Origin of the sequence: Rahnella sp. ChDrAdgB13, from assembly GCF_017655185.1 — a bacterium.
In the GTDB taxonomy this organism is placed as follows: domain Bacteria; phylum Pseudomonadota; class Gammaproteobacteria; order Enterobacterales; family Enterobacteriaceae; genus Rahnella; species Rahnella contaminans.
Map to the genome: position 1 here is coordinate 1 of NZ_JAEMGT010000015.1, position 57,671 is coordinate 57,671.

Here is a 57,671-nt window from a genome sequence, read left to right on the forward strand (position 1 = left end):
CTGAAAAAGTGGTCATTGATTGCTAATTCATTACTCCGCTGTCGTGGTGTGGGATGCGTTCATCTCATTCCCCTTATGCCAGTACGGAACGCCAGGCGGCGAATTCGATAACGATGATAAAACCCACCGCCATCCACTCCAGCCGGTGAAGTGGATGACCCGGGGATTTTTTTACAACCTGCGGACGTACAACGTAAAACCATGCCCAGCACAGCCCGGTATAAATTATCAGCCGCCAGAGAAAGAGACCGTACCGGTTGGCACTTAGCCAGTCGCGCACCTTATGCCCATCCGGATCGGCCTCAAACAGCAACGAAGCAACCAAAAAAAGCCCCACGGTTAGCGCGAGGATAACCAGAAAAGTCAGCGCGAAACGGCGAGTACGGCCAAAACGACGCTGAGGGGAGACGGGTGTCGTCATTATTGAGGTCCTGATTTCTGGGTCATGTTATTGAAGCCTTGATCCTGACTTCCGCTGTGCTGCTGCAGTCGGCTATCCTGATTACGTACACCCTGACGCTCAAGGGTTGTGAGCAGGCTGTTATTGCTGATGGACTTCCTCAGTGCCATTTCGTTACTCAGCGCGGCCAGCTCCCGGTCGAGCGCATCAACACGACGGTCGCCCTCGGCCAGCGCTTCCGGCTGGTCGGCCGCATTGGGTTCAGACTGGCCTGTTGTCAGCATGCGTCGCATAGTCAGCGCCTGCTCCACGGTGTCCGACATGGCCAGTTCACCGGCGAGGCGCTGTACCAGTGCACCGCTGTCGGGGTCATCCTTCAGTGACTGGATCACGCCGCGGGTCACAACCAGGCTGCCCGTTTTCAGCTTGGCCAGATTATCGGTGGTCGGCGCTTCAGAACCCCCGACCAGTTTGGTTAACTGCTCGAGGTTTTCCTTCGTCGTATCTTCGAGTATCGGTGAAAAACCGGTGCCGGCGACCGTGCTGCCGGCGGCATTTTCATCCCCGCCGCCGCCGCACTCGCTGGCATCACGACAAGTTCGGATCGACCTGTCACCCAGTACTTTCACCACGGCGGTCGCTGCGGCCTCGGAGTTCGGATAACGCTGGCACACGGAACCGTTACAGCTGGAAGCGCCAACGCTGCCATTGCTGGTCACCGGCAGGTTGTTCATCATGTTGTAGCCGGCCTTGGCCAGGTCATGCGTCGGTTTGATTGCCGGCTGACCTTTTCCGCCGCGTTTCTGGCCACCGATCCACGTCGCCCCTTCCTCACCCGTCGCCTTCTGCAGCTTCTGGTCGCTGCTGACGGCATCGCCGTCGCTGGAGGCGACAATGTCCTTGTATTCCTCGGTGACGGCCGCCTGCGTCCATTTATTTCCCATGGTGTAGTCGGCCATTTTATTGGCCATGTTCTGACAGTTAAGCTTGGCTTTATCGAAGCTGAGTCCGGCCTGCAGCACGCCGTTGGTCAGCATTTCGTACAGCCCGGGATTGGCGCGCTGGATAACCATCGCCGGCATACTCGAGACCGCACCGGTAGCGCCCTGAATAACGGTACCCATCAGATCCTTAAAGCCGCTGGTCACACCGTTGAGCTGGTTGCCGACCGTCGTTTTCAGGTCAAAATTACCGCACATCAGGTCGCTGCTCATACCTGCGTTCATGCCTAAACGCGTCATGCTGTTGCGTGACGCGGGCGGCGAGATGACCGAGCCGCCGCCAATGGAGTAAAACAGACCATCGCTGATGGCTCCGTTGGCAGAAGCACCGCTGGAAGAGGCGGTGACCGCAGCATCCGCATACGTCGTGCCACCGATTAACATCACCAGCAGCATCAAAGGAAGAGCGAAATTACTTTTTGTTGGCATTGTCATAATGTGAGTCTCACGAAAAATCGGTGCTGGAAAGGAAAGTCTGCCCGCGTCGCTTGCAGCAGCTGTAGGGTTGCCAGAGCGCCCAGGCATAATTACCGTCCTCAGTGACCGTCGCGTCGCTGTCGGGGAAGACAGCGCAGGTGGTGGAGAGCGTCGGAGAAAGACGCTGCCACTTATGGTTTTGCGTGCCGGTATTCTCTTTCACCGGCGCAGGCGGCCAGTAGCCAGGAGAGCGCTGCCCCACCAGTGGCTGATAGACGTGCAACTGGCCGGTGCGGGTGATGACGTCGGCCACGCGCTGGGCGACGACGGCAGCGGACTTATAACCATCCTCCTGGGTGACAAAGCCGCTGCGCGGATAGATGTTTCCCCACATGTTGCCCCCGGCCTGACTGCCCAGTTCACGCTGGCCGGGGACAAGGGCCTCCGGATACAGGCCTTCGGGGAGGCCGCTTCGCCAAACCAGCGCATCGAGCGAACTGACGAAGTAGGGAACAAAAGGCATGGCGGCGGACTTGCAGGAGTACCCTGGTATCTGTCCCCCGATAAGGGTGGTGGCCGGATGCCCATAGGCGTCGGCATAGCGAAAATGCAGGTTTTGTTTACGCATCCCCGGGGCTTTCATTTCCTGCTGTCCCCCGCCGGCGCTGACGCCGCTGAGTGCGCCCATCAAGCCATTCTCCCCGAGGCCTGCAGCATCACTGACGGTGGACATTTCCGTCCAGGGATTGTCTCCCGGGCCGGAATACGCAGACACCACGACCTCCGGAATAAAATGTTCAACCTTGACGGACGTTTTGACCGAGCAACCCAAAGGCGTACACAGCAACCAGTAGCAGATGCCTTTCACCTTCCAACTGATACAAGAGATGCTGGCCGCACTAGATATCAGACTGGCCGTGTTGACGCTGGCCATGCACAGGCCACTGCCGGTCAACAACGTGGCCAAAAGTAGCCGCCGGGAACGTCGGGAAGTGAGCGTCATTGGTTTGCCCCCTTCAACGTTGCCATATACTCCATGGCCATGCTGACGTCAGTGGTCCCGTAGACCACCCATTTATCGTCAAATACGACCGCCGGATATTTGGTCAGGCCCAGAGACCAGGCCTTCATCAGTCCCTGGTAGGCACCGGCCAGTTGCTGCTGTTGTGCGATAAATTCCGGGTGACTCAGAACGTCACGGGCCTGCCTTTCGGCCAGGGCCGCATTTGCCGGCAGGGTGCCGAATATGCTCGCCTGCAATCGCTCAGGCGCATCGAGGTAAACGACTGGGATATCGGGATGATTCACGGAAACAGGATGGGTGCTGTCGGTATAGATGACGGTGCCGGCACAGGCACTTGCAGACAGCCACAGTGCCGGCAGAAAGACAATCAGTCTTTTCATGGTGAACACTCCTTAAGCGGATAACCCGCCTAAAGTGCGTTGATACGGTATTCACTGTCAGCAAACAACTCTACATCTGACCGCGAAAATTTAATTTCCCTGTTCGCGCCCGCTGCCTGTACAGAACACAATCCTGGAAATGACGACCGCATTCGGTGCCTCAAAAGGGTAAGTAGTTCGTTTTATTTCTCAGGTAAATGCTTTGCGGATCCCCCCATAGTCAGCAGGTAGGGGAACGGCAGAGACTCACCAGCAATATTCGAATCAGGCAGGCATAACAATGAAAAGTATCCGTATATAAAAGATCATATCCGATGACATACGGCTTGTGACAGCAAGAGCGTGGTTACGAGGGTTTGGTTTCCAATACGAGGCATTGAAGTGATGTAGGCGAAGGAATGGTATTGAGCAATAACGCATATTCCCTAAAAATACGCACCAGTTCATCCACATCGCCACTCGCCATTAAAGGCAGAGGTTGCCGGAGCGACCCTTCATTATCAAAACTGGCGTGTAATGCGTTTTTCTCGGTATACAGCACGGAGCGCCCTGCCGGTAACCCGGCCTTCTCCGGCTGTTGCCATTCTCTGGCAGAGAGAAGCTGGTTCTGCCAGCCCCGCTCTTTTAGCGTTTCAATCGCGTAGGTCAGTCTGAACAGGTCTGTTTGTTCTTCGATGACGCTGGTACAAGACCGATACAAATATTCGACGTGCTTTCGCAGGTTGGCATCCGTCCCCCGTCTGCGGCCTCGTTCCAGCAGTAGAGTAAGAGGCAGGGCGTAGTCGAACTATTTCCCGGCCTCTCCTCTCCGAACCGGACTTGCACCTCTCAATGCATCCGGCTCTCCATTTAAACGCTGGCTAATGCCATTGCCACATCTCTATAGCGTGAGGTCAGCGTGTTTCTGGGCTCTGTTCTTAGGTAGGGATTACCCTCGGGCAGACGCCAACGGAATTGCTTCTTGCCTTGTCCTACTAACCGATACAGTATTTCACCGCATAATTTGCCATTATTGGCCTTGCCAAACAAAACCCAGGTTTTGCTTTGACCTGGCTGTGGTGCCTTGCACCATCGGCGCATCAGAGGCTTAATACGGGAGCGGTATTTGTGGGTCAACCAATGAGCCAGTTTCCAGAACACCACCTGGTCGATATGACTGAAAATTTTGACTTTGAAGTCAACGAATTGATAGAAAGTCGCCCAGCCTTTCAGTTTCCGGTTGAGTAATTCAACCATACCGATTTTACTCTCACTGTAGTTACCTGATAAGAGTACCGTCAGTGATGCGGCGAAGTTTCTGGCTTTGACTTTTGGGATTGTCGTTACCACACGCATATCGCCGAAGCGACTTCGCCTGCGGATGATCCGATGCCCCAGAAAAACAAATCCGTCATTTACATGGGTGATTTTGGTCTTTTCCATGTTTAACCGAAGTTTCAGGTTATCTTCGAGCACACAACGGCATTCTTCTCGAATGGCTTGCGCATGTGCTTTGGTGCCTTTAACGATGATAACAAAATCATCGGCGTATCGGCAGTAAGCTACCGCTGGCTTCCATTGCCTGTTTTCTCTGATCGCTTTAGGTCGACCCATCTGGATACTGTGGTTCCAGTGCAGACGCTTTCTCCGAACTTTCGGGCTCAGGTAGTGCTCATGCAGGTACTGATCGAATTCATTGAGCATGATGTTCGACAGCAGAGGTGATATAACCCCACCCTGAGGTACTCCTTCACTGGCAGCTCGGAAAAGCCCTGCATCCACATGCCCCGCCTTGATTACTTTCCACAGCAGTTCCATGAAACGGAGGTCTCTGATCCTACCGCGGACAGCTTTCATTAGCAGGTGATGATGCACTGTATCGAAGTAACTGGACAGGTCGCCCTCAATAACCCATTGCCCCTGCGTTACCGTATTGTCTGCGAGTTGTATTCTCACCGTGCGAATAGCATGGTGGACACTGCGTTCTGGCCGAAAACCATATGAGAGCGTGTGAAAATGACTCTCCCAGATAGGTTCCATTGCCATCAACATGGCTCGTTGAACAATACGATCTCTCAGGGTAGGGATACCGAGCGGTCGCTGTTTGCCGTTGGCCTTGGGGATATAGACCCGTCTGGCCGGCAGCGGTTGATAGTTACCCGAGAGAAGTTCTTCCCTGAGCATGCGCAATTCATCCGCCAGTCTGGCTTGCAATATGAGCTTGTTCACTCCATCGACACCGGGCGTATGAGCGCCCTTTGCGGACAGAGTGATCCGCGCCGCTTCTGCCAGCCAGTCAGGATGCGTTATCAGGCGCAGCAACCGATCGATACGTAGATGCGGTTTCGTTGCTGTCCATATGGCTAACTTGCGTTGCATTTCGCTGATTATCAAAGGTCTTCACCTCGTTAGGTCAGTTAGTTTGCTTGGCAAACACATTTAAACTGCTTCCCTTCGCCATGTAATGGGCTTTCCCCATCTCGGACTACTACGGAAGCTCCGCCAGCCAATGCGTCATCGGAGCCATGCCCCCTTAACATCCGTCATTGACCTTCCCCGGTTTACCTATCTGGACTCAAACATATTGAGGAGGTTGCCCATCGCACTCTTTATCCTTGCTTGCCGCAAGTTGTCAGAAGTCAGCAGTCCGAACTGTGGTAAAGGCTGCTGTCCCAGTGTTCTATATGGCTGTTAGAACACCTTCGTTAGGCAGTTGTGTGCTGCCGGTGCCCTCTGAACGGCTTATCAGATCACGTAAGCCGTGGTGACATTTCAACCCTCAGAGGCGGATTAATGGGTTCATGTTCTTCAACCTTTCAACACTCAGCCTTGAGGATCGTATTGGCTTAGTGATCTCGCCTCAATCCCCGTTGTCAGCGGGTTACATCACCCTGCGGGCATGCCACAGGTCACTGCCGCTCAGGCTCATCATCGTCACAGCCGATGGGGTGTCTCGGTTCCTCATCATGAGTCCCCGATACCACATTCCAGATAGACTCGTGGTTCATATAAGCATCCATGCTCGCCCTGAACTCCGGGCACACACCACACAATGTCCTGTGACACGATTTTAGGAAAACGTTTTTGCTTCTGAGCCTGTGCCAGCCACCGCAGGATAAATAAGTTTTCAGCATAAGAGGAATTGATGCTCCCATCCTGGCGTGCGATATGCAAAGCGGCCAGAGCGCAAAAAGCAAGATGGCCCAAGGCATCGGTAACGGTCTGAGCTGCGGGGGAGTCTGTCAATGTGTGAGGTGTAATCGGTGTCATGTAATGCACATTATCTCAATTCATATCAAACCATGTTAGCGTTTTTCTTGCTACCTGACACCTGAAATGAGACTGAGGACATGGCTGCGTGACACAGTCCCTGCCCGCATCTGGCAAATACAACTTTAGAGTTCATCAATAAATTTCATTTAAGTGGCGAAGTAAATTGTGCTGTTGAAATCGATCAATATCTTTTCGCATTCTCAATAATGCGCCGCCTCACATTTTTTTGATAAAAGTAAAAACCTGATCCTTCGTACTATTGATTGTGTTTTGTACGATTGAGGTCTTAAGTCAAATTGATCATTTACCGCACACCCCTATCCCATAAGGCCTGTAGGGGTTATTGCGAGAAAATTCTTATAAATCATATTGATGATCTATTTTTGTTAAATTCATGACTTGTAAATTTATGTTACATATTTTCATTTCCAATGACCCGCCTAACGTTTCTACACTCCGCCTATAGGGTCTTATCCGAAATTATTCAATTTCAGAAGAATGCCTAAAATCACGTGTCATGCTCGCTGGTGAATGGGTTGTTTCCGCTTAAAGCTCCGGATTTGTTTGCGTCGACGGATGACGTGAGTGGGGAGGTGGTTCTGGCAGGGTTAGCCATTCTTATTAATTTCTCAGTGGCATTGACCGTTTCTATCACTTCATAGAACAGGGACAGCCATGTCTAACTCCTATCAGTCTGAGATCCCCAAAGCGCGCGTCAACATAAAATTGGATTTACACACGGGAGGAAGTCAAAAGAAAGTCGAATTACCCCTCAAGCTGGTCGTTGTGGGTGATTACAGTAATGGCGCTGAACAGCGTGCTGTTTCTGAGCGTGAAAAGGTCAACATTAATAAAAATAATTTCGACAGCGTGTTAGCCGACTTCTCTCCTTCTGTAAATCTCTGCGTTGAAAATACCCTGGCCGGTGACGGCAGCGAAGAAAACGTCAGCCTTTCCTTCGCTCAGATGAAAGACTTCGAGCCTGAACAGGTTGCCCGTCAGATCCCTCAGCTAAAAGCCATGCTGGCCATGCGTAATCTCCTCCGCGACCTCAAAGCCAACCTGCTGGACAACCAGGCCTTCCGTAAAGAGCTGGAGAAAATTCTGGTTGACCCCGCGCTCAGCGCCGAACTGCGCAGCGAACTTTCTGCTCTGGCACCGAAACAGCCATAACGGTCGCGATGACTTAACGGATTAATTAAGGAATGCTGATGTCTGTAAAAAATGAAAACGCTGCAGCTGGCGGTGAGAGTATGGTACTGGAACGTCCGGAAGCGGGCGGTGTGTATGTGTCTCTGTTTGAAAAAATCAACCTGAACCCGGTGTCAGAGCTGAGCGCACTGGATAACTGGCAAGACAGCCAGGCGATGTCTGATGCGACAGCCGATGAGCGTCTGACTGCCGGGATGCAGGTATTCCTAGAGTGCCTGAGCAAAGCGGGTTCGAAGGTTGAAAAGCTGGACAAAACGCTGATTGACCATCATATCGCGGCTCTGGATTTTCAGATTAGCCGTCAACTGGATGCAGTCATGCACCATGAGGCTTTCCAGCGTACAGAATCTTTATGGCGCGGGGCTAAATCCCTGGTCGATAAAACCGATTTCCGTCAGAACGTCAAAATCGAATTACTTGATCTGTCAAAAGACGATTTGCGTCAGGATTTTGAGGACGCGCCGGAAATTATTCAGAGCGGGCTGTATAAACATACATATATTGATGAATACGACACCCCGGGCGGAGAGCCGATTGGTGCGCTGATTTCTGCGTATGAATTCGATGCTTCCGCGCAGGATGTGGCGCTGTTGCGTAATATATCAAAAGTCTCAGCCGCTGCCCATATGCCATTTATCGGTGCTGCGGGTCCGAAATTCTTCCTGAAAGATTCTATGGAAGAAGTCGCCGCCATTAAAGATATCGGCAACTACTTTGATCGTGCCGAATACATCAAGTGGAAATCCTTCCGCGAAACAGATGATTCCCGCTACATCGGTCTGGTGATGCCACGTGTGCTGGGCCGCCTGCCATATGGCCCGGATACCGTGCCGGTGCGCAGCTTCAACTATGTCGAAGAAGTAAAAGGCCCTGATCACGACAAATACCTGTGGACCAACGCATCTTTTGCCTTTGCGGCCAACATGGTGCGCAGCTTTATCAACAACGGCTGGTGCGTACAAATCCGTGGCCCGCAGGCCGGTGGTGCAGTGAAAGACCTGCCTATCCACTTGTATGACCTGGGTACCGGCAATCAGGTGAAAATCCCGAGTGAGGTGATGATCCCCGAAACCCGCGAGTTTGAATTCGCTAACCTCGGCTTCATTCCGCTGTCGTATTATAAAAACCGCGACTACTCCTGTTTCTTCTCGGCTAACTCCGCGCAGAAACCGGTGCTGTATGACACCGCCGATGCCACGGCCAATAGCCGCATCAATTCGCGTCTGCCGTACATCTTCCTGTTGTCACGTATTGCGCACTACCTGAAGCTTATTCAGCGTGAAAACATCGGTACGACCAAAGACCGTCGCCTGCTGGAGTTGGAGCTCAACACCTGGGTACGCAGCCTGGTCACCGAAATGACCGATCCGGGCGACGATCTGCAGGCCTCTCACCCGCTGCGCGATGCGAAAGTGACCGTGGAAGATATTGAAGACAACCCGGGCTTCTTCCGCGTGAAACTCTACGCCGTGCCGCATTTCCAGGTTGAAGGCATGGACGTGAATCTGTCACTGGTTTCCCAGATGCCAAAAGCCAAATCATAAGGCAAGGGGTTATCAGGGATGAAAATTTATCGCCCGCTTTGGGAAGACGGGGCCGCACTGGCCCCGCAACAGTTTCAGCAACAGGCCAGCTGGAACGCGCATATTGCCGACACCGTCGCACAAATGGGGATTGCACACCCCTGGGGCGTGGTGGCGGCAGAGTTTGATGATGCAGCACTGGCGTTGTCGCGTCTGAATGCTATCCGGATGATCGTGCGTTTTCAGGACGGTACCGTGGTAGATTCGAGCCTTGCGGATAATCTTCCGCCCGTCTGTGACCTCTCATCAGCCTCTGGCAGTGATGCCGTTGACGTGGTGGTGGCGCTGCCGCTGATGAACGCTAACGGGGGAAATCTGGACAATGGTCTGGACAGCGACCGTCCGCGTCGCTGGAAAGCAGAACGTGTCGTTGTACAGGAGCTGGCAGGCCATGAAAGTGGCGAACTGGCGATCCTGCGAAACGCCATCACGTTGAGGCTATCGAGTCAGGAAAATACAGCGTATTTAACCTGCCCGGTTGCCCGTCTGGTCCGCAATGCTCAGGGGCTGTGGAGCCGCGACCCGGCATTCATTCCACCGCTCCTTTCTTTATCTGCCAGCCCGCGGCTGGTCGCTGAACTGGGCGATTTGCTCGTGCGCCTGCAGGCGCGCCGCCGCCGTCTGATGGCCATGCGCCGTGAGAGCAATGAGCGGATGGCCGATTTTGCGGTGGCCGACGTGTCGCTGTTCTGGCTGCTTAACGCCCTTAACAGCGCCGAACCGGTACTGGCGGAGCTGCTGCAGACGCCGTCGCGCCACCCGGAACTGTTATACCGGGAGCTGACGCGCCTTGCCGGCAGCTTGCTGACGTTTTCGCTGGAACACGATGCCGGGGATGTTCCGGCGTACCAGCACGAGGCGCCCGAACAGGTGTTCCCGCCCCTGCTTACCCTACTGGACAAACTGCTGGAAGCCAGCCTGCCGTCGAGGGTGGTCAGCATTGGGCTTGAACATCACGACCAAATCTGGAAAGGCTCCCTGCATGATGCGCGCCTGCGCGAAGGCGCGGATTTCTATCTCTCCGTGCGTTCCTCCATGCCAAATCACGAGCTGCAGGTCAAATTCCCGATGCTGTGTAAGGCCGGCAGTCTCGATGATGTCTCGGATGTGGTGAATGCGGCCCTGAGCGGCATGGTCATCACTCCCCTTACCCACGTTCCCGCCGCCATCCCGTTACGTCTGGAAAATCAGTACTTCTCGCTGGACCTGAATACACAAGCCGCTCGGGCGATGCTGGAAGCCGGGAGCTGTACCTTCTACACCCCAGGCTCTCTGGGGGATGTGAACCTCGAACTCTTTGCGGTGCTGCGGTCATGAATAAATCCAGTCTGAGCCAAATTGAACGTATTTTCTATCCCGGCTGGTTGCTGACCAGTCAGTTGCGCGGTGGGCAGGAAGTCCACGAAGGTGAAAAGTTGTATCGCCGTGCCTGCCGTCTGGTGCAGGACGCACGCACTGCACTGACAGAGGCCGGATACAGTGACATCAACCGTGATCACATGGTGTATGCCCTGTGCGCGCTGCTCGATGAGAGTGTGCTTAACCGCGGGACCCCGGATGACGGCTATCTGGCCTGGCGTCGTGACCCTCTGCAGGCGCATTTCTTTAGCACGCTCAATGCCGGGGAAGAACTCTGGGAACGTATCCGCCACCTCCTCAAAGAAACCGCGCCGGACACGGCGGTGCTGACCTGCCTGTACCGCACGCTTCAGTTGGGCTTTGTCGGGCAGTACCGTGCTCAGGACGATGAACGCCGTGAAGATGTGGTCAGAGCGCTCGGCGAACGGGTACCGCCCTTTACGCTGACACAGGATGCACCGATTGTGGTCCGGGCCTCCCGGCTGCGCAGCGGCCGCCGCGGATACTGGTTGTTCTGGGTCGTCGGGGCAGTGGTACTGGCTGCACTCTGGTTTTTCCTCTCGTCTTCTCTCACCGAACTGGTGAGCCAGACCGTCAGGCCGGGGTAAGCGATGCGCGATGTTTACCGGAATCTGTTAACGGTGCTGGGTGCCGTTCTGTCGTTGTGGCTTATCCTGGGGTTCTGGCCGCTGTCCGTTGGAAGCCGTGTTGCACTGAGTCTGCTGGTGATTCTGGTGTGCGCCGTCGTGCTCTGGCGTCAGTGGCAGGTATCTCAGGCACGCGCTGAAGCCGTCAGGGAAATAAGAGATGAAAACCTGCCTCCGGAAGATTTTCAGGGGGCCGTCATTCTGGCCTGTGGCGACAGTGCCGCGCTCTTTGCACCCGGGACCTGCCACCGCGAAACGCGGCAGGGCTGGTACCTGTGGGTCCAGGATGCGCAGCGGCTCCCTTTGCTGGTACAGCACTTGAGCCAGGTACGCCCGGCGCTGATTTCACAGGTCTCTGTATTGCTGGCAGTACTGCCTGAGCATCATACCTCTATTGATGATTTTACCCAGACCCTGCGGGGCTGGCAACGTGCCGTGGTGCAGTGTCGCTCTGCCCTTGGCAGTATTCCCCCGCTGTGGACCGTCACCTGGGTATCGCCCCCGGCGGCGGCCTGTGCCGATGCGGTTTGGTTTACCACCACCTGTCGGCGGGAAGGTATCCAGGTCCATCAGCCCGGGCAAGGCAATCTCCGGCTGGACGAATGGGCCCGTGAAAACGATGCCGCCGGGCATTTGTCCCGTCTGAGTCAGGGACTGTGGCTGGACAGCCTGCTCTGCTGGCAGGCTTGCGCTGTCGACGGTCAGCTATCTGCCCGTCAGGGTGAACTGCCCGCCATGACGCTCTGTGCTCAGGGGATTTGCATGGTGCCGGTAAAGGGGGTGAGCAACAATCTCTGGCAACAACATATTGCCGCCGTGACGGGGCTGCCTCCCGACCGTGCGGACTCAGAAGCGCTTTTGCCGCTGCCTGAACTACTGTTACCTGCGCTGCCGCGCCGTCGGGGCGTGAGCCATCGGATGGTGTTCTGGCGTTATGCCGGCTTGATGGGGGGAATTTTCCTTGCCCTGGCCATGCTGGCGTCCTGGGTGAATAACCAGTGCCTTATCCGCAATGTCGGCGATCATCTCGCCCAGTATCACCCCCTTTCCGGTCAGCCGGTTGCGCCAAAACTGCGTGCACAGCAGCGTCTGCGCGCCGACGCTGCACTACTGGATGGCTGGCAGCGCCGCGGCGAACCGCTGCGCTACCGGCTTGGGTTGTATCAGGGGCTGCGTCTGGTTCCGCCCGTTGAAACCGCCATCAATGACTGGGCACCGCCTCCTCCCCCGCCGCTGGTGATCAATAACATCATCCAGGGACCAAAGACCCTCCGTCTCGACAGCATGTCGTTGTTCGATTCCGGTAAATCGGCACTGAAAGCTGGCTCAACCAAAATGCTCATCAACTCGCTGGTCGGCATTAAAGCAAAGCCGGGCTGGCTGATTGTGGTCGCTGGCCACACCGATAACACCGGTAACCCCGGACTTAACCAGCGGCTTTCCCGTGAGCGTGCCGAAGCGGTACGTGACTGGATGCGCGACACCGGTGACGTGCCGGAAAGCTGTTTTGCCGTGCAGGGCTATGGTGAAAACCGCCCGATCGCAACCAATGACACCCCGGACGGGCGAGCGCTCAACCGGCGTGTCGAAATCAGTCTGGTACCGCAGGCAGATGCCTGTCAGATACCCGATACAAAACCAGCGTCACCGGATGAACGTGACGTTTCAACTCAAGAAATGGAGAAATAAATCATGGCAATTCCTGTTTATCTTTGGCTGAAAGACGACGGCGGCGCGGACATTAAAGGGTCTGTTGACGTTAAAGACCGCGAAGGCAGCATCGAAGTGGTGGCTCAGGAACACAACGTCTATATTCCGACCGACAACAACACCGGCAAGCTGACCGGCACCCGTATCCACACGCCGTTCCTGTTCACCAAGGAAATCGACTCCTCCAGTCCGTACCTGTACAAGGCGGTGACCACCGGTCAGACCCTGAAGTCTGCAGAATTCAAGTGGTACAAAATTAACGATGCAGGTCAGGAAGTGGAGTATTTCAACACCAAACTGGAAAACGTAAAGGTGGTGAAGGTCAATCCGGTAATGCATGACGTGAAAGACCCGGCTTACGAGAAACACAACCATCTTGAGCAGCTTGAGCTGCGCTACGAAAAAATCACCTGGACCTACAAAGACGGCAACATCATTCATTCCGATTCCTGGAACGAACGCGCCACGGCGTAAGCCTGATGCGGGCAGGTTTTTCTGTCCGCAATTTTTTTGCTGAACGTCTGCTGTGCGGGCTTTCAGCAAAAAATACATCACTCCATGCCCCCGACCTAATGCGCTTTGGGTTCCTGATAGTCAGGGAATAGCGATGGGCGGTAGCGTGCCTGGAAAGACAAAAGAGAGAGTTATGGAAAATTCAGCCGCCCTGTTACGTCGTCTTAATCCTTACTGTGCCCGTGCGTTAGACGGTGCAGCCAGCCTGTGCCAGACCCGCGCCCACGTTGAAATTTTACCCGAGCACTGGTTGCTGAAACTGCTGGAGCAAGGCGAAGGTGACCTGACGGTGTTAGCACGCCGTTATGAGTGGGACATGGATGCGCTGTGGCAAGACTTACTCGGCTGGCTGGACAACCTGCCGCGCTCAGTGCGTGGGCGGCCACAACTGTCAGACACGCTTCATGCGTTACTGAAGCAAGCGTGGATGGTTGCCTCACTCGAAGGCTGTGAACACATCCGCAGTGCACACCTGCTGGCAGCGATGATTGAAATGCCAAAAATGCTGCGCTGTGACGGTGTCTGGCCGCTGCTGACCTTGGGGCAGAGCCAGCTTGAGCGTCTGCGGCCGCTGCTTGATGCGCAATCGGATGAACGTCCGAAGGTGCAGCAGGAGGAAGAGCTGGCACCGAAGCGTAGTGGCGAGGTTGAATTCGTCGGACGTCCGGTCGGGGCAGACATAAAAGAAGGTGAGCTTTCCCCGGCCCTGCAGAACGCACTGGATAAATTCACGCTTGATGTCACCGCCAAAGCGAAAGCGGGCAGTATCGACCCGGTATTCGGGCGTGATACCGAAATACGCCAGATGGTGGATATTCTTTCCCGCCGTCGTAAAAACAATCCGATCCTGGTCGGTGAGCCCGGTGTGGGAAAAACCGCTCTGGTGGAAGGCCTGGCGCTACGTATCAGCGAAGGTAACGTGCCTGAAAGCCTGAAAACCGTCAGTTTACGCACTCTCGACCTCGGCCTGCTGCAGGCAGGTGCCGGCGTGAAGGGAGAATTTGAACAGCGTCTCAAAAATGTGATTGAGGCGGTGCAGCAGTCACCTACCCCCGTTCTGCTGTTTATCGACGAAGCCCACACCATTATCGGGGCTGGCAATCAGGCCGGCGGCGCGGATGCAGCCAACCTGCTGAAACCGGCGCTGGCCCGTGGTGAACTGCGCACCATTGCGGCCACCACCTGGTCTGAATACAAACAGTATTTTGAACGTGATGCCGCGCTGGAGCGTCGTTTTCAGATGGTGAAAGTGGATGAACCGGACGACGACACCGCTTGCCTGATGCTACGCGGCCTCAAATCTCGCTATGCCGAGCACCATGGCGTACATATCACCGACGATGCCGTGCGCGCCGCAGTCACGTTGTCCCGCCGCTACCTCACAGGCCGTCAACTGCCGGACAAAGCGGTTGACCTGCTCGATACCGCCGCCGCCCGCGTGCGCATGAGCCTCGACACCGTGCCTGAAATCATTGCCCACCTCAACGCGCAACAGACCGCGCTGCGGCTTGAAGAACAGGCGCTGCTGGAAGACATCGCCGTCGGTGGAAACGCGCACGGCGAACGGTTGGCTGCTATTGAAAAACTGCGCCTCGTGCTGGATGCGGATATCGAGACACAGCAACAGCGTTTCGCGCAAGAAAGATCGCTGGCAGAACAGCTGATGACCTGCCGTCAGGACATCAGCCGGCAGGAAGAAATTCACAGCCTGCAACAGCAGCTGAGCCAGCTGCAACAGGACACCGCATTAATTCAGATTGATGTCGATACCCGCAACGTCGCCAACGTGATTGCCGACTGGACCGGCGTGCCGTTGTCATCATTAATGAAAGACGAGCAGACCGACCTGCTGACGCTTGAAAACCAGCTTGAAAAACGCGTGGTCGGGCAAAGCGCGTCTCTGAATGCCCTTGCCCAGCGTCTGCGCGCCGCGAAAACCGGTCTGACCTCGGAGAACGGCCCACAGGGCGTGTTTCTGCTGGTTGGGCCGAGCGGCGTCGGGAAAACCGAGACCGCGCTGGCGTTAAGCGACGTGCTGTACGGCGGTGAAAAATCACTGATCACCATCAACCTCTCCGAGTACCAGGAGCCGCACACCGTCTCGCAGCTAAAAGGTTCGCCGCCGGGCTACGTCGGTTACGGCCAGGGCGGCATTCTGACCGAGGCGGTGCGCAAACGCCCGTACAGCGTGGTGCTGCTCGATGAAGTGGAAAAAGCACACCGGGATGTGATGAATCTGTTCTATCAGGTCTTTGACCGGGGCTTTATGCGTGATGGCGAAGGGCGAGAAATTGATTTTCGCAACACCGTCATTCTGATGACCGCCAACCTCGGTAGCGACTCCCTCATGCAGCTGCTGGATGAACAGCCAGATGCCACCGAAGGGGATTTGCACGAACTGCTGCGCCCGATTTTGCGTGACCACTTCCAGCCCGCGCTGCTGGCTCGCTTCCAGACGGTGATTTACCGACCGCTGAGCGAGCCGGCGATGCGCACCATTGTTGAAATGAAGCTCGGCCAGGTCAGTCAGCGCCTGTACCGCCATTATGGCCTCACGACCCATATTGATGAAAACCTGTCTGATGCACTGACCGCCGCCTGCCTGCTGCCGGATACCGGTGCGCGTAATGTCGACAGCCTGCTTAATCAGCAAATTTTGCCTGTGCTGAGTCAGCAACTCCTCGCCCATATGGCGGCAAAACAAAAACCGGCTTCACTGACCCTGGGGTGGAGTGAGGAAGAGGGGATTGTGCTGGCGTTTGATGAGGCGCACGGAGGCTAAGATGCAGATTTGCATGATGGATTACGACAACCTCTCAGCTGATGGCAAAACGGCGTATCTGAAATGCTATGGCATCGGGGCATTTGATGTGCTGTCGGGTATTGAGCGCTATATCAATAACCCCGACTGTGCCGATCATGAGAAAGCGGCCATTCCGCCCGGCACATACTGGGTCACCGACAGGCCTGCCGGTAGCCTCTATAACCGTGTACGCGCAGAAACAATCGACGCCTGGCATGGCTATCGTAATCACCATGCCGACTGGTTTGCGCTGTTCAGCGACAAAACCAAAAAGGACAGTTTGATGGTCAACGGCGTGACCCGCAGTGGATTTCGTCTGCATCCCCTGAACAGTGACGGGACGGGCGTGTCATGGGGTTGTATCACGCTGCGCCGTTACAGCGATTTTCAGCACCTGCGCCGTCTGCTCCTCAAACGTGGCACCTTTCCGGTACCGGGCGGCAATGGCTTGATGGCTTATGCCCGCATTGATGTGCGCGGTGAACCTGACTTCAGCATGTGTGAGGCAGAGCTGAAAGAAAAACGAAAAAAACAGGGAGAGGCTATCCCGGAATGAAAATCCTGCTCGTTATTGTCCTGGCCGTTGTCGGTGCATTTTTCCTTCCGGACGGTCAGCTCACTGATTTTGTGATTAATCACGTGCCGGTCCCGGGTGACGGGGAAGAAGGGATGGATAACCTTGTCATGATTGTTGTCCTGATCAAGGCCCTGCTGTGCGGCCTCGGGGCGTATCTCCTGCTTGCGCTGCTTCACCGGTGGCGAAACCGTCCGAAAAAATAATCCGGCAGGTCATCTTCCCTGCCCTCTGCCGGCGTATGTCGGCCCTGATGGAATAACCGATCACATAATGGAGTCAACGCCATGAGCCTGACTGATACCCTGAAAACGGCGGCTGCGGCCGTGACCGGAAAATCTCTGAACCGCTACCGGCTCGATATCCCGTCCTGTACGTCTGACATTGACGTTGAGGACTTCAGCGGTGCTGAGGCGATGAGTGAGCTTTACAGCTATACCATCAATTTCACCAGTGTTGACGGTGATATTGATGCCCGTCAGGTGCTGAGTAAGCCGGTGACCCTGACGATGGGAACCGGTCATCTTTTTGCGCTCTCTGAGCAGAAAGTGGTGCACGGAGTGGTGACCCACTTCGAACGCACAGGGGGATCGGCTGATCAGGCGCATTACACCCTGGTACTGGAGCCGTTCCTGGCGCTGCTGGGCAATCAATTTCGCACACACCGGTTCTTCGTGGATCAGTCAGTGCCGGACGTGGTGAAGCAGATACTCCAGGAGCATGGACTGAAAGACTGGGAATACGCATTTTCCCTGAAAGCTGACTATCCGAAGCGTGAGCAGATAAACCAGTACCAGGAAAATGACCTCGCGTTTATTGAGCGCCTGCTGTCTGAGGTGGGAATTTATTACTTCTTCACGCTGCAAAAAGACACCCAGACCGAAGTGGTGAATTTTGCGGACACCCAGAGTACCTGGACGTTCGGGAAAACCCTGCCGCTGAACAGCCCGTCAGGGGCGAATGACAACGGCGTCGACTCCGTGTGGGATGTTCATGTCTGGCACAACGTGGTGGAAAGTTCGGTAACCGCCGGCGACTACAACCACCGGCAGGCACAAAAAATCCTGACATCCGCGCAGGCCGATATGACCCGTGGCGACGGGGACGGCGTGACTTACGGGGATGTCTACCACTACCGTCCACGCCATCTGGAAAGCGGGGAGAAGATTAACCCGGCTGCCGAAACCGGCAACTTCTGGGCAAGAATGGAGCATGAACGCTTCCTCTCGACCCAGACCACGGTGACCGGCAGCAGTACCGACTCCACCCTGGGGGTGGCGCAGATACTCGCTATTACGGAAACAGCGTTCCCCCCGACCCTGCCGGCCATCACGGAAAATGGGCTGATTATCGTGCGTGCAGACTACACGGCCAGCCGTAAAAATGCCCTGCAGGTGGGATGGGCGGCAATGCCCTACAGCGAAACCTGCTGCTGGAGACCGCCAGCCAAAAAGCGCCCAGTGGTGAGTGGCACGCTGACGGCACGCGTGACCAGCGCCAAAGACAACGATATTTACGCCTGGCAGGATGAGGCCGGCTTGTACCGTGTGAAATTTGATGCCGACCGTGATGATAAACGTCAGGGTATGGAAAGTATGCCGGTGCGCCTGGCCAAACCCTACGGCGGTGATCAATACGGCATTCACTTTCCGCTGATACAGGGCACAGAGGTGGCCATCGCCTTCCATGAAGGAGACCCGGACCGTCCGTATATAGCCCACGCCCTGCACGATTCCCGCCACGTTGACCACGTCACCGAGAAGAACAGCACGCGTAACGTAGTACGCACTGCTGGTCTGAACAAACTGCGGATGGAAGACAAGCGCGGTGAGGAGCATATCAAGCTCAGTACGGAGTACGGAGGTAAAACGCAGCTGAATTTGGGGCACAATGTTGATGTCTCCCGTGAACTGCGTGGTGAGGGGGCTGAACTGCGGACTGATGATTGGGTGAGTATCCGCGGTGGGAAAGGCGTGTTCATCACTGCAGATAGCCAGCCTTCGGCGGGCGGACAAATGCTGTCCATGCGCGAAGCGGTGGCTCAGCTTGAAAATGCACTGACGATAGCAAAAAGTCTTTCGTCAGCAGCAGAAACTGCACAGGCTTTACCCTCTGATACGGTGAGTCAGGAAAAATTAAATACTGCGCTAAAAGAACTGGCTCAGGCGGGCATGGTACTGAATGCGCCGCAAGGGGTGAGTATCACCAGCCCACAGGCTATCCGTTTGGCTTCGGGCAGTGCCAGCGTAGGTATTATGTCGCAGAAAAATACGGATATCAGTGCGATGAAGCGCTTCACCGTTGCAGCGGGAGAAGCGGTAAGCATGTTGGCCCGTAAGGCGGGTATGAAACTGTTTGCGGCAAAGGGGAAGGTGGAGATACAGGCACAAGATGATGGTCTGGATGCTATCGCAAAGAAAGATGTTACGGTCACCAGTGTGGAAGGCAAGGTTGAAATAACAGCGGCGACAGAACTGGTTGTTAACTGTGGTGGGGCCTATATCAAACTGAGTGGTGGCAATATTGAACTGGGGTGTCCGGGAAACATCCTGCTCAAATGTACCAATGCCCAGAAGATGGGAAGCACAAATTATAGCGCTGGATCTCATGATTTTTCACCAGGATACAGTGAATATTTCGTTGCCCGTGACGATAAGAGCGGAGTTATTAAACCTCATACTCGCTACCGTGTTACCACAGGTAAAGGTGATATTTATTCCGGTATTACCGATGAAAGTGGAAAAACAGCAGAGTTTTTTGCTGCAAAATCAGACTCAATGAAAGTAGAACTGGACTGATTTGTATTCATGGAACTCAGAGTTTCTGATTAACAGGAGTAGATTTAATGAGTGATGCAACAGATATGGTCCACGGCAGCGGAAAAATGAGTATGCAGGCTAAAGGCATTCCTGCAAGCAATCCCTCCGGATCACGAGTTTATTTCCATGCTGATAGCGAAACATTAATAGTTGTTGAAGGTAATGATGTCGAACAGGAAAGTAATCGACTGAACGAGCTGTTAGGTTATCAGGTCGATAGTCAAATCCGCATTGATGAGTTAACAAAAAAGTGCTCGGATCTCGATTGGGGGCAAGTCACGCAACGAAATACGCTTCAGACAGAGTTACAAAAAGAAACCCAGCGACTGAATGAGTTGAATAAGAAACTAAGAGTCGAATTAACTTCTCTTACACCAACGGAAGAACTCCCTAAGGCGACATTACTGGACAGCAAGAGTAAAAATGCAATCGGATTAATGGAGTTAATTGAAGTTCGTGGTGGAGTCAAAGGAACAAGGTTTACTTATGTTCGTTCTGATAAAATTCAGAGTCATTGGCGGCGTTATTCCTTAAATAATAAGCAACAAGAAAGTGGGAAGAAAAGCTTCATTAAGTCAGAAGAATATACTGATGAACAAGGAAAGAAGAAAAGCAGGGAACAAATTGACTTTGATAAGATTAAAAGTCAGATCTCGAAAATAAAGCCCAATATGCTAAAAGGTGAACAGGAAATCATTGAACAGCATATTGGTATTCTCGGTAAGTGGGCTGAGGATATGAATGAGAGTCTCCGGAATTCTCCTTATAAAGGTGATCGTATTGGGTTTGACTCCCAATCCCAACTAATGCGATGGACCTACGGGGCGGGCTTGACTGAAGAACTGGATCCCTTTGAGATAGATTTTCGCAGTAAAAAGAAAAAAATAAAAAATGTAGGCGAATTAAGCGGGAAAGGCAGTGCCTATGCATCGCTGGCTCTGGCAGAATCAAAAAGTAAACTTACACTCTCGCTTCCGGATGCTGAAGGTATCACCATACTCTATCCTCTAAAACCCGAAATCGGTGGTGGGATGGGAGAGCTTGGAACACTGCGTTTTGATTTTGAAGTAGCGCTAACAGGGAGCATCGGAGCAAGTCTGGGAGTTGAATTAGGTGTCTCGACGAAAGCTAACTGGGCTAAAGGCGTGCCTGCAAGTAGCGTATCAACCGTGACACCAGGAAAACAAACTGTTGATATAACGAAGGTTATTGAAGAACCTGAAGCAAAGGGTGAACTCACAGTGTTTGCTGGCGCTCAGGCATCAGTAAACATTTCAGGCGCCATTATGTGGCGAAATCCTGATGAAAAGCAAAAATACACGTCTTTGGCAAAGGTTGCTTTGGGTGCTACAGCTCAATTTGGTGTCGGTTGGAGTGGAACATTTCGTTTTAGCTATGAAAATGGACAGGTACGGGTTCTGGCACGAGGGGGAATGTGCTGGGGTGGTGGTGGAAAAGGGAGTGTCGCTTTTGATGTGGACAGCACCGCGATCCTAACAGACTTTATGCCTTGTCTGACATATATGCTACGCAATGCGGATTATATCAAACTATCAGAGAATGTGATCAGGGATGGGGACTTTTATGCTTTTTGTGCATTGCCATTACTTATCGGCATGTATGGTGTAAATCAGTTAGTTGATAATTTTCAGTATGAAACAACTGAATTGCTGGTGAAGCTTGAAAAAGGTTGGGGTGAGAAGGAACTCCGAGTTGCATTGATGCAACATATTTTAGACACGCAGGGAGCGTGCTTAAAATTCTCACCACCTGAGAGTAAAGGTGCTGCAATTGCATCTTTGATTGAGCGTAATTTTTGGGACGATGTGGCTAGCCCGGCGAGCCATGCTCAAACTGAATGTGAGGGGCAGACAACTTACAGTGCACGTAAACGCGCTGTTTTACTGGCATTGCGCTGGGTGCAGTCAAAGCGTGACTATGAAAATGTAATGCAGCATTTATCCAAGGGTTTTGAAATTTCAGGTTCATGGCAAGGAAATCAGCAGGAAGTTGTCGGTTTTCTGGCACTAGGCGAAAAAATGCGCGCTTATGGGGTTGGGGACATCATTCCTAATGCCTCAACGGTTAACATATTGCCCAGCCATTACGCCGAAAATTTGATGAACATATACAATAGCCTACCTGATTTCGTTGAAGTCAAAGGTAATGAATTACAACCCTTAGTGGAGGTATCTCCTGTATTAATGGAGAGTTGTACTCGGGTTATTGTTAATGGTGTGGAGATTTAAATGTCATGAAAACGAAAAGGGTTGTCATTTGCCTTACATTGCTCAGTTTGCTTGCTACTGGCTGTGACAGTGAAAAAAATAAAGATGATATAAATAAATTAAACCGTGAAATTAATGATTCAATGGTCAAGGTCATCGGTGGTCGTTATCAAATGGGAGATTTTGGAACGTTAATTGATGAGAGATTACCTCTTACACCGGATCTAGACAATAAACACTTACACTGGGTTGAGTTATCTGATTTTAAAATAACTAAGAATCGGATAACGTGGATGCAGTTTAATAAATGGCTGAGTGTTCAAAAAAAAGAAAGTAGTGAATATTACAAGTGGGCCACAGATGAAAAAAGAAGCGCTCGTTTTAAAAAAGAAACTGGCAGCGACTATCCTGCTGTCGCTAAATGGGAAGATGCATCAGATTTTTGCCATTGGGTAGGGACTGTTTCTGGGAAAAACATATCATTACCAACTGAAGCACAATGGGAGTATGCCGCACGTAGTCGTGGTCAGTTCAGGAAATTTGCAAACGAAGATAACATATACAACTTGAGTACCCCAGATAATAAACTCAATTTCACTTTTGATAGAGCCCCTGTTGGCTCTTACCCACCCAACCCATTAGGTTTGTACGACATGATGGGGAATGGTCATGACTGGGTTATTGACTGGTATGCGGAGGATTATTACGAAAGCTCACCAGAAAAAAATCCTCAAGGACCTGTAAATGGTACGGAAAAAGTTGTGAGGGGATATTTAGGTTCAATGTTTGGCCTATATGATGTAACTCGTGGGAGAAATAAACCCGAAACCGAAGCGCCCGGATATGGGTTCCGTTGTGTAGAAAACTCCCCATTCAAATAATAAGGAAGTTATATGTCTAAAGGATTTGTATTACTTGGTGATAAAACAACGCACGGTGGCGAGGTTATTTCGGCCACATCAGCCATGATCGTCAATGATAAAAAAGTGGCATTAATCGGTGACAAGATCAGCTGCCCGAAAGAAGGACACGGTATCAATGCCATTATTGAAGGTTCATCTGAGTGGTCATCTGATGGCAAAACCGTGGTTGTGGATGGCTGCCATTGTGAGTGTGGTTGTCAGGTGATTTCCAGTGCGCCGGATTGTGCAATAGGATAGGTCATGAGCTGGGAACGTCAAAAATCATCTGTCGCGGATATGCCTGAAGAGCCGTCGCTCGTGTTCTGGTTGATTGGTGGTCTTGTTGCACTGGTTGCCGGCGTGCTGCTATTTGTTCTTCACGCCAATCAGCTTCTTGGCTCGTTGCAGCATTACAACCTGTGGCTGTTGTTCGGATCACCCCTGTTTACCTGGTTTGTGCTCATTTGTTTGCGAGGCTGGCGCTATAACAATGCCGTTGATAAACACGAGTTTGAGGCTAAGGAAGCAGGCTATTCTCAGCAACAGTGGACACAATGGGCTGGACGTTATCTGGCTGTCATGCACAGTGAAGTGTTCCTGCCAGATTCGCTGACGCCGGTACAATTCATTTCCGCTGCGGGGCGGGAACAGCATGCAAAACAGGACTTACGCGTTGATATTCTCAGCGATGACGAAGCCATCGCTGCATTTTTGGGTAATCTTGTTGAGCCACTAACGAGGCTTCCGGCGGACCTGCCGTTGAACGTGCTCTTGCTGACAGATTCTCCTGAAGATACTTTGGTCTTACAAACCCTATTCGAGGAGAGCTGGCAGCATCTGATGCCATCAGGCTACCCGGCCCCAGTGCTGGAGATTTTACGTTCGTATTCGTTTGATGCTGTTGAACGCCGCATAAAAACCCCCGATATCTCAGCTGAACTTATCCTCGTTCAGCAAATGCATGGTGCCGATCGTTACAGCGATGCGCTGGCGACCCTGCTGTTAATCTCTGATGATGTAGCCACCAAATACGGACTGGATCATGACGTGCGCCTGCTCCGTCCTATGTCACTGGAGAGCGATGACCTCTTGAGTGAACTGGAGCTCTATTTTTCCACCCAGACCCAAGGCATTACCACGCAGCACATTCTCGGCGATCGTGTCCGCTGGGGGGAATTGTTTTCTTCTCTGCTCAAAGCCGCTGAACAACATAAGGGTTACTGGAAAACAGAGCAGCTCCACTGGCTGGAAACCTATGCAGGGATTTGCGGGCCCTTTTCTCCCTGGATAATGGCGGCTGTCGTGAGTGATGTAGTCCGATTTCAGCAAGCAGGCTGCCTGATGTTATCTGAGAGTGAAGGAGAACGCTTTATTAATACCGTGATAACAGGGAATAAGAATGAAAACAGCCGATAGTTCAGTGTGGCGCGGTAGCTGGGGACGTTTAGGGCTGACGGCGATGATCACCGGAGGCATTGCCTGGTTAATCTGGCATTACGGTGACAGGATTGGACTGAATGTAACAGGTTTAAAGTGGCTTGGTTTTGCTGCAGCGATGATTCTTGTTTTGTTCATTCGTCATGGCGGGATAATACGTCAGGCAATGCAGGAACGCTGGCACCGCTATCAGGCTAAGCGGAAGAATGAGAACCCGGCTGATGAATCCCGCGTAGCACAGACCCCACCCCGCAATGTCACCGTCGCTGAAATCCGCAGCGCGATGCGCAATCTGTATGGTCGCGGCTGGCCACGCAAAGTCCGTATCCTGATTATCACCGGCACGCCTGGTGAGGTGGAGCAGTTAACTCCCGGGTTGACCTCGCAATACTGGCAGGAAGATCAGGGTACGTTACTGCTGTGGGGCGGTGATCTAAACAGCCCGGTTGACAGTCAATGGTTGACCGCGCTGCGTAAACTGCGCCGTCGCCCGGCTGATGGCATGGTGTGGGTAACCTCGCTATTTGACCGCCTGTCCTCACCGGATCTGACCCAGCCGCAGCCGGTACCTTCCGACAGCATGATGGATACCTTTTCCCATGCCATCAGTGCCCGCAATGAGACGCTGGGCTGGCAGTTGCCGCTCTATGTCTGGTCACTGCATCTGCGGGCCGGCAAACCAGAAGGGCGTACGATTCAGGCGATCGGTTGTCTTCTCCCAGCCGGGTGCCGTCCGGCAGGGCTGACAGAACAGCTTGCTACCCTGACACCTGAACTGATCGCACAGGGGTTGCAACAGACCTGCGATGCGGTGCAACACAGCTTCCTGCTGACGCTGGCCGACCAGTTGGTTCGTGAACCACAGAGCGTGGCAGAACCGCTCTCTGTAATGCTCAATCCGTACCGGCCGCTGCCGCTGGCGGGGGTTGTCTTCAGCCAGCCCTCCGTGGGAGCAGAGCGTAGCGTTCAGTACCATTGGGGGATGGACAAGCGCTGGAATGTCATCCCGGCCACTGTTCGTTCGCTGCCAGCAACACTGCGTCCACGTAAACCGGGTATCCCGTGGCAAAAGGTGATGGCATCCGTTGCCGCACTGCTGATGGTGACCTGGGGAGCCTGGATGCTGGTCTCCTTTATCAGCAACCGCAGTCAGATACGCAACGCGCAGGGGCAGGCGACACTGGCGACTGAACAACGACAGCCGCTGGCAGAGCGCCTGCATGCACTGTCTGAACTGCAGAAAACCCTCGGTCGTCTCCAGTACCGTTCAGCACACGGCATACCCTGGTATGAACGTGCCGGGCTCAGTCAAAATGACACTCTTTTAAATGCACTCTGGCCACGTTACAGGGACAGCGCACAACCCTTGTTACGTGACGCTGCGGCCGGGCACCTGCAGACGCAACTCAATGCGTTCAACGCACTGCCACCGGGCAGCCCACTGCGCGAACAGATGGCTAAAACGACCTATGACCAGCTCAAACTCTATCTGATGCTGGCGCGGCCGGAGCACATGGATGCGGCCTGGTTCAGCAGCGGATTATTGCAGGAGTGGCCGACGCGTCAGAATGTGAAAGATAGCGAGTGGCAGGGCCAGGCTCCGTCGCTGCTCTCATTTTATGCCGCCAGTCTGATAACGCATCCACAGTGGCACCTGTCCGCCGATGAGAGCATGGTCAGCCAGGCGCGCTCCCTGCTGGTCCGCCTGATGGGAATGCGTAACAGCGAATCCAGCCAGTATCAGAAGATGCTGGCGCAGGTGGTAAACCAGTATGCCGATATGCGTCTGGAAGACATGACCGGCGATACCGACGCCGGCCGCCTGTTCACGACCCGTGAGGTGGTGCCAGGAATGTTCACCCGTCAGGCCTGGGAGCAAGCCGTGCAGCCTGCTATCGAAAAGGTCGTGAAAGAGCGCCGGGATGAACTGGACTGGGTGCTGACCGACAGTAAACAGAAACCGCAACAGGAAGGGTCACCGGAAGCGCTGGAAAAACGTCTGACGGAGCGCTACTTTGCCGATTTTGGTGGGGCCTGGCTGGCATTTCTCAACAGCCTGCGCTGGAACAATGCCGCCACGCTGTCTGATTCCATTGACCAGCTGACGTTGATGGCCGACCTGCGTCAGTCACCCCTGGTGGCGCTGATGAATACCCTGAACGTGCAGGGACGAACCGGGCAGACGGGTGAAGCCATTTCTGACTCGCTGGTGAAATCAGCGAAAAATCTGCTGGGCGGTGATAACAAGGATGCCATCGACCAGAGCGCCGGCGTTCATGGCCCACTGGATGCCACCTTTGGTCCGGTACTGGCACTGATGGACAAAAACCGCACCGGCGCACAGGCTCAGAGCCTGCAGTCTTATCTGACCCGCGTTACCCAGGTGCGCCTGCGCCTGCAACAGGTGACCAAGGCGGCCGATCCGCAGGCGATGGCCCAGACGCTGGCCCAGACCGTGTTTCAGGGCAAAGCCGTGGACCTGACCGACACCCGTGACTACGGTAGCTTGATTGCCGCCGGACTCGGCCAGGAGTGGAGCGGCTTTGGCCGTTCGGTGTTTGTGAACCCGATGGAGCAGGCCTGGCAGCAGGTACTGACCCCGGCGGCAGACAGCCTGAATGCCCAGTGGCAGCAAGCGGTGGTCAGTGAGTGGAACAGCGCCTTTGGGGGCCGCTATCCGTTCAGTCATTCAGGCAGTGACGTCTCGCTGCCGTTGCTCGCGAAATACCTCAATGCGGACTCCGGGCGTATCACACAGTTCCTGCAAACGCGTCTCAAAGGCGTGCTGCACCGTGAAGGCAGCCACTGGGTACCGGACAGCATCAATTCGCAGGGGTTGGCCTTTAATCCCGCCTTCCTTAATGCCATGAATACCCTGAGCCACATCTCGGATGTGGCGTTCACCGAAGGCAATGCCAGGATGAGCTTTGAACTGCGTCCGGGGACGGCAGATGGCGTAATGCAGACGGACATGATCATTGACGGTCAGAAGCTGACCTACATGAACCAGATGCCGCAGTGGAAACGCGTCACCTGGCCGGCGGATACCGAAGCACCGGGCGCAAATCTGAGCTGGATAAGTGTTCAGGCAGGCACCCGTCAGTATGCGGATATGCCGGGAACCTGGGGGCTGATACGCCTGCTGGATAAAGCCTCTGTCAGCGACAATTCGGGCGTGGACAGCAGCTACCATCTGCGCTGGAAAGCACCGGACGGGCGCAACCTCAATTACACGCTGCGTACCGAAGCCGGAGAGGGTCCGCTGGTCCTGCTTAAACTGCGTAATTTCCGCCTGCCGGAGAATATCTTCAGCGTCAGTGACGCACCGGCACCAGCCTCCGCCGATCGTACAGCTGATACTGAGGGGAATGACTGATGTCATCGCTGAATTCCTTGCTGGATGCCTGCCAGGCACGGCAGGACACGTTGTTAGCGCAGACCCGTGAGCGCGTTGCGTTGTGGAACAACTGGCTGCTGCCCGTTCCCGGTGTTTCCGGGACAGGAGATGACCCCGGTTACGATGACGATTTCCAGCAGATACGTGAAGAGGTGAATAAGCTCTCTGGCGCGGACACTGAACGGATCTGCCAACTGGCCGAAAAGCTGCTGACAAACACCGCCAAAGATATTCGCGTGGCCACTTATTACTGCTGGGCGAAACTGCACCGGGAAGGCGAGCGCGGCCTGGCCGACGGACTGGAGTTATTGGCCGCCCTGCTTGAACGCTTTGGCGGGCAACTCCATCCACAGCGTGACCGTAGCCGTAAAGCCGCACTCGAATGGCTGGCCGGTTCGCGTATGACAGACAGCCTCTCTCTGTACCCGGAAGTGGTGAGCGAGGATGTGTTGCGTACCGCCGGGGCGCTGCTGCTGATCGAGCAACTGACGGACGCTGAGCCCGATGAAACCCGTCCGCAACTCGATGGGCTGTACAGCGCCCTTGAAGCCCGCCTGCAGAAAGCCGGCGGCGTGGATGCAGTGGTACCGCAGAATGCCAGTGACAATACGCCCACAACCGCCCTCCCACACAATGGTGCACCACAGCTGAGTCGGGTCACCTCCGGACAGGATTTGCTGGCACAGGCCCGTACCCTGACCGACTACCTGCGTGACCAGCCGGACGGATGGCTCCCGGCACACCATCTGATGAAAAGCCTGCGTCACGATACGTTGCATGCTATCCCGGCACCGGATGCAGCAGGCAGAACCCGCATTGAACCGCCCAGAGCGGACCAGCGCGCCCTGCTCAAACGTCTTTATCTGCAACAGAGCTGGAGCGAAATAATGGAGCAGGCTGACAGCGTCTTCTCGCGCGGTGCAAACCACCTGTGGCTTGATTTGCAGTGGTATATCCACCAGGCGCTGCAAAAACAGGGGAAGGATACGCTGGCGGACATCATTGCTGCCGACCTGAAGGGGTTGCTCTCTCGCCTGACCGGGCTGGAGACGCTGGCGTTTAATGACGGTACGCCGTTTGCGGATGAGGTAACGCTGAACTGGATACAGCAGAGCGTGATGGACTCAGTCGGGGTCTGGAGCGATGACGTAGATGCCTCACAAACCCGCAGTGCCGATGATGACATCCTAGCCCTTGAGCCTGAAGCGGTGGTGCTGGCCGACAACGCGGGCGCGGAAGCCGCCCTGAACTGGCTGCAGGATCGCCCTGGCATCACCACCGTTCGCCAGAAATGGCTGCTGCGCTTGCTGATGGCCCGCGTGGCGGAACAATACGGTAAAAACGAACTGGCCGTGCTTCTGCTTAATGAGCTGGGCGCACAGGCCGATAATGTCCGGCTTGCGCAATGGGAACCGGGCCTGCTGTTTGAAGTGCGTGCGCGTCATCTGAAATTACTGCGGATGAAAGCCGGACGCAGTGAGACCGATAAGGCTCGCCTCAGCCCTGCAATAGAAGCGCTTCTCGCGGGACTGATCGTTATCGATCCGGCGCGTGCGGCAGTCCTGTGCGGGTAATGCTAAGAAATGAATTCCGGAAATGATGCCGGTGATATTAATGATTTTAGGAATAATAACTTTCATGAAAATAACTAAATCTGCAGCATGTTTTGGCATGGTGCTATTACTATCCGGGTGTACTGCAATTTTGTGGGGCGGAAATAAAGTTGCAAATAGCCATCAGGTGAATGTTATGAAAATGCAGGATAATGTCACCGACATTTTTCAGTATAAAAATCTCGCCGCTTCCGTTATTCAGGATAACACCAATATACCTCTGATTATTCCTTCGGAAGGCATTGCATTTCTAGGTGAAAAAAACGTCTACATTCTGACGAGGGGAGCTGATGAATTACTGTCTTTAAACAAATTAACAGACAAAATCCCACTGATTGCAGGTAAAGAAGAAAATACGCTCAAGCTTCAGTTGGCTCGCCCTGTAAAAGGGGATGCTGTCGTTCACTTTAACGATTCGTTACGTGTCAGGGTAAATAAAAGCGCAGGTGAGCTTTCAGAAGGCGATGTAAATATCATTAAACATTCAGGTTTCCAGAACTCGGAGGGAGGGTACTGGAAAAACGTCAATATCGAGGGCGCGATTCTTCCAAGAAAAAGTCTCAATTATGCATTTACCAATACCGAGTCACTGGGGCGAAAGTATAAAGTTGAATTTTACGCGACCGACAATGAAACCGACTTTTATCCGAAGAATCTTGCTACCAACATTGTGCTCACACCTGTGGCACTTGCTGCAGATATCGTATTTTTCCCTGTCTCCCTCACGTTTCTACGCTTAATTATTGGGCAACAGCACTAGGGCTGGAACGCATATGAAAGATCAGACCCTGCGCTATTTCGATGCTGAAATGCGCTACCTTCGAGACGCTGCAAAAGAATTCGCCCAGACCCACCCTGATCGGGCGGCGATGCTCGACCTGGATAAAGCCGGCACGCCTGACCCCTATGTCGAGCGTCTGTTTGAAGGCTTTGCCTTCTCAATGGGGCGTCTGCGGGAAAAAATTGATGACGACCTGCCGGAGCTGACCGAAGGGCTGGTCAGCATGCTCTGGCCACACTACCTGCGCACCATCCCCTCTTTGTCTGTGGTCGCATTTACCCCCGACCTGAAGGCCATGAAAATGGCCGAACCGGTGCCGGCTGGGTTAGAGGTCACCTCCCGACCAATAGGTCCGAAGAATACCCTCTGCCGGTACCGCACCACCCGCGACATGATGCTCAACCCGCTCAGCGTCTCTGGCGTCACCATGACCACCGAGCCAGATGGGCGGTCGCGGCTCGCGATACGTTTTGCCTGCAGCGGACAGGCTGACTGGTCGCAGGCAGACCTCAGTCGCCTGAGCCTGTATCTGGCCGCAGATGCCCCGGTCAGCAGCCAGCTGCATATGATGCTGACCCGTCGCCAGGCCGCACTGTACATGCGCCTTCCCGGACAAGCGGATCGCATCCGGCTGGATGGCTGGTTTTCACCGGGCGGATTCGGTGAAGAGGAGGGCCTGTGGCCGAAAGGCGACGCGGGCTTTAGCGGTTACCAGCTGCTGCTGGAATACTTTACCTTCCGCGACAAGTTTATGTTTGTTCATCTCAATGGTCTGGAGGGGATAACGCTGCCTTCGGGAACGGAGTACTTCGATATTGAGGTGGTGCTGAGCCAGCTGTGGCCATCCGATTTACCGGTCACCCATGAGGCCATTCGTCTGCACTGCGTTCCGGTCATCAACCTGTTCACCCTGGAAGCCGATCCCCTGACGATTTCCGGACTCGAAAGTGAATATCTGTTACGGCCAAAACGCCTGCAGGACGGGCATACCGAAATTTACGCGGTGGATTCGGTGACAGGGTCAAAGCGCACGGATGATGCCGAGTATGTGCCGTTCAGCAGCTTCCGCCACAAAGGGGGCATGATGCGCCGTCATGCACCACCGCGTTATTATCACACCCGCGTGAAGCGCGGTGTTACCGGGTTGCATGACACCTGGCTGATTTTGGGCGGGATGCAATGGGAAGAGGATAAGGGGGTTGAGCGGGAAACCGTATCGCTGCAAATCACCGGCACCAACGGCCAGTTGCCACGTCGCGCCCTGCAGAGCACATTGCTCGACCGGTGTGAGCAGGTGATGCAGACGACAATGTCCGTCAAAAACCTCTGTAAACCGACACTGCCGGTCTATCCACCCGCAGAGGACCGCTTTCACTGGCGCGTGCTGAGCCATCTGGGTTCAAGTTTTCTCAATATGATGAGCAGTGCTGAGGTGCTGCGCGGGACGCTGGCACTGTACAACTGGCAGGAAGATGAACTGAATAACCGCCGCCTGGATGCGATACAACATGTCGGGCATCACCGTATCCAGCGTTTCGAGGAGGGATATCTGCTGCGCGGACTGGACATTGAAGTGACCCTCGACAGTAACGGTTTTACCGGGGAAGGTGACGTTCATTTGTTCGGTGAACTGCTCAACCGCTTCTTCGCGCTTTACGCCGACATGAACCAGTTTAACCAGCTCACCCTGATTGTTCAGCCAGAAGGAAAATGCATCCGGTGGAAAGAGAATCACAGTCCGCGCCTGCCCGGCTGATGGAAACGCTGGGCGACCGGCTACCCTATATCAATTTTTACCGCTTCTGCCAATTACTGGAGCAGAGCCAGCCTGATAAACCGGTCATTGGCAGCACCTGGCAGGTCCGTCACGAGCCGGTGCGCTTTCGGCCTCATTCGGGGATGGGATTTCCGGCCTCGGAAATTAAAGGTCTGGAGCCTTCAGAACAACCGCATCTGCCGCCGACCGTCAGGGTCACCTTTATGGGGCTCTATGGCGTGGAGTCGCCGCTACCGACGCACTACATCGACGATATCACCCAGCGACGGGAAGGCTATGAAGCCACGGCGGATTTCCTCGATATCTTCAACCACCGCCTGATTGCTCAGTACTACCGTATCTGGCGCAAATACTCCTACCCAGCGACCTTTGAGGAGGGAGGGAAGGACAGAACGTCACAGTATCTGCTGGGACTGGCGGGACTCGGTATTGGCGGGTGCGCGGACAATATCGCCACACCGGCATCCCGTTTTCTGGCGCTGCTGCCGGTGATGCTGTTACCGGGCCGCACAGCGGAAGGCATGGCCTCACTGGTACGCCTGCTGGCACCGAATACCCAGGCAAAAATCTGGCACCACGATATACGTCGCGTACCGCTGAAAAAGCCGCTGACCATGAGTGTCAGCCAGCCGGTTACGCTGAAACATCGCCCGGTGATGGGTCACTACGCCACCGATGTGAATTGTCAGGTGCTGATGCAACTGACGACTACCTGTCCGGAGGAAGTTCAGGGCTGGCTTCCCGGAGGTGACCTCCACAGCGATTTAATGGCACTGCTGCACGTTTATCTCGGCGCCCGTCTGGATGTCCGCCTGCAGCTTTGTGTCGCGAGGCGTCTGCTGCCAGATGCAACGATGAGCAGCCAGCCGCGCGCCGGTGCCGTTCAGTTGGGCCGCACCGCCATACTGCGCCCTCTCAATCCGGGCGCGACACAGCAACCCAAAACACTCACCATAAATCTGGGCTGCTATGAGCGGGTTCAGGAAAACATTCACCGCAGGGAGACTGATGAAGATGGCGATTACCTCTGGTAAAACCACCCTGGTTGTACTGGCATCGTGCATCGTGATGCTGCTGGCGGGCTGCGGCCTGACCCAGAAAGTCACGGACGGCACCGTGGCTGTGACCAAATCTATTTTTTATAAGCAGGTGAAAATCCTGCATCTTGATATTCGCGCACGTGAAGCCGTGAACAACAACGCTGGCGGCATGGCGCTGTCCACGGTAGTGCGTATTTATCAGTTGAAAGACCGGAAGGCTTTCGACGCCACCGATTACCCGTCACTGTTTGCGGCTGACAGCCAGGCCCTGAAGGCTGACCTTGTGGCTGAGAAGGATATCCGTCTGCAACCCGGCGGGGCGATGATAGTGGATATGCCGATGGAGGAAAGTGCGCAGTATGTGGCGGTCGCCGGAATGTTTATGTCACCGGATCAGGTGAACAACACCTGGCGTGTGGTCCTCTCCCGTGATGACCTCAGCCCGGATAAGGCCAGAATTATTGAAGCCGGTAACAACAGCCTGACGCTTAAACCTGTGAAGGATGACTGACATGCCGCGTCCCTCTTTGTACGAAATACTGTTTGGCAGCTTCACCGGCGGTCTTGATCTGCATCAGGTCAGCGAAGAGAACCAGGTCATTCTGTCGGTACTCGACAATATGCAACGCATCCTCAACTGCCGTGCAGGCACGCTGGCCCACCTGCCCGATTACGGCCTGCCCGACATGACCCAAATCTTGCAGGGGCTCCCCGGGACCGCCCATCAGTTAATGGCCGCACTTTCCGGGGTATTGTTGAAATATGAGCCCCGCCTGAAGAGTATTGAGGTGACTATGCTGGAGCAGACCCTTCCCGGCGAACTCCGTTACGCCATCGATGCAGAGCTGAAGGGCTTCGGTCTTGTGCGTTACGGTACCGAATTTATGCCGGAAGGGCGGGTGCTCATCCGGCATATGAGACAACAGCAGTTTATCAATCAGAATGTATTTTAATGTTATTCCGCTGTAGTCGAATAAATATGATCGAAAAATCAAAAATATAAGCTAAGGGAATGAAGTATGGCACGAAGAAAAAAAGAGGATAATGCGCTGGGTGTAATACTGGTTATTCTTGGCGTTATTGCCTGGGGAATTTACGTTGCGGTGAGGGCGCTGATTAATGTTAACGAGCGCTTTATTGATTCGGTATCAACCCCTGCCGGGATTATTGCGCTCTTCTTTGGCTTGCTGGTTATGGCTGTTTTACTCATTAGGTATTTTATCTACCGGGGTTTCAGGCAGAAAAATGCCGCACTTGAACAGGCAACATCTGACCTTGTTCAGAAGGAAAAAGCGTTTGATGAAACCGTGAGTACCGGGGTGGCTCGGGGTATTTACCACGAAAAGCAACGGCTTGTCGGTCTCTGGGATGAGTATTACGAGGCTAGAAGTAAAGCCAGCCGGGCGCTACAGCGCATTGTTGACTCGGCATATAAATTTAAAGTTAAGACCTTGCTTGCCGGGACCACGGTGAACAACTGGCAGAGTAAATACGACCAGCTCCGCAAGGAAAGGGATGCCTACACCGTCATCAGCGAGAAAATCATTTTTCTTGAGCTTGAGGATAATGCCGACTGGGACAGCGTAAAGCAGCAGTTCCTGGATAAGGTCGCGTTTCTGGAAAAAGCTCAGGAAGAAAAGGAATATCAGGCCGAGCTCAAACGTCAGATGCGGGAAGAAAAGCAGCGTCAGGATGAGCTGGACAGGCAGCAGCGCGAAGCGGAAGAAGAGGAGCAGCGCCTTGCTGAGCAGCAGCGAGTGCTTGAAGAAGCGCTATTGGCTGCCGAAGGTACGTATAAAGAAGAGCTGGAAAGACAGCGTCTTGAACTTGAACAAAAAATCCAGGACGTGCATCAGCAGTATGAACGCGCCAAATCCATGGCCCAGCTTACAAAACAGGGACATGTGTATGTGATTTCGAACATCGGTTCCTTTGGTGAAGATGTCTTCAAAATTGGTATGACCCGTCGGCTGGAGCCGATGGAACGGGTGAAAGAACTCAGTGGGGCCGCCGTGCCGTTCGATTTTGACGTTCACGCCATGATCTCCTGTAATGATGCGCCGGCGCTCGAAAAAACGCTGCACGACCATCTGGAACGTTACCGCATTAACAGAATTAACTTACGTAAAGAGTTTTTCCGCGTAGATCTCAGCAAAATCATTTACGAGGTGGAACGTCACCATGGGCAGGTTGACTACATTGCTGACCCTGTGGCGCTACAGTACCTGCAAAGTCTCGAATATGCTGAAAGCGAAGCGGCATGAATATCTCCGAGCCTTTCACATCAGTCATTGCCCTCATGTATAACAATCTGGAATAGAATTATGGCAAAGCTAATGACCTCTCTCTCGCTGTGTGGGGAACGAATGACACATGGGGAAAGACGCGTTGCCCAGCGCCTGGAGTCACACCTTGGTGATGATTGCCTGGTCTGGTATGACATTCCGGTTGGACGACAATACCGACACCCGGACTTTGTTATTATCGATCCCTCTCTCGGGCTTATCTTTCTGGAAGTTAAGGACTGGCGGCTGAGTACCCTTCGCCATGCCGATCCGCAGACGGTCATTCTGGAGACAGGTCAGGGGCAAAAACAGGAGCGGAATCCGCTGGTTCAAGTGAGAGAGTATGCCTGTGCGACTGCCGAAATGTTGTCCCAGGATCCGGGCTTGCAGCAGAAAATGGGATTGTACAAGGGTAAGCTTAACGTTGCATGGGCTTATGGCGTGGTGTTTACCAACATCACTCGTCAGCAACTGACTGCCCTGTCTGCCGATGGCGCCGTTGAGTCTATATTTCCGCAGGCGCTGTCGATTTGTCAGGATGAAATGACAGAGTCGGTTACGCCCTCTGCGTTTCGGCAAAAAATCTCCGCGCTGTTTACCACCCGTTTCAGGCCTTCGATCACCCCGGTTATGAGGGATGCCCTGCGTCGGTACCTTTTCCCGGAGATTGCGATACCTGCGAAAAAAAAGAACAACCATGTTCAGCGGGTCATGGATATACAGCAGGAGGTGCTGGCCCGCAATCTTGGGGAAGGGCACCGCGTCATACATGGAGTTGCAGGTTCCGGCAAGACGCTGATTTTACTCTACCGTTGTTTGTATCTTTCAGAAACGACAACGCGTCCTGTATTAGTGCTCTGTTTTAATATTATCCTGGCAAACTATATCCGTGAATGTATTGCTGAAAGAGGGCTGTCGGACAAAGTGCACGTGTATCATTTCCACGACTGGTGTGCGAGTGCTGCCCGTAAATTCAAACTAAATGTGAGCCGGGAAGGGCTGTTCTTTGATAATTGTTTTGCAGCTCTGGAAAATGCGGTTAACAGCGGAGCAGTGACAGATAGCGGTTATGATGCTGTGCTGGTTGATGAGGGACATGATTTTGACCGACGCTGGCTTTCATTAATCGCCCGGCTGTTTGATAACACAACGCGTTCACTGCTGCTGATGTACGATGACGCGCAGTCACTATACCGGCGTGAGAGAGCTCTTAACTTTTCGCTGGCGAGTGTGGGTATCCAGGCTCAGGGACGCACGTCTGTCCTTCGGGTTAACTATCGTAATCCCTGTCGTATTCTCAATTTTGCTTATGCTTTCTCACGTGACTATTTTGACAGCCATCATAATCAAGAGCTCCCTTTGGTGCTGCCGGAAGCCTGCGGAGAGGATGGTGATATTCCTGATATCGAGCTATGCCAGTCTGAAGCGGAGGAGGCCCATCGTGTTGTGACATGGCTGAAGGAGAAACACGCGGTTGCAGATCGCTGGGGAGATATAGCTGTACTGTGTCCTACGCGTTTTTCAGCAGACAGGCTCACCGTATTGCTGGAGCAACATAAGATACCCACCGCCCTCAGCTTTACCCCCGGGGATAAAAAAAGCTACTCACACCACAACGATGTTGTTCATCTCATGACCTTCCAGAGCAGCAAAGGACTTGAGTTTCCTTTCGTTGCTGTTATCAATGCGTCTTTTGTTCACAAGGCTGCTGAAGATGAGTCGGAAGCCATTCCGGCGCTTTATGTGGCATTTACCCGCGCAACACGTTCGCTACTGGTGACCTGCCACAAAGAAAACAGTATCAGTCGACAACTGACGAAATTCGCCGACCTGGACCTGCAGGAGCTACAGAATGAGCCGGCATAAAACGTTAAAAACCGGTAGTGACCCGCGCACACTACCGGATTATGCCGCCCTGCGCGAAGAACTGAGCAAGCTGACACATCCGGCACGCCCGGATGTGAACTGGCGTTATGCGGAAAAACTGTGTCTTTCGCTGTTTGAACAAAATGGTGTGGAGCTGCATACGGCGGCCTGGTACACGTTTACCCGTACGCAACTGGCCGGGCTGTTCGGCCTGAATGAAGGATTGTCCATCCTGGAGGCCCTGATAAGCCATCAGTGGGGCGCGCTGTGGCCGCAGCCGGTCCATGCCCGCATGGAAATCCTCAGAGGTTTGAGCCAGCGCCTGCAACAGCTGATGCGTACGCATCCCCTGAACTACAGCGACCTCAATCAGCTCTATCGTGCAGAACAGCAGCTTGCCAGTCTGGGGGCGGTACTACAGCGCCTGGAGCTCAAACATCTTAGCCAGCTCGATACTTTGCGTACCCTGATGCATAACAATGCCGTCATACTGGAAAACAGCGATGACACAACCAGCTCCGGGCCGACTATTCATTCAGGTATCACGTTGCCAGCTACCGTGATGAATGATGCTGCAGCATCAACCGGAGGTAGTCCGGCTGAAGAGAATAGCGCGCCGGATATCGCAGTGAAGTGGGTGTACGTTGCGCAGCCGGAACAACAGCCGAACGTGGAAGTTTTGACGGCGATACCAGCCTCGGTAAGACCCTGGAAATCCTTTACTGTTGGAATGGTCACTATGCTTGTGATAGGTGCGGCAACGGTGTGGGGCTGGCAGTATCTGCACCGACCTGACCCGTTACAGACCCAGCTTGCCTCATCTCTGACGCCGTTACCCGCAATACTCACTCCCTCACAGCTGAACACGTTGCGACAACAATCTCACCCACCGCAAGCCCTTATCGCAGAGACTCAGTTGCAGCTTGCTCGTCTGGACAAACTTCCCCCTGACTGGAATATTGACTACAGTCGGCAGCTCGTAGAACAGGCTCAGGTGTTGTGGCCGGAGCAGGCTAAACCGCTGATGCAACAGTGGCAGCAACAGCTTAACGCCAGCGCGTTATCGGCAGAAAACCTGGATGGCTGGCATCAGGGGATGACGAAGTTACAGCAACTGGGCGACAAGCTGAACGGGCTGGATGAACAAAAGGGAAAATATATGACGGTCAGTGAACTGAAATCAGTCGTATTTTCTTCCATGCAGTCATTTAATCAGGCCATACCGGCTGAAGAGCAACTGCGGGTATTATCACAAACGCCGGTTGAACAGCCGCTGCCAGCTGCCGCACAGGCTATGGTGGAGATGCATCTGAAGCAGCTCACTGCCCGCTATGCCGAATTGAAACAACGTGCATTTGGGACTCCGTCGGCTGATGCCTCCCAAAAAAACATTAAGCATCATGGATGACACAGTCCGCTACCGGAATCATCGTGGCAGGTGGACCATTTCAGATTTGAACTTTTTGGAGAACAATTATGCCACAACCCCTATTGCAGAGATTGCTGTCAGGCTGGGGCGAACATCCGGCGCAATAGCATTAATGGCGGACAAACTCGGCTGCCGCAGAAAGAAAAATGTCCCCTGGACCGATGCTGAAATGGCGATTATTCGCAACTATTATGCTCAGGGCATTGAAGCTGGATCCCTTACACCGTTACTGCCGGGCAGAAGCGTCAATGCAATATTTTCAATGGCAGAAACACTGGGGGTACAGAGCGGGCGATTTTGGCGAGAGGAAGAACTCGATATCCTGAAAGCTGACTACTCAAGGCGAGGCACATCCGTAGCTGAGCACCTGCCAGGAAGAAGTGTGGTGGCGGTCAAAATAATGGCGAGAAGGCTACGGTTGACAAAATCCCATAGCAGCGAAGTTGGTTTTCGTCCCTGGAGCGACGAGGAATGGATGCTGCTGGAAAGAAATATGCGCCTGAGTGTGGCCGAGCAGCAGGCCACACTGTTTCCCGACAGGACCAAAAGGGCCGTTGAAAAAGCCCGGGGTCGGTTGAAGAAAAAGAAGTAACATCGATTTATGGCACGCAATATCAACCGCAAGAAAGATCCTATTAGTGGTTCCTGATGTATGAGATTTCCTTTCAGCCGTTCAAGAGGAATCGGAAAACTATGGCACCGTGGTTTATGCGTTTTCCACCCATAGAGCCGGTTTGGTGATATTAGCCGCCAATATATAAATTTCGGAGTCGTTAACCCTGTCAAGGGCGATAGTGAGTTTCCTGATCGTGATAACTGCAGAGTTGAAAGTGGTGTATCAGAGGACATCGCTTTCCCATCAGTCATTGCGGACAATGGGGACAATACATATTCCAGCTTACCTTTATTGCCGAGGCTGCCCATGTTTCGGTCAAGCAACCCCTTAATTTAAACCATAAACGTGATCTCGTACATGCCGGACCGGACAAAACAAACGTCTCAAGATCGGATGCTATGTAATCAGGAGAAAATGCATGTTTTTGAACGATCAGGAAACAGCAACGGACCTGTTGTATTACGAAGCGATCGCCAAAACGGTGGTCAAACTCATAGACCAGACATCAGATGCCCCGATCACCATAGGTGTGCATGGTGACTGGGGGGCAGGTAAATCCAGTGTTCTGAAAATGCTGGAGGCATCGTACACGGATGATGATAAAACACTCTGCCTCTGGTTCAACGGCTGGACGTTCGAAGGGTTCGAAGATGCTAAGATCGTTATCATCGAAACCCTTATTGAAGAGCTCATTCAGGCTCGCCCTGGATGTACAAAAGTGGCTGATGCCGCGAAAAAAGTGCTGCGCAGAGTTGATTGGTTGAAAATCGCCAGGAAAGCAGGTGGACTCGCATTCACCACTTTTACCGGTATTCCTACTGTCGATCAGCTTAAAGGCATTTATGATTTCGCCACCAGCCTACTGAGCTCACCACAGGATCATATTTCCGCAGACGATATTAGAGGTTTTGCAAGTAAGGCCAGTGCATTTATTAAAGAAGCTGATGGCGATATTGAATCCCTTCCTAAACATATACATGCTTTTCGCCAGGAATTTAAAGAGCTTCTTAGCGCGGCTAAAGTTGATAAGCTTGTTGTAATTGTGGACGATCTCGATCGGTGTCTGCCGAAAACGGCGATCGCAACCCTCGAGGCAATTCGACTATTTCTGTTTGTCGAAAACACTGCATTTGTCATCGGTGCAGATGAGGCGATGATTGAGTATGCGGTGCGTGAACATTTTCCGGACCTCCCGCAAAGCACTGGTCCCCTGACATATGCTCGAAATTATCTGGAAAAGCTGATTCAGGTTCCGTTCCGTATCCCGGCTTTGGGCAGCGCCGAAACGCGAATATATACCACACTGTTACTCACTGAAAATGCGCTCGGCACGCAACACAAGCATTTTGTCAGCCTGCTTGATAAAGCTCGCGAGGAGATGAAACGTCCCTGGGACAGCCGCGGGCTGGATTGGGAAGCGGTTAACGCGGTGATGGATGGAAATATCCCGTCTGATGTCGAGCAGGCTCTACAAATCAGCGCACATGTAACCCCTTTGCTGAGCAAGGGTACTAGGGGCAATCCACGACAGATCAAACGATTCCTGAACTCAATGATGTTGCGACAGGCCATTGCGGATGAGCGAGGGTTTGGTGAGGAAATCAAACGCCCTATTTTGGCCAAGGTAATGCTTGCTGAGCGCTTCTATCCCACCTTTTATGAGCAGGTAGTTCGTCAGACAAGCAATCACAAAGAAGGTAAGCCAGACGTGCTAGCTGAGTTCGAGGCGCATGTCAGAGAGGCAGGTGCGGTAATGCCTCAGACGGAGCCCCCTACTGAAAAGAATAATGAAAATAAGGATGTTGTTCTGGCCGAGTGGTTGAAAAATGAGTGGGCGGTGGGTTGGGCCAGAATCGATCCGCAGCTTGCTGGTGTAGATCTGCGTCCCTACGTATTCGTGACACGCGATAAGCAAAGCTCCTTCGTCGACTCGCTTATATCAAGTCATCTGACTGCGCTGATAGACAAACTCATGGGACCAAAACTCGCTGTCAGTGCGGTGAAAGACGACCTCGAAAAACTCAGTGCCCCAGAGGTTGACGAGGTATTTGAGACGTTGGTAGAACGCATCTTGCAGCAAGACAGCTTTATTAAGAAACCCGATGGCATTGATGGACTCCAGTTCGTGGTGCAAATACTACCTCAGACGCAGCGTAAGCTACTGGAGTTTATTCGACGTATTCAGATACCTAAAACAGGCGGTGCCTGGCTTCCTGGTTTTATGCAATGTTTTGTCGACCCATCATTTGAGAGAGATTTCCGGGCAATAATGAGTGATTGGGTTGAACAACAGGAGAACAAAGCTTTGAGCCGCGTGACAAAAGGAATACTTGATATGGCAAGGATAAAAAAATAAATGGGAACTTCTAAAGCATACGGTGGGCCAGCAACCGGTCTGGTCCCTGATTTTGTAGATAATCCACCAGAACCAACACTGCCGCTTCCTCATACCACTCAAGATGTAGCCCCCTCATCCCCTGTAGCACCTCGTGACTCAAGTGGTGCAGGACCGCTAAGTTCGCCGAAAGGTGACTTCACCCGATACGCGCGGTCCGGGAGCCGCAGCGCACTTGGTAAGGCCGTTGCTAACTATGTGCGAAATGGCACCGGTGGTGCGGGAAGAGCAAGCCGGCGCATGGGATCTTCACGCGTCGTTGCAGGGGGGTTACTCGGTATCCTCGGTGATTTCCAGCAGGGCGGCGCTACGCAAGTACTGCAACGCTTCAATCTGGGGGGATTGTCTGGTCAACCAGCAGCTACTGTGTTCGTATCATTGATTGAGTTTCTCTGCCCGCCAGGAGGATCTGTCGATGAAGGTATCGCGAGACAGGCAATGCTAGACACCATCGGCGACATGTCGGAGAGCTGTCTGGAGAGTTTCGATGCATTAACACCCGAGCAGCTTCAGGAAGTATTCATCGGGTTTGTGGTGCATTCCATCGAAGGCAGAATCATGGCTGACATTGGGCACAATGCCATCAAGTTGCCCGAGGATATTCAGGCTATTGGTGACATTCAGGCGACGTTACATGATTTTGTTGATACTGCTACCCGCACACATTTGCGAGACGAGCTAGGGCAGATAGATGGACTTTCTGGGAGTGCAGTTGAAGACAAGGTTGAGCGAATCTATGAGTATGCATTTGAATTGATAACCAGCGAAGGAGAGAGGGCAGAATGAGTCATCACACAATAATTGCGAAGCTGGGTATTCAGGATACGTTTCAGCCTGTGCTGAGTCGTCTGCAAACACAGACGACCGAAATCAACTTCCTAAAAGATACCGGACAGCTAGATTATGGTCTGGGTCAGGCGCTGGAGGGGCTCAGTGAATTTGGATTAACCCCCTCAGATACTTCCGTCGATCTGGCAATCCTAGCCGCAACTGTCACCGCTGCGGATACCCGAATTTCACGCGAACAGAATGCGCAGGATAGGTGGACAAGGGAAATTGCATTGCATGTCCCTATGGCTGATCCGGCGCTGTGGACTGGGCAGGCAGGACTTCTCAGCAAGCTTCTGAATTTCTTGACAGGTGATCGCTGGACTCTACAGTTTCACGCGCGACCGATACTACAGACAGAACTCATTGGTGAATCTGTTCATGAGCGCGCTGTTGAACCTACGTCTATTTGCCTGTTCTCGGGTGGTCTTGATAGTTTTATTGGTGCTGTGGATCTGCTTTCGGCTGGGTATTCTCCGCTTTTCATCAGTCATTACTGGGATTCTGTTACCAGTCAATACCAAAGCGACTGTGCGCTTCGTCTGCAGAGACATTTTGGACAGTCCTTTGCACACGTCAGAGCGCGCGTTGGCTTTCCTACAGGCACTGTAGTGGATGATGAGGGCGAAAATACATTGCGCGGTCGTTCGTTTCTTTTCTTCTCGCTCGCTGCGATGGCAGCTGATGCCGTAGATGGCGAGACGGTAATCAATGTGCCGGAGAACGGACTTATATCGCTCAATGTTCCGCTTGATCCACTACGTGTGGGGGCGTTGAGTACACGTACTACGCATCCGTATTACATGGCCCGCTATAATGATCTTTTACATAACGTCGGTATTACCGCCCGCTTAGATAACCCGTATGCGTTCGAAACAAAAGGTGAGATGGCCGCACATTGTCGTGAGCGGGATTTTCTGAGGCAACACGTAGCCAGCACCATGTCATGCTCCTCGCCACAGAGTCGCCGCTGGGACCCGGACGAGAATGAACGCAAACCTAAGCACTGTGGTCGGTGCGTGCCCTGTCTGATAAGGCGGGCGTCGATATTTAGCGCGTTTGGTACTGACAGTACGCCTTACCACATACCCAGTCTCAGCGCGCAGGTTCTTGACAGCAATAAGGCAGAGGGAGAGCATGTTCGCGCTTTCCAATTCACACTGGCGAAACTAGCGGATAACCCAGGACGTGCAAAGTTTGATATTCATAAACCCGGGCCACTCAGTGATAATCCTGATAAAATCGCCGATTATGAAGGTGTTTACACTCGGGGAATGGAAGAGGTGGGACGTCTGCTCAATGGTGTCACAACGAGTCCGTTGTCATGACTCATGCCCAGAAGAGAGTCTCCCCGTTGTGGGTTGACTTTCACTGTCATCTGGACCTGTATCCGGATCATAAAGCTATCATTGCCGAGTGCGATAAAGCTCGAGTGGCAACTCTTGCGGTAACGACAACGCCAAAAGCCTGGCAGAGGAACAATGAACTGACGGAGCACTCTCCTTTTGTTCGTGTAGGACTCGGGCTGCATCCTCAGCTTGTTGCGGAGCGCGAGCATGAAGTGAAGCTACTTGAGCGTTACCTACCTGTCACGCGTTACGTCGGTGAGATAGGTCTTGATGCTGGCCCTCGGTTTTATAAAAGCTTTGAAGCACAGGAGAGGGTTTTCTCACGCATTCTTCACGCCTGTGCTGAGCAGGGTGATAAGATCCTGAGTATCCACAGCGTGCGTGCTGTGGCTAAGGTTCTGAGTCACATGGAAAAAAGCCACCTGAACGAGAATGGGCAGGTCATTCTTCACTGGTTCACGGGTACAGTTTCTGAAGCGAGACGCGCTGCCGAGCTTGGGTGTTACTTTTCGATAAATGAGGAGATGCTCAGATCAGTCAAGCATCGAAAGCTAATCAACAGTCTCCCGCTGAGCCGTTTGTTAACCGAGACCGATGGCCCGTTCATACAGAATGAAACCGTCCCAATACGGCCCAGAGATGTGTACCGGACAGTTCGGGGGATTGCAGAACTCCACGGTCTCAGTAGCGAAGCGGTTAGTTCCCTGATACTCAGTAACCTTAGAAATCTTGTCACCAGGTAACTCTTGTCTCCTTTCATTGCAGATAGTACGGCGTGCGCATTTTAGAGCCACTGTGTGAGTGTTTAACCCCAGGAAGGGGTTCACGTTCAGGAGGTATCTTGCTGGATGAAAATACGCCACATTCCCGTTTGGTTGCCTGGATGACGCCATTGCATATTTTGAAAGTCCAAATCACAGGCTAACGCGCCTGCGGCTTGTTCAACTGGCGTCGTCTGCCCAAAAGATTTGAGCAGCCGTCGCCAGTTTCCTGTTTCTCTCTTTTATCCCTCTTTGACCGTCACCGCATCCAGCGATTTCAGGAGCCACATCATGTCAGTGGCATCCGCCACATTGATATACCATCTTGCTCCGCGTGCGTACTCATTGTCATCTGGCCAGACGGTGTTACCCGTAATGGTGATCAGTAAATCCAGCGTAGCCCCTGCGTTATCTTTAAGATGCACGGAGACACAGTTGAGCGAGCCCACCCTATGCGGCCGCATCGAGAGAAGCGCCGGCGACTGCAGACGCTTTAAAATATGGTCACATAGCGACATCAGTTGACCATGATCGGTCAGACCGATACGGGCCTCTCCCTGCGGCGGCACATCAAACATGACAGCCAGACTCACTTCATTATCATTAACCACCGTGGGTGGTAACATTCCCAGTCGTCTCATGCCGCCCTCGTTTCAGTGAGTATTCCCCGGGCTTTATCGAGCTTACGGGCAACGTGAAACGCCGCCTCCAGTTCAGTACAGTCGTATTCATTCATCAGCGCCCGCCGCTCCGCTTTCTCTTCTTTCTCAGTCATCCCAAGTGCTAGGTAAAGACTGGGCGGAACCGCCCTGAACAGCGCCTCTACCCTTTTGGCCAGCACCACCCCTTCGGTATAGCACCGCGGGAGCTTGGTTGCCGACAGCAGCATGGCTTTTTGCTCCACCGTGAGCTTTTTAAAGCGGGAAATTTGCTCCACTTCATCCGGCGGCATGGTCAGACACAGCCACCACTCGGCCATGTTCAGCATTTTTTCAGCCGTGTCCGGGTAGTCCGCGAGGTTTTGGGTGGCCAGCCACAGCCAGGCACCGAGCTTACGCCACATTTTCACCACCTTAGTCATGTAAGGCGACAGCAGCGGGTTCGTGGTCACGATATGGGCCTCATCAATGACCATGTTGATTTCACGATCTTTATACTGGTCACGCTCGGCGATGTTGTTCACCGTATTGACCAGCGCAATGACCGCCACCGCCATCTGCGCCTCATAACCTTCCCGTGCCAGCGTACCCAGGTCGATCAGCGTGACGTCCGCCTCCGGCCATGGCGTGCCAGGCCGGTTAAACAGTTCTCCCTCAAAGCCTTCGGTGAACATGCGCAGCGCTTCGGACATTTCTTCGGCGCGCGCACGCCGGCTGGTCGTTCTTCGTTCGCGGCCATCGGCATCTTTGGAGTTATCGCGAGCGATATTTTCCAGCGCGTGCATCAGATCCTCAGGCAACATTTGCCGGTTTGCATTAAAGGAAGTGCGCGCCGCCGCGAGGATGGCCTCACGCAGCATACCGCGATCGGCTCGCGTCATGCGTGCTTCCTCTGCCGCTTCCCCGCCGGTCACCATCAGGCGCGCCGCAATTTCCATTTCACCCAGGATGTCACGTTTTTCATCATCTTCGTCATCGCCTGTACCGGCATCAAGCTCGGGCAAGGCGGACTCATCAATGACCAGCTCATCAGGTGAGGCCTGCAGCAGCAGATGGGCATCCGCGAAGGGGGCCAGCGAGACCCCTTTCCCCGGCTTCACGCTGATCTTATTGACGGTCAGCCCCAGTGACTCACAGTAATCTGCAAACAACCCAAACGAGTTACCCGCCTCCAGCAGGAATAACCGGGAACGATGTACAGCCATCAATTGAGAGAGTACTGCGCAGAGCGTGGCCGACTTACCTGAGCCGGTAGGCCCGAAAAGCAACAGGTGCGCGTTCTGCGTGCGGTCATCTTTGTTCATCGGGTCGAAGGTCAGCGGAGCGCCGCCGCGGTTGAAGAAAGAAAACCCCGGATTACCGGTGCCGGTATCGCGCCCAAACACCGGTAACAGGCAGGCAAAATGCTGAACAAACGTCAGCCGGCTGTACCAGTGGTTTTTATCCACCGACGGGTTAAAGCACATCGGCATGGCACGAAGGTAACCATTTAGCGGGGCCACATCGTGTTCAGGATTCACCGGTTGCAGTCCGGCATTGAGCAACTTCGCACTGATATCGAGATAGCGCTTATCGAGGCTGTTGAGATCGGGGGCGCGCAGGAGAAACGTCAGCGCAGATCGGTACAGTTTATGCTGGTCGCCCAGGTATTCCCGGGCTTTTTTGGCATCTTCACGGGCGCGGGTGGATTCAATATTTTCCCCCATAGCGTTACGGCCAAGTCGGCTGAACTCTTCTTCCAGCACGTCCTGAGGCTGGATAATCAGCGTCATGGCGATCATGGTACCTTCCGGCATCAGGTCCATCAGGGTATTGATGTTCTCCCCCCGCCGCACTTCGCCGGTCAGATGTCCTGTTTGCGGTGCGCGGCGTAAACGCTCAACCGGCACGGCCTTATGAGCGACGTTATCAAACCACCACACGCCCCGCTCGGCATCGCTGCGCGGGCGCGTAAACCACAGAGTTTCGCTGAAATCATTCAAAATAGGCAGGCTGTCCGGCTCACCGTCGTCGTGCCGTGCGGCGCGGTAGAGCACCTCAGGAGCCACCCACTGCGGGCTTGGATTAAACCAGCGAAGCAGCCAGCTGTGGATCTGCTCCCCGTTTTGTCGCTCACAGCGAATGCCGGCGCCCGCCAGCGCCGAGGTTAGCCGGTCACACACCTGATTAAGCAGGACGGCCGGCGACAGCGGATCGCGGGCATTCTTCTCGACGTAACGATAAATAACCATACGCGTGCGGCGGGTCTGGCCACGCCAGGGCGCGCCGGTGACAATCTTGTCCTCAAACAGTCCCTTCTCGACTGAAATGCTTTGCATGTGTCGTTCAGTTTCAGCCAGCCAGGCCTGGGTAAACGGCGTCCCCTGCGCCCAGGGTTTGACATATCCCCGCAGCTTATCCATGTAGGCCGTCACGTCAGTTTCATCCTGACAGTAAAACTGCACCACCCACTGGTTGCCGTCGAGCTCCGGCAGGCTGTCCTGCAGGGCATCCTCTACCACGTCGCGGATTTCTTCCAGACGTTCGGCCGGACGCCCCTCGGTACCCACGGGTATGACTTCAAACACGGCGCCGACGGAGACGCCGTCATCAAGAAGCAGGCACCGCCCCTCCGGGAGATACTCTCCCCAGGGCATATAATCAATAATCGACGGCTGCAGCCCATAGGCTCTGGCCTCATCGCTGTGGGTGAAACGCCCCTCACGGCTCAATGGCTCATGACCTTCGACCGCGAAAGGTCCATTGCCGGTAAGCTGTGCGTCTGAATTGTCGGGTTGGCGACGAAACAGTGAGAACATTACAACTCTCCCGTACGTTCGCCCGGCAGGGCGTATTGGATCTGGCTGTAGAACGGAAACACCGTGCTGTATCCCGGCACCGGCGCATTGCCATCGGCGATGTGCGGGTACACATACATCACCATGTCAGGATTGGGCAAGCGTGGAAACGTCTGCTGTATTTCATTTTCCTGCGTGCGGCTGTAACTTTCCGCCACCTGCGTTGACGCGGTGCGTTCGCGATCGTTGAGCGATCGGCGAAGGGTGGTGCGACCTTCACCGGTCGCGTGCATCGTTGATGCGCCGTCATTCCACAACTCCAGCATAGTACTGTCGCCCGGGGGTAACATAGTGTCTTTACTGGTACTGCAGCCGCTCAGTAGCATAAGTACCCCTGCATATATCAGAAGTGTTTTTCTCTTTTTCATTCACCTACCCGCCTTTCTTGTAGAGTTCATCCGCTGAAGCAAAGTCCTGAAAACAACGCAGTAAAAATCTGTCCAGCGCCTTACGCTGAAGCTCTCCTGTGACGCACGGGATCCGTAATGTCGCAGCGGGCAGCCACAGCTGCTCCGCCGCAGGTGTCGGGTCATTGACCAGCGCAACCATCCAACTGAGCGAATTTTTTTTGCCAGGGGCGACTGGCCCCGGTCCACGACAGCACCACCACATCGGTTGCAGCACGCCAACAGCATTGCACTCACCTCCTTCGCACCAAAGCCTGCCACTGCCGGAGCATGACAAACGGACTGCCAGGGTGTGACCTGATGCGTGATGAGCGAGAGAAACAATGCCTGCGCTGAGTCTGAAACCATAGCGACATCCTCCATTAATCAAGACCAGTACCGGCCTGGCTCAGGCTAAAGCCATAGTTCACCTTGCGGCCCTTCTCTTCATAATCAATGGCAAGCTGTTTGGTGATATGGATCGCAACCTTCATACCCGGCGGCACGTAAATGGCATCAAAGGTTTGGCCATAGCGGACTTTTACCCAGTCCGCCGTATCACGCATGCCCCCTGACAAGGCCTTGCCCAGCACGGCCTGCCCGGCGTCCCCCGTCAGCGTAGAAGTCACCCCGCCATATCCATTGGTCTGCGTGCTGTTCTGGTTCTGAGCCAGAGCATCTCCCGCTGCTCCGCTGGCCCCCAACGCAAAGAGCGTCGGCAGGTAGGTAGAGGCGTTAGATTTGCGCTCACCGGAAAGGCACGGTATGCCGTTTTCATCAGACAGCCAGCCGATACTGCCTGAATTACCGTTGTTTCCGCCCTGGCTTCCCCCCTGACTGTCAGCCTGCCCGGCAGGCCTTGGCAGAGTGCGCACGGTGCCGTCTGAAAATACGAACGTAATGCTGGTCACTGAGCCGCGCACGCAGGACAGCGTCCAGTCGCCCGTGGCCGTACCCGACACAACAGCCCCCTGCACATCCGGCAGGTCGATGCCGTTTGCGGTCAGGTTGTCTTTTCCTATCAGCACCTTGAAGGGGTAAGGATCGGTCACTTTCCCATCAATGGGGACGCGACCAAGCAGTGCGGTCATCGCCCGGCTGCCGATTAAGGTCGAGTTCTCGGGTAGGGTGTACACCGGATCTACCGGCCCCTCAGCGGCTTTATTGCCGCTCAGCGTCTGCCCGGTATTTGTTTTATTGGCAAGCTCCGCTTTCTGACGGGTAATGGCGTTGTCATCCATAAAAGAGGTGGCAAATGAAAAACCGCTGGCAGCATTGGTGTTCCCCTCACCGAGAGGTTTGCCGCTGGCATCGACGGCAACGCCGTCTTTCGGCTCGATCCACTGGAGGCCATCGCTACCCGTCGCAGGCGCGGGAGTGCCGCCACCATCGAGGCCTAATCCGACGGGGATATCGCTGCCGACCGTGGAGGAATTTCCTGCCACTACCTCCTGGGTACGGCTGCCTTTATCCTGCAATTGCTGCATGAGGCCGCCTATTTTCGACGTCAGATCCTGCACCTGACTTTTCAACTGCCCCTGCTCTTTATCAGCCACGGACTGCGCGTTGACCACCGCCTGATTAATGCGCTCATCAACGTTCTGATTGGTCTGCTTCAGGTTCTTGTTTTCTTCCGCAAGGCTCTTGTTGTCCGCATCGAGCTGATTTTGTCGCTTGGTCACCGTCTTCAGGCTGCCGACCAGCGTTCTCAGGGTATCCTGCGGCGTGTCCCCCTCAATGCCCATGGCCTTCATATCCTCCGGAGTCAGATCGGGCACGACCGTTCCGACCTTGGTCTGCGCTTTTTTCTCGTTACCGCCCGATGAGCAGGATTTAACGCCGATAAACACCGTGCCAAGAATGGCCAGAGGCACCATGAGTTTGACTAAACCATTGGATTTAATTTTCATTGACGGGCACCCCGCGACTTTTTGGCTTTAGCGTTAACGGCCGGTACGGCGGGCTCCGACAAGAAAGCCCCTTCCGGACGGCCTTCGACCACCAGGTACAGCACGGTGGTGTCCTCAGGCGTTCCGGCATTTCCCAACCACCGGTGCTGGAAGGTAGCCGACACAAATTGCCCGTCCAGTTCGCGGGGATCGAGAATGACGTTTGACGCCGCCGTATTACGTACCTGCAGTGCCACCACGCTGTAACCATTGAGACTCCAGGCAGCCAGCGGGCTCACCATCACCGGCGCTGAGGGATAAAGGGTCGTGACCCGGGAAGGTAATTTCAGCGCGACCGTACTGATGCCCGGCACCGCTTCAACCGTCCGCAGCGGTCCATAGAGGCTTTGCGCGGCATAACGCGTGAGCACCACGGGAAGCGGCGCATTCAGCTTCGCGGGTTTACGTCGTTCGGATGTTCCCTCTCCCTGCGTGGATGCCGGCTGTCCGCTGCTGCCGGCACTGCTGACTTGGGTCTTATCGCTGGCAGAGGCTGAAGACACCTCGCCGTCATAGACCACCTGAACCGGCTCTCGGGTCGCTTTCCCCGCCGCCGCGCTGACGTCGAGCAGGATAATTTCGCCGTTTTCCTTGTTCTGCAGCTGCAGGCGCGTCACCGGAAACGCGTCGGTGGCGTCCAGATAGACCGCCCCTCCGCTGCTCTGCACCCGCAGCTTGCCGTTAAGGGAAGGTGGGAAACCCACCCGTACGTTTTTGTCCACGAACACGATCCGCTCCTGCCCCACGTTGAGCGGTATCTGCAGCGGGATCCGTTCCCACTTCATCAGCTCCACGGCATGGGCTGCACCGGCCGAAGCTATCAGTAACCCACCGGCTACCAGGATGTTTACTTTCACTGGAATACCCCCGTTTTTTTCTCCGGTGTCTGGACAGGCATCGCTTCCAGACGCTGCGGCACACCGTCATAGCAGTCCATGGCCAGCCCAAACGGATTACGCTCGGGGTCGCCCTCCCAGCGGATCACTTTTATCGGATAACGCACCATCGCCCGCTTAACCGGCTCGGTGTGGTAGTACTCGTCCGCCACCAGGTCAAGGCGGGCGACCCATTCATCCTCGGATTTGATCTCCACGCTTTTACTGCTGTAACCGCGTTTGGGGATCTCGTAAACCACACGCACGCGATCTTTCAGCTCGCCGCTGTTGGTGCGAAATTCAGCATCTTTATTCAAAAAGTCCTGGCAGGCCGGCGTCAGGAACGGGCTCATCTGGGCAATCTTTGCCGGATAGTCCACCTCCCCGTCTTTGGGCCAGGCATTGAGCTGCTGGAAAATGTAAAAGGCAAAGCTGTACACCGTGGAGGGAGGCACTTCCCACCACTTTTTGGTACTGCCCGACCGCAGATCCGGCGGGTTATGAATGGTCAGATTTCGGGGTGCCAGCATCCAGCCGGTGCTGGTTGTCAGCAGTGCAACAAACAACATGCCGCACACCAGACGAAGGGTAAAAATATGGTTGTCCCGCGCGCTCACCGCATTGCGAAAACGGCTCATTGATTTGCTCCCCGTTTAATCGACTGCGTACGCCGCAGCGCCCATGCCCGGCTGTGAACGATCAGCCCCCGAAAAAGCCCGGCGCGGGCGCGCAACTCTTCCAGCCGGCGCCACAGATAGTTGTCTGGCTTTCCGCGTTTGTAATTACTGACCCACCGGCCGCCGATAAACACCACGATGATCGGCATAATCAGCATGCAGGTGGGGATCGCAATCCAGCCGACCGCAGGAATGAAGACCAGAGGAAGAGAGACCGGAATACCGAGCACAAAACCCACCCCGGCCGCCAGAAGAAATTCTCCGGCGGTGAAGCCTCTCCAGACGACGGGCGGGGTATTCAGACGGTCGGGTAAAAACTCGATCACGGCCATACCGCCTCCTCAGATGATGTCGCTGGATTTGGTGACAAGCCAGATAACGACGACGAGCAAGATCACGCCGATAATGACGAAGGTGCCGAACTCCGTCCACGTCGCCTTACCCTGACGGACGTGATGGAAGCAGCTGATTGCCGCATTAGCGACAACGATAAAGGCGACGGCCGCAATAATAAGACCGCCCAGCGTAAGTCCGTCGCGCAGATAGCCCTTGATCGTGGCATAGGTACCGCTCCCCCCTCCCGTTGAAGGCTGCTCAATGGGCGGCAGGTCAGCCAGGGCATTACCGACATAAAACAGCGTGCTGCCTGCCAGCAGGGCAAATTTGTCACGAAAAAAAGTTATTAACTTCATTGAATTATCCTTACATCAGTGGAAAAAGAAGAAGAGAGTCAGGAGCAACAACACCACAAGGCGGATGGCCGTTTCTGGCAACTTGCTCATCGGAATGGATTTATCGGAAACGCCGCGGTAGGCCGTCATCAGTACCCATGCCACAAAAAGAAACAGCACCGCACCCAGGAGGCCTAAAATCAGCAAATTGAGAGCAGACGGCTCCATGCCACCGCCGGTACCGGCACTCCAGCCTGACTGCTGACCGCTGGTCATGGACATTAACGATCCTCCTCACCGCGGTACTGGCCGGTGACAGACATCGGTATGGAAGGCTGAGCCCGGGAAGGTTCCAGATAGCGCGCGATACCCTGCTTCATCGTGTTGATGTCGCGGGTTGCGCTGAGGTAGTCGAAGTAGAAACGGGCATCCTGACCATTCTGGTTGGCCACGACGCGGGCCCTGTCCAGTCCGGCCTGAACCTGATCGAGCTGACGCATCACCAGGGCCAGCTCGTCTTTTTCGGAAGCCTGCGTCGGAAACGTGCTGAAACTGCACATAGCCAGCAGCAGTACGCAGAGTCCGGGGGTTGGGCGCATGACGCTCTCCTGTGTATTTAAGGTTGCGGGGGAAAGACTGACGCAACCGAACAGGGAGAGCAGCAGGAAAGTGTTTATAGCGGTGCGAAAATTAAAAAACGAAGCGAAGTGATGGGTTTTAGTAACGTAGCAAAACTAAAGGTTTTTAATGTTAAATGAGAGAGGAATAGCCAATCAAAATCTCAAATCTAAGCGTGAGACAGGGCTGTTTAAGCGGCACATCAAAGTTCTAAGGAATAGGAAAAAATGAGCATTTCAAATTATGAAGTCGAGTTTCAGAATGCAATCCAACGAACAAAAGACTGGGGCCTTAATGCGCCCTTGTTCAAACCATCAGAACGACGATTCTTTAATGATAAAGGACTAAGAAAACTGACTACGCTTCTTCAAGATAGCTTAGGGAAAATGCATCCCAAGGAAGTCTCGCAACAGTGCTTTGCCATAAATTATTCCATGCAGGAACAACTTGAAGCTCTTTTGGGAACGGACCTGACTTACACTCTGGGTTACGTAGAATTTAATCAGCACAACGTATTTTACACCCCGGAAGAACAACTCGAAGCGCTTCTCGGGACACCGGCGTCAATGAGACCCGTTAATCTTCATGCCTGGTTAACGTCCCCCTCTTATGAAATCATCGACCTTACCTTCGGGACAACGTACGGTGTCGTGCATAATGACCCGAGTTGCTACGGCCGGATAAGTGCTCAACATTATTCACTTTTTACGAAGGATTTCATTCATCATCCACAGGTTGTAGGCGATGATTTCCTCTCAGCCATAGGTGGAATCCTGCAAGTTAATTGGGGTTAGTTGCTGATACTAAGGTCGATATTTAATCTTTGGGGGAAGCATGGTCATCGCATCCCCCCATAATTTCACAGTGCGCTTCCTGAACTTTCTCCACCTAATAACCGTCACTATATCGTAACTGTTGTTTGTAAAGTTTACGATTTTCCCGACGACGCTGGTCGGGCGCTATCTGTCCGGACATGTTCAAACAATGCTCGCGTCGCCTGACAATCGCCTCACGTGCAGAATCATCCACAGTGAGATCGAGCACTTCCAGCCAGCGCCGTGCAGCCCGATGCCACCATCCACGCGCTTCAAGCATCTCAGCCTGATTATCTTTTAACGTCATGTTCATCTTAAAGATACTTTTTGAATGCGCCGGTGACGACCGTCAATACAAAACCCAACATTATCGCCGAGGGCAAGAGCAACAAATTAGGCCATACCGCCGTCGGCCACGCAAGATAGAGCATGCAGGGGCCGTACAATGCGGGTTTCACGTAGCGCTTCGCGTGGTGGTAAACAAAGCTGGACTCATACCCGGCGCCGTAGCGGCGTAAGTCTCGCCGCACAAGGCCATCAACAACGCCTATAACACTTACCATGATAAATAGCGGTACCGACAACACCAAAATAGCCACGCGGATGGCGAAGATCACCGTCACATACACCGTGGCCTGCAAGTATTCCCACAAAACCCTCGCCAACCAGCTGCCAGCACGGCTGAGTGTCTCCACCGTTCCTCCCTGACTGTGCGCACTGCGGGCAGTATTTACCCAACTGATAAATCCGCTGTCCACAAAAACCCATTGATAGGCCTGCTGGATCCACGCACTGATGACCACTACCGGCTGTGAGAGCATCAGGCTGCGGGTGAAGCCTTCTGATAAATAACCGCTTTCTGTCAGCATGACCTGCCGGCTGTGTTCAGCACCTTCACCTGCCCAAATAAAGGTCATGCCGGCATATTCGATAAGCAGGCTGACCAACAGAGATGCCAGTAATATGCCGATCACCTTCCAGGGCATCAGCCAGAACAGGGTAATGAACAGACCGGGCTGTTTAGGCGGAGCCGTCTGCTGTCGCGGCTGAACTTTCTCCTCGGCCATTATCCCTCCGCGGATGCCGCCAGGGCATCAGAAGGTAAGGCGCTGCCCGTCCACCAGGTTTCGCCGGTGCGGTAATTCTGCTGCATGTATTCTGCAATACGGCTGATGCTTTCCGGCATCAGTGGGTCGTTACCGCTTCCCGGCAGCGGCATCCGGATTTTCCATAACCGTCCCCCTTCCAGCAGGGCAAATGCCTGTCCCTTAGGCAAGTTGATAATGTCCGCTGGCGTTATCATCGGCATTCTGGCCAACGTCACCTGATCCTGTACGTTACTGTTAAAATCTGTTCCCTCGCCAGGGTGCGACACGTCGGTCACGCCGGAGGTAAGGGTTTTATTATACACATCAACCTCGGGCAGTTGGCTGGTCAGCAGCTCCGCCGTGCTGTTTTCACGTACTCGCAGCATAATCAGGGAGTTGAAGTTACCGACAACCTGGTTCGCTTTCGCACGACTCCCCACGCGTGCCTCGATATCGGAGAGGGTCTGGGTGTACGCCGTCACCTGGATACCGGCACCGCCGCCCTTGTTGATAAGCGGGATGAACTCATCCCCCATCAGCTCATTGAACTCGTCACAGTGCAGGTTGATAGGCACTTTCTTTTGCGTGGCAGCGCCGGTTTCATCTGCCAGACCAAATTTATAGATATGGCCGGCGACAGAAACGAGATCCGCAAACATGCTGTTGCCAACGGCCGAGGCAACCTCCGAATCCGACAGCGCATCGAGTCCGACATACACGATCCCTTTCTTGCGGATCACCTCCTGCCAGTCAAAGATGGGACGCTTATCGTCCATATCGTTGTAATCCGGTGCCAGGAGCGCCGCCGTCTTGCCCGTGGTAAGTTTCTCCAACAGGGGCAGCAGAGAGGCGACGATTTTATCAAAATAGGTACGGTCATAACGAACGGCGCTGCGCAGGCCGTCCAGCACCGGATCCCACAGTTTTTTCCCTTCATCCGTGCTCAACGTCATCTCGATGGCCCACACCCGCATCGCATTCGCCTGTCCCTGCATGTTACGCGGTAAGTCTTTCTCTTTGAGCATGCCGGAGGACAGCAAATTCTCCACCTGCTGCAACAGGTGAGGCGCCTTCGAGGCCAGCATATTTTCTACGTAGGTCTCATAGAGCTCACCAATATTGGTCACGTAGCGCAGGATAAGGGTGTAGTCAGGACGCTGACCCAGTGCCACCAGTGCCCGGGTGATGATGTTCACAAAACGCCAGGCGAATTCTCGAAACGCCGCCGAGTTCCCCTCGCCGGACAACTGCCCTGCAACGCGTGAGGCCACTTCAGAGATTCGGCTAAAGCGGCCAATGGCGTTATACCGCGCGCTAACGTCTGGCCACCCCAGGTGGAAGACGTAAAACTCATTCTCCCGGCCCGCCCTGCGAGCCTCGGCATACATGCGTTTGAGCAAGTCTGCATCCCCCTTAGGGTCAAACATTACCGTGACATCACCGCGGCGAATGTCCTGCGTCACCAGCACCTCGGCCAGACGAGTTTTGCCCACGCGGGTGGTTCCTATCACCAACGTATGACCCACACGCTCGCCCAGGTCATACAGCACGTCACTCTCATCGGGCTCGACGCCGTGATAAACAGGGCTGCCCCCCACTGGCGGTAAAGGCCGCGCTGGATTAAATATCGAGTCTGTCTGCGTCAGCCGGCACAACCACGGCAGGCTGTACTCCAGCCGCTTTTCAAGGTCACGTGCCATACGGTAGATGACGGATGGCTGAACATAATGTTCTGATTCAGGTCGCCTCGCTTCCAGCAGCCGCTGCGTGTGTTTTTGTGTCCACTGAAATCCGCGCCCCAGGAATAAATACCGCTGGCTCACGGGGATTTGCCGGCTGCTCAACTCATAGCGCGGCAACCGTTTTATATTGCGGCGGTAACGCAGGATACGCAGTCCCTGACGGGTACGTTGAAGAGCCAACACGCCAAAGCCGGCGGCGGTCACCCAACTGACTGAAGGAGCCAGTGCAACGGCCCAGGGTGCCGTCAGACAGATGTAGGTAGCACTCCAGGCGGTTCCTGCCGTGTACAACTCCACAGCAGGTCGCAGGAGGGATTCCATGACATAACGGTCGCTCATCGCTGCTTATCCTTCAGGTTATCGTTACCCTCTCCTGTGAATACCGCGCTCACTACCGGTTTCAGTAATGACGCATTCATATTCCAGACATAGCGCATACCTTCCAGCAATACACTAAAGAGAAGGACACACTTTCCCAGTTGAGTCATCAGGAAGTGATCGCCCAGAACCATTCTGGCCACGCCGACAAGCTGATCCACGGAAAGGAAAAGCCAAAGTCCGAACGTCAGTGCGCCGATTAAGAAAAAAGGCATGGCCACACCCACTCGCCAAAACAAGTTCAGGCCAATCCGAACAGGGTTGGTCATTAGCAGTACAAATGCTTCAAAACGACTGAAGCCAAGCTGTCGCAGGCGATTGAATTCAAAAACAAACGATTGATTCATCGTCATTGCCTCTCCCTCATTAATCTAGGTGTTTCCAGCCGGCGTTGCCGGACAACAGTTTTAACAGACGATTGCCGCTGATAAGCGAAACGTCGGGTATGGCGCGCAACGCTTCGCGGCTGACCTCCCCGGTTCGTCCGGTATGCACAAAGAAACCCCGACAGCGCTCCTCGCGTAACAAGGTCCCAAAGTCCAGGATATGCCGGGACGAAATGCTGCTTGAATAGCGTT

The 57,671-nt window shown here is 53.9% G+C and carries 52 protein-coding genes (1 of these 52 running past the window's edge); 30 read left to right on the forward strand and 22 right to left on the reverse strand.

Annotated elements, in window-relative coordinates; genetic code table 11:
* Window positions 1-73: 73 nt before the first annotated feature.
* The 7 genes from J8X26_RS05555 to J8X26_RS05585 form a co-directional block, all read right to left on the reverse strand.
* Window positions 74-421 carry a hypothetical protein gene (locus J8X26_RS05555; protein ID WP_208950349.1) on the reverse strand — a complete coding sequence of 116 codons (348 nt, stop codon included), beginning with the start codon at window positions 419-421 and terminating at the stop codon, window positions 74-76.
* On the reverse strand, window positions 421-1,785 hold the full coding sequence (locus tag J8X26_RS05560; protein WP_374101269.1) for an integrating conjugative element protein: 1,365 nt from the start codon (window positions 1,783-1,785) through the stop codon (window positions 421-423). The genes J8X26_RS05555 and J8X26_RS05560 overlap by 1 nt, the downstream gene beginning before the upstream one ends.
* Window positions 1,786-1,846: 61 nt before the next feature.
* Window positions 1,847-2,821 (reverse strand): TIGR03756 family integrating conjugative element protein, encoded by a 975-nt coding sequence (locus J8X26_RS05565; RefSeq protein WP_208950350.1) that lies wholly within the window; start codon window positions 2,819-2,821, stop codon window positions 1,847-1,849.
* Window positions 2,818-3,222, reverse strand: a complete 405-nt coding sequence (locus J8X26_RS05570; RefSeq protein ID WP_208950351.1) for a TIGR03757 family integrating conjugative element protein — start codon at window positions 3,220-3,222, stop codon at window positions 2,818-2,820. Before J8X26_RS05570 ends, J8X26_RS05565 begins: the two co-directional genes overlap by 4 nt.
* A 346-nt stretch (window positions 3,223-3,568) precedes the next feature.
* A complete protein-coding gene (locus tag J8X26_RS05575) occupies window positions 3,569-3,997 on the reverse strand; it encodes a DUF2913 family protein (RefSeq protein WP_208950417.1) in 429 nt (142 codons plus the stop codon).
* Window positions 3,998-4,071: 74 nt separating this feature from the next.
* Window positions 4,072-5,580, reverse strand: a complete 1,509-nt coding sequence (ltrA, locus tag J8X26_RS05580; protein ID WP_208950418.1) for a group II intron reverse transcriptase/maturase — start codon at window positions 5,578-5,580, stop codon at window positions 4,072-4,074.
* 585 nt (window positions 5,581-6,165) lie between these two features.
* On the reverse strand, window positions 6,166-6,471 hold the full coding sequence (locus tag J8X26_RS05585; protein ID WP_208950352.1) for a DUF2913 family protein: 306 nt from the start codon (window positions 6,469-6,471) through the stop codon (window positions 6,166-6,168).
* Between the two features lie 678 nt (window positions 6,472-7,149).
* Between J8X26_RS05585 and tssB the strand changes: the two genes are divergently transcribed.
* From tssB to qatD, 29 genes are all read left to right on the forward strand, one after another.
* Complete coding sequence (gene tssB, locus J8X26_RS05590) at window positions 7,150-7,647, forward strand: type VI secretion system contractile sheath small subunit (RefSeq protein ID WP_208950353.1); 498 nt, start codon at window positions 7,150-7,152, stop codon at window positions 7,645-7,647.
* Between the two features lie 32 nt (window positions 7,648-7,679).
* The gene (gene tssC / locus J8X26_RS05595; protein ID WP_208950354.1) at window positions 7,680-9,230 is read left to right on the forward strand and encodes a type VI secretion system contractile sheath large subunit; all 1,551 of its coding nucleotides are present in this window, start codon (window positions 7,680-7,682) and stop codon (window positions 9,228-9,230) included.
* Window positions 9,231-9,248: 18 nt separating this feature from the next.
* Entirely contained in the window at window positions 9,249-10,586 is a 1,338-nt protein-coding gene (gene tssK, locus J8X26_RS05600) for a type VI secretion system baseplate subunit TssK (protein ID WP_208950355.1), read from the forward strand.
* Complete coding sequence (gene tssL, locus J8X26_RS05605) at window positions 10,583-11,236, forward strand: type VI secretion system protein TssL, short form (RefSeq protein ID WP_208950356.1); 654 nt, start codon at window positions 10,583-10,585, stop codon at window positions 11,234-11,236. The genes tssK and tssL overlap by 4 nt, the downstream gene beginning before the upstream one ends.
* 3 nt (window positions 11,237-11,239) lie before the next feature.
* Window positions 11,240-12,964 (forward strand): OmpA family protein, encoded by a 1,725-nt coding sequence (locus J8X26_RS05610; RefSeq protein ID WP_208950357.1) that lies wholly within the window; start codon window positions 11,240-11,242, stop codon window positions 12,962-12,964.
* A 3-nt stretch (window positions 12,965-12,967) separates the two neighbouring features.
* Window positions 12,968-13,459 carry a type VI secretion system effector Hcp gene (gene hcp, locus J8X26_RS05615; RefSeq protein WP_208950358.1) on the forward strand — a complete coding sequence of 164 codons (492 nt, stop codon included), beginning with the start codon at window positions 12,968-12,970 and terminating at the stop codon, window positions 13,457-13,459.
* A gap of 172 nt (window positions 13,460-13,631) precedes the next feature.
* Window positions 13,632-16,280, forward strand: coding sequence for a type VI secretion system ATPase TssH (gene tssH, locus J8X26_RS05620; protein WP_208950359.1), 2,649 nt, complete (start codon window positions 13,632-13,634; stop codon window positions 16,278-16,280).
* Between the two features lies 1 nt (window position 16,281).
* Window positions 16,282-16,857, forward strand: coding sequence for a DUF2778 domain-containing protein (locus J8X26_RS05625; protein ID WP_208950360.1), 576 nt, complete (start codon window positions 16,282-16,284; stop codon window positions 16,855-16,857).
* Window positions 16,854-17,081: a hypothetical protein gene (locus tag J8X26_RS05630; RefSeq protein ID WP_208950361.1), complete on the forward strand. Its 228-nt coding sequence runs from the start codon at window positions 16,854-16,856 to the stop codon at window positions 17,079-17,081. The genes J8X26_RS05625 and J8X26_RS05630 overlap by 4 nt, the downstream gene beginning before the upstream one ends.
* 81 nt (window positions 17,082-17,162) lie before the next feature.
* Complete coding sequence (locus tag J8X26_RS05635; RefSeq protein WP_208950362.1) at window positions 17,163-19,673, forward strand: type VI secretion system Vgr family protein; 2,511 nt, start codon at window positions 17,163-17,165, stop codon at window positions 19,671-19,673.
* A gap of 47 nt (window positions 19,674-19,720) precedes the next feature.
* Window positions 19,721-21,943 (forward strand): hypothetical protein, encoded by a 2,223-nt coding sequence (locus J8X26_RS05640; protein ID WP_208950363.1) that lies wholly within the window; start codon window positions 19,721-19,723, stop codon window positions 21,941-21,943.
* A 5-nt stretch (window positions 21,944-21,948) separates the two neighbouring features.
* Complete coding sequence (locus J8X26_RS05645) at window positions 21,949-22,803, forward strand: SUMF1/EgtB/PvdO family nonheme iron enzyme (RefSeq protein WP_208950364.1); 855 nt, start codon at window positions 21,949-21,951, stop codon at window positions 22,801-22,803.
* A 12-nt stretch (window positions 22,804-22,815) separates the two neighbouring features.
* Window positions 22,816-23,082, forward strand: a complete 267-nt coding sequence (locus J8X26_RS05650) for a PAAR domain-containing protein (protein ID WP_208950365.1) — start codon at window positions 22,816-22,818, stop codon at window positions 23,080-23,082.
* A gap of 3 nt (window positions 23,083-23,085) precedes the next feature.
* A complete protein-coding gene (locus J8X26_RS05655; RefSeq protein ID WP_208950366.1) occupies window positions 23,086-24,240 on the forward strand; it encodes a hypothetical protein in 1,155 nt (384 codons plus the stop codon).
* The gene (locus tag J8X26_RS05660) at window positions 24,224-27,637 is read left to right on the forward strand and encodes an ImcF-related family protein (RefSeq protein WP_208950367.1); all 3,414 of its coding nucleotides are present in this window, start codon (window positions 24,224-24,226) and stop codon (window positions 27,635-27,637) included. Before J8X26_RS05655 ends, J8X26_RS05660 begins: the two co-directional genes overlap by 17 nt.
* The gene (tssA, locus tag J8X26_RS05665) at window positions 27,637-29,232 is read left to right on the forward strand and encodes a type VI secretion system protein TssA (protein ID WP_208950368.1); all 1,596 of its coding nucleotides are present in this window, start codon (window positions 27,637-27,639) and stop codon (window positions 29,230-29,232) included. The genes J8X26_RS05660 and tssA overlap by 1 nt, the downstream gene beginning before the upstream one ends.
* 64 nt (window positions 29,233-29,296) lie before the next feature.
* Window positions 29,297-30,031 (forward strand): hypothetical protein, encoded by a 735-nt coding sequence (locus tag J8X26_RS05670; protein ID WP_208950369.1) that lies wholly within the window; start codon window positions 29,297-29,299, stop codon window positions 30,029-30,031.
* 13 nt (window positions 30,032-30,044) lie between these two features.
* A complete protein-coding gene (gene tssF, locus J8X26_RS05675) occupies window positions 30,045-31,808 on the forward strand; it encodes a type VI secretion system baseplate subunit TssF (protein WP_208950370.1) in 1,764 nt (587 codons plus the stop codon).
* Window positions 31,763-32,863 carry a type VI secretion system baseplate subunit TssG gene (gene tssG / locus J8X26_RS05680; RefSeq protein ID WP_208950371.1) on the forward strand — a complete coding sequence of 367 codons (1,101 nt, stop codon included), beginning with the start codon at window positions 31,763-31,765 and terminating at the stop codon, window positions 32,861-32,863. The genes tssF and tssG overlap by 46 nt, the downstream gene beginning before the upstream one ends.
* Window positions 32,844-33,380 (forward strand): type VI secretion system lipoprotein TssJ, encoded by a 537-nt coding sequence (gene tssJ / locus J8X26_RS05685; protein WP_208950372.1) that lies wholly within the window; start codon window positions 32,844-32,846, stop codon window positions 33,378-33,380. Before tssG ends, tssJ begins: the two co-directional genes overlap by 20 nt.
* Window positions 33,373-33,822 carry a type VI secretion system baseplate subunit TssE gene (gene tssE, locus J8X26_RS05690; protein ID WP_208950373.1) on the forward strand — a complete coding sequence of 150 codons (450 nt, stop codon included), beginning with the start codon at window positions 33,373-33,375 and terminating at the stop codon, window positions 33,820-33,822. Before tssJ ends, tssE begins: the two co-directional genes overlap by 8 nt.
* A 66-nt stretch (window positions 33,823-33,888) precedes the next feature.
* Window positions 33,889-35,133: a GIY-YIG nuclease family protein gene (locus J8X26_RS05695; protein WP_208950374.1), complete on the forward strand. Its 1,245-nt coding sequence runs from the start codon at window positions 33,889-33,891 to the stop codon at window positions 35,131-35,133.
* Window positions 35,134-35,193: 60 nt separating this feature from the next.
* A complete protein-coding gene (locus J8X26_RS05700) occupies window positions 35,194-37,020 on the forward strand; it encodes a DEAD/DEAH box helicase (RefSeq protein ID WP_208950375.1) in 1,827 nt (608 codons plus the stop codon).
* Entirely contained in the window at window positions 37,007-38,428 is a 1,422-nt protein-coding gene (locus J8X26_RS05705) for a VasL domain-containing protein (RefSeq protein ID WP_208950376.1), read from the forward strand. Before J8X26_RS05700 ends, J8X26_RS05705 begins: the two co-directional genes overlap by 14 nt.
* Complete coding sequence (locus tag J8X26_RS05710; RefSeq protein WP_208950377.1) at window positions 38,421-39,041, forward strand: hypothetical protein; 621 nt, start codon at window positions 38,421-38,423, stop codon at window positions 39,039-39,041. The genes J8X26_RS05705 and J8X26_RS05710 overlap by 8 nt, the downstream gene beginning before the upstream one ends.
* A 442-nt stretch (window positions 39,042-39,483) precedes the next feature.
* Window positions 39,484-41,421 (forward strand): Qat anti-phage system ATPase QatA, encoded by a 1,938-nt coding sequence (gene qatA, locus J8X26_RS05715; protein WP_208950378.1) that lies wholly within the window; start codon window positions 39,484-39,486, stop codon window positions 41,419-41,421.
* Window positions 41,422-42,246: a Qat anti-phage system associated protein QatB gene (gene qatB, locus J8X26_RS05720; protein ID WP_208950379.1), complete on the forward strand. Its 825-nt coding sequence runs from the start codon at window positions 41,422-41,424 to the stop codon at window positions 42,244-42,246.
* Window positions 42,243-43,616, forward strand: a complete 1,374-nt coding sequence (gene qatC, locus J8X26_RS05725) for a Qat anti-phage system QueC-like protein QatC (RefSeq protein WP_208950380.1) — start codon at window positions 42,243-42,245, stop codon at window positions 43,614-43,616. Before qatB ends, qatC begins: the two co-directional genes overlap by 4 nt.
* Window positions 43,613-44,380 carry a Qat anti-phage system TatD family nuclease QatD gene (qatD, locus tag J8X26_RS05730; RefSeq protein WP_208950381.1) on the forward strand — a complete coding sequence of 256 codons (768 nt, stop codon included), beginning with the start codon at window positions 43,613-43,615 and terminating at the stop codon, window positions 44,378-44,380. The genes qatC and qatD overlap by 4 nt, the downstream gene beginning before the upstream one ends.
* Window positions 44,381-44,640: 260 nt before the next feature.
* Here qatD and J8X26_RS05735 read toward each other — a convergent pair whose 3' ends face one another.
* The 10 genes from J8X26_RS05735 to J8X26_RS05780 form a co-directional block, all read right to left on the reverse strand.
* Window positions 44,641-45,024 (reverse strand): hypothetical protein, encoded by a 384-nt coding sequence (locus J8X26_RS05735; protein ID WP_307803361.1) that lies wholly within the window; start codon window positions 45,022-45,024, stop codon window positions 44,641-44,643.
* Between the two features lie 11 nt (window positions 45,025-45,035).
* Window positions 45,036-47,855, reverse strand: a complete 2,820-nt coding sequence (locus J8X26_RS05740; protein ID WP_208950383.1) for a conjugative transfer ATPase — start codon at window positions 47,853-47,855, stop codon at window positions 45,036-45,038.
* Window positions 47,855-48,220 (reverse strand): TIGR03751 family conjugal transfer lipoprotein, encoded by a 366-nt coding sequence (locus tag J8X26_RS05745; RefSeq protein ID WP_374101268.1) that lies wholly within the window; start codon window positions 48,218-48,220, stop codon window positions 47,855-47,857. Before J8X26_RS05745 ends, J8X26_RS05740 begins: the two co-directional genes overlap by 1 nt.
* Window positions 48,221-48,663: 443 nt before the next feature.
* Window positions 48,664-50,190: a TIGR03752 family integrating conjugative element protein gene (locus J8X26_RS05750; RefSeq protein WP_208950385.1), complete on the reverse strand. Its 1,527-nt coding sequence runs from the start codon at window positions 50,188-50,190 to the stop codon at window positions 48,664-48,666.
* Entirely contained in the window at window positions 50,187-51,086 is a 900-nt protein-coding gene (locus J8X26_RS05755; RefSeq protein WP_208950386.1) for a TIGR03749 family integrating conjugative element protein, read from the reverse strand. The genes J8X26_RS05750 and J8X26_RS05755 overlap by 4 nt, the downstream gene beginning before the upstream one ends.
* Window positions 51,083-51,742 (reverse strand): PFL_4703 family integrating conjugative element protein, encoded by a 660-nt coding sequence (locus J8X26_RS05760; RefSeq protein WP_208950387.1) that lies wholly within the window; start codon window positions 51,740-51,742, stop codon window positions 51,083-51,085. The genes J8X26_RS05755 and J8X26_RS05760 overlap by 4 nt, the downstream gene beginning before the upstream one ends.
* Window positions 51,739-52,113: a TIGR03750 family conjugal transfer protein gene (locus J8X26_RS05765; RefSeq protein ID WP_208950388.1), complete on the reverse strand. Its 375-nt coding sequence runs from the start codon at window positions 52,111-52,113 to the stop codon at window positions 51,739-51,741. The genes J8X26_RS05760 and J8X26_RS05765 overlap by 4 nt, the downstream gene beginning before the upstream one ends.
* A 9-nt stretch (window positions 52,114-52,122) precedes the next feature.
* Window positions 52,123-52,473 carry a TIGR03745 family integrating conjugative element membrane protein gene (locus J8X26_RS05770; protein ID WP_208950389.1) on the reverse strand — a complete coding sequence of 117 codons (351 nt, stop codon included), beginning with the start codon at window positions 52,471-52,473 and terminating at the stop codon, window positions 52,123-52,125.
* 15 nt (window positions 52,474-52,488) lie between these two features.
* Window positions 52,489-52,734 carry a TIGR03758 family integrating conjugative element protein gene (locus J8X26_RS05775; protein WP_208950390.1) on the reverse strand — a complete coding sequence of 82 codons (246 nt, stop codon included), beginning with the start codon at window positions 52,732-52,734 and terminating at the stop codon, window positions 52,489-52,491.
* The gene (locus tag J8X26_RS05780) at window positions 52,734-53,051 is read right to left on the reverse strand and encodes an RAQPRD family integrative conjugative element protein (protein ID WP_208950391.1); all 318 of its coding nucleotides are present in this window, start codon (window positions 53,049-53,051) and stop codon (window positions 52,734-52,736) included. Before J8X26_RS05780 ends, J8X26_RS05775 begins: the two co-directional genes overlap by 1 nt.
* 246 nt (window positions 53,052-53,297) lie before the next feature.
* Between J8X26_RS05780 and J8X26_RS27615 the strand changes: the two genes are divergently transcribed.
* A complete protein-coding gene (locus tag J8X26_RS27615; RefSeq protein ID WP_244370359.1) occupies window positions 53,298-53,864 on the forward strand; it encodes a hypothetical protein in 567 nt (188 codons plus the stop codon).
* Between the two features lie 94 nt (window positions 53,865-53,958).
* On the opposite strand, the gene J8X26_RS05790 is transcribed toward J8X26_RS27615, so the two are convergent.
* The 5 genes in view from J8X26_RS05790 to J8X26_RS05810 are tightly spaced (at most 13 nt apart) and all read right to left on the reverse strand, a layout consistent with a single transcriptional unit that may run on beyond the window.
* Window positions 53,959-54,198, reverse strand: a complete 240-nt coding sequence (locus J8X26_RS05790; RefSeq protein ID WP_244370361.1) for a PerC family transcriptional regulator — start codon at window positions 54,196-54,198, stop codon at window positions 53,959-53,961.
* Window position 54,199: 1 nt separating this feature from the next.
* Window positions 54,200-54,952, reverse strand: a complete 753-nt coding sequence (locus J8X26_RS05795; RefSeq protein WP_208950392.1) for a TIGR03747 family integrating conjugative element membrane protein — start codon at window positions 54,950-54,952, stop codon at window positions 54,200-54,202.
* Window positions 54,952-57,054 carry a type IV conjugative transfer system coupling protein TraD gene (traD, locus tag J8X26_RS05800; RefSeq protein ID WP_208950393.1) on the reverse strand — a complete coding sequence of 701 codons (2,103 nt, stop codon included), beginning with the start codon at window positions 57,052-57,054 and terminating at the stop codon, window positions 54,952-54,954. Before traD ends, J8X26_RS05795 begins: the two co-directional genes overlap by 1 nt.
* Window positions 57,051-57,446, reverse strand: a complete 396-nt coding sequence (locus J8X26_RS05805) for a hypothetical protein (RefSeq protein ID WP_208950394.1) — start codon at window positions 57,444-57,446, stop codon at window positions 57,051-57,053. Before J8X26_RS05805 ends, traD begins: the two co-directional genes overlap by 4 nt.
* Window positions 57,447-57,459: 13 nt before the next feature.
* On the reverse strand, window positions 57,460-57,671 hold the 3' end of the coding sequence (locus J8X26_RS05810) for a restriction endonuclease (RefSeq protein WP_208950395.1). 373 nt of this gene lie beyond the right edge of the window; 212 of the gene's 585 nt are visible here — the last part of the coding sequence; its start codon lies off the right edge, out of view — the gene reads right to left on this strand; its stop codon occupies window positions 57,460-57,462.

Bases quoted from the DNA above. Each gene is read 5' to 3' on its own strand.
- J8X26_RS05555 (WP_208950349.1), bottom strand. From the start codon at position 421: ATGACGACACCCGTCTCCCCTCAGCGTCGTTTTGGCCGTACTCGCCGT.
- J8X26_RS05560 (WP_374101269.1), bottom strand. From the start codon at position 1,785: ATGTTAATCGGTGGCACGACGTATGCGGATGCTGCGGTCACCGCCTCT.
- J8X26_RS05565 (WP_208950350.1), bottom strand. From the start codon at position 2,821: ATGACGCTCACTTCCCGACGTTCCCGGCGGCTACTTTTGGCCACGTTG.
- J8X26_RS05570 (WP_208950351.1), bottom strand. From the start codon at position 3,222: ATGAAAAGACTGATTGTCTTTCTGCCGGCACTGTGGCTGTCTGCAAGT.
- ltrA (WP_208950418.1), bottom strand. From the start codon at position 5,580: ATGCAACGCAAGTTAGCCATATGGACAGCAACGAAACCGCATCTACGT.
- J8X26_RS05585 (WP_208950352.1), bottom strand. From the start codon at position 6,471: ATGACACCGATTACACCTCACACATTGACAGACTCCCCCGCAGCTCAG.
- tssB (WP_208950353.1), top strand. From the start codon at position 7,150: ATGTCTAACTCCTATCAGTCTGAGATCCCCAAAGCGCGCGTCAACATA.
- tssC (WP_208950354.1), top strand. From the start codon at position 7,680: ATGCTGATGTCTGTAAAAAATGAAAACGCTGCAGCTGGCGGTGAGAGT.
- tssK (WP_208950355.1), top strand. From the start codon at position 9,249: ATGAAAATTTATCGCCCGCTTTGGGAAGACGGGGCCGCACTGGCCCCG.
- tssL (WP_208950356.1), top strand. From the start codon at position 10,583: ATGAATAAATCCAGTCTGAGCCAAATTGAACGTATTTTCTATCCCGGC.
- J8X26_RS05610 (WP_208950357.1), top strand. From the start codon at position 11,240: ATGCGCGATGTTTACCGGAATCTGTTAACGGTGCTGGGTGCCGTTCTG.
- hcp (WP_208950358.1), top strand. From the start codon at position 12,968: ATGGCAATTCCTGTTTATCTTTGGCTGAAAGACGACGGCGGCGCGGAC.
- tssH (WP_208950359.1), top strand. From the start codon at position 13,632: ATGGAAAATTCAGCCGCCCTGTTACGTCGTCTTAATCCTTACTGTGCC.
- J8X26_RS05625 (WP_208950360.1), top strand. From the start codon at position 16,282: ATGCAGATTTGCATGATGGATTACGACAACCTCTCAGCTGATGGCAAA.
- J8X26_RS05630 (WP_208950361.1), top strand. From the start codon at position 16,854: ATGAAAATCCTGCTCGTTATTGTCCTGGCCGTTGTCGGTGCATTTTTC.
- J8X26_RS05635 (WP_208950362.1), top strand. From the start codon at position 17,163: ATGAGCCTGACTGATACCCTGAAAACGGCGGCTGCGGCCGTGACCGGA.
- J8X26_RS05640 (WP_208950363.1), top strand. From the start codon at position 19,721: ATGAGTGATGCAACAGATATGGTCCACGGCAGCGGAAAAATGAGTATG.
- J8X26_RS05645 (WP_208950364.1), top strand. From the start codon at position 21,949: ATGAAAACGAAAAGGGTTGTCATTTGCCTTACATTGCTCAGTTTGCTT.
- J8X26_RS05650 (WP_208950365.1), top strand. From the start codon at position 22,816: ATGTCTAAAGGATTTGTATTACTTGGTGATAAAACAACGCACGGTGGC.
- J8X26_RS05655 (WP_208950366.1), top strand. From the start codon at position 23,086: ATGAGCTGGGAACGTCAAAAATCATCTGTCGCGGATATGCCTGAAGAG.
- J8X26_RS05660 (WP_208950367.1), top strand. From the start codon at position 24,224: ATGAAAACAGCCGATAGTTCAGTGTGGCGCGGTAGCTGGGGACGTTTA.
- tssA (WP_208950368.1), top strand. From the start codon at position 27,637: ATGTCATCGCTGAATTCCTTGCTGGATGCCTGCCAGGCACGGCAGGAC.
- J8X26_RS05670 (WP_208950369.1), top strand. From the start codon at position 29,297: ATGAAAATAACTAAATCTGCAGCATGTTTTGGCATGGTGCTATTACTA.
- tssF (WP_208950370.1), top strand. From the start codon at position 30,045: ATGAAAGATCAGACCCTGCGCTATTTCGATGCTGAAATGCGCTACCTT.
- tssG (WP_208950371.1), top strand. From the start codon at position 31,763: ATGCATCCGGTGGAAAGAGAATCACAGTCCGCGCCTGCCCGGCTGATG.
- tssJ (WP_208950372.1), top strand. From the start codon at position 32,844: ATGGCGATTACCTCTGGTAAAACCACCCTGGTTGTACTGGCATCGTGC.
- tssE (WP_208950373.1), top strand. From the start codon at position 33,373: ATGACTGACATGCCGCGTCCCTCTTTGTACGAAATACTGTTTGGCAGC.
- J8X26_RS05695 (WP_208950374.1), top strand. From the start codon at position 33,889: ATGGCACGAAGAAAAAAAGAGGATAATGCGCTGGGTGTAATACTGGTT.
- J8X26_RS05700 (WP_208950375.1), top strand. From the start codon at position 35,194: ATGGCAAAGCTAATGACCTCTCTCTCGCTGTGTGGGGAACGAATGACA.
- J8X26_RS05705 (WP_208950376.1), top strand. From the start codon at position 37,007: ATGAGCCGGCATAAAACGTTAAAAACCGGTAGTGACCCGCGCACACTA.
- J8X26_RS05710 (WP_208950377.1), top strand. From the start codon at position 38,421: ATGGATGACACAGTCCGCTACCGGAATCATCGTGGCAGGTGGACCATT.
- qatA (WP_208950378.1), top strand. From the start codon at position 39,484: ATGTTTTTGAACGATCAGGAAACAGCAACGGACCTGTTGTATTACGAA.
- qatB (WP_208950379.1), top strand. From the start codon at position 41,422: ATGGGAACTTCTAAAGCATACGGTGGGCCAGCAACCGGTCTGGTCCCT.
- qatC (WP_208950380.1), top strand. From the start codon at position 42,243: ATGAGTCATCACACAATAATTGCGAAGCTGGGTATTCAGGATACGTTT.
- qatD (WP_208950381.1), top strand. From the start codon at position 43,613: ATGACTCATGCCCAGAAGAGAGTCTCCCCGTTGTGGGTTGACTTTCAC.
- J8X26_RS05735 (WP_307803361.1), bottom strand. From the start codon at position 45,024: ATGTTACCACCCACGGTGGTTAATGATAATGAAGTGAGTCTGGCTGTC.
- J8X26_RS05740 (WP_208950383.1), bottom strand. From the start codon at position 47,855: ATGTTCTCACTGTTTCGTCGCCAACCCGACAATTCAGACGCACAGCTT.
- J8X26_RS05745 (WP_374101268.1), bottom strand. From the start codon at position 48,220: ATGCTACTGAGCGGCTGCAGTACCAGTAAAGACACTATGTTACCCCCG.
- J8X26_RS05750 (WP_208950385.1), bottom strand. From the start codon at position 50,190: ATGAAAATTAAATCCAATGGTTTAGTCAAACTCATGGTGCCTCTGGCC.
- J8X26_RS05760 (WP_208950387.1), bottom strand. From the start codon at position 51,742: ATGAGCCGTTTTCGCAATGCGGTGAGCGCGCGGGACAACCATATTTTT.
- J8X26_RS05765 (WP_208950388.1), bottom strand. From the start codon at position 52,113: ATGGCCGTGATCGAGTTTTTACCCGACCGTCTGAATACCCCGCCCGTC.
- J8X26_RS05770 (WP_208950389.1), bottom strand. From the start codon at position 52,473: ATGAAGTTAATAACTTTTTTTCGTGACAAATTTGCCCTGCTGGCAGGC.
- J8X26_RS05775 (WP_208950390.1), bottom strand. From the start codon at position 52,734: ATGTCCATGACCAGCGGTCAGCAGTCAGGCTGGAGTGCCGGTACCGGC.
- J8X26_RS05780 (WP_208950391.1), bottom strand. From the start codon at position 53,051: ATGCGCCCAACCCCCGGACTCTGCGTACTGCTGCTGGCTATGTGCAGT.
- J8X26_RS27615 (WP_244370359.1), top strand. From the start codon at position 53,298: ATGAGCATTTCAAATTATGAAGTCGAGTTTCAGAATGCAATCCAACGA.
- J8X26_RS05790 (WP_244370361.1), bottom strand. From the start codon at position 54,198: ATGAACATGACGTTAAAAGATAATCAGGCTGAGATGCTTGAAGCGCGT.
- J8X26_RS05795 (WP_208950392.1), bottom strand. From the start codon at position 54,952: ATGGCCGAGGAGAAAGTTCAGCCGCGACAGCAGACGGCTCCGCCTAAA.
- traD (WP_208950393.1), bottom strand. From the start codon at position 57,054: ATGAGCGACCGTTATGTCATGGAATCCCTCCTGCGACCTGCTGTGGAG.
- J8X26_RS05805 (WP_208950394.1), bottom strand. From the start codon at position 57,446: ATGACGATGAATCAATCGTTTGTTTTTGAATTCAATCGCCTGCGACAG.